The sequence below is a fragment of the uncultured Odoribacter sp. genome, assembly GCF_937966165.1.
Lineage (GTDB): Bacteria > Bacteroidota > Bacteroidia > Bacteroidales > Marinifilaceae > Culturomica.
Map to the genome: position 1 here is coordinate 1 of NZ_CALCLB010000027.1, position 57671 is coordinate 57671.

Genomic DNA, 57671 nt, shown 5'->3' on the forward strand with positions numbered 1-57671 from the left:
ACATTGGTGCGTTCACCTATATTGACAAAGTTGTTGAGGGTTTTGTTGATAACAATGCTGTCCAGGCCGCTTACAACCAGTTGAGGGGAAGCAGAAACCGGAATCCTGGGGGGAAGTCCTTGTAAGGCTTCCCGAATCGCCCGGATGTGGGCAGGTGTTGTTCCGCAACATCCCCCGGCTATATTTAACCAGCCTTTTTGAGCGATTGACTTGAGTAGGGATGCCGTATATCCGGGCGATTCGTCATATTCCCCCATCTCGTTCGGAAGTCCTGCATTGGGATAAAGACTCAACCCGCAAGGCAGAAATTTATGGAGTTGTTCTACAAAAGGCAGTAAATCTTTTGCTCCGAAAGAACAGTTTAAACCGAAACTCAATAAAGGATAATGGGAAAGAGCTGTATACAATGCCTTCAAAGATTGTCCGGTAAGGGTTCGTCCGCTCTTGTCGTTGATTGTAGCAGATACCATTACCGGTAAACGACTTGCTTTTCCGGTCTGTACTTTGTCGATCGCATACAAGGCCGCTTTTGCATTCAAGCCGTCGAAAACCGTTTCTACAAGTAAAATATCCGCTCCCCCTTCAATTAATCCGCATACTTGTTGTTCGTAAGTGGCAGTTAGGCTATCGAAATCAATGGACCGGTATTCCGGACGGTTAACATCCGGGGAGAGGGAAAGGGTTTTGGACGTAGGACCGATACTTCCGGCCACATATATCGTCCGTCCGGCTTTATCCGCCATTTGCCGTGCCAGCCGTGCCCCTTCATAATTCAGGCGGTAGACGTATTCTGCACATTCATAGTCCGCTTGCGATACAGCATTTGAATTGAATGTATTTGTTTCTATAATATCGGCTCCGGCATCAATATAAGTTTGATGAATCCGTGCGATAATATCCGGGCAGGTCAGGGTTAAGATGTCATTATTCCCTTTCAGGTTGACCGGATGAGCTGCAAATTCCTTTCCTCTGAAATCTCTTTCAGTTAGCTGGTATTGTTGTATAGCAGTGCCCATAGCACCGTCCAGGATAAGTATTTTTTCCTCTAATAAATTTTTCAGCATTTATTTAAAATATAAAACGTTTATAAAGCCGGATAGAAAGATGGTTCTCAGACTTTAAAATGTATTTATACTGTAGCGGTCCTCTCGAATTCCCTCTGATGCCGTTTCTTTTTACCGGCAGGTAAATTTATTAGCGGTGATTTCCCGGACAGTATAAAGTTTAGTTAAAAAATTTCAGTTCAAACTTACCGATGACTCCCATCTTATCGTCTTTAATCAGTAAGGCAGCCATAATCTCATTAATCTTTCCGATTTTTTCCAGTACCGGATTAATATCTTCGGCTTTCCGGACAAAATTGGCAAAGGCCGTGGCATAGCTGTCGGCCAGTAATACGTCCCGGCAGATAATCATAACGGCATCGGCTTTCCCAAAACTCAGGGAGGGGCCTACCGTTCCGGAAGAAGTACAGATACCTAAAGGGGCCTGGGAAGCGTTGATGTGTAAGCCGACTTTTTCGGAAAGTGGAGAACTTCCGGCAAATACAGATACGTCCATGTCTTCTATGATATCTGCGTAAATATCCCCTCCGTTTTCTACGATTACTTCTTTTATGCCAAATTCTTTTTTCAAAGCATGTACCATGTATTCGGCTACAGCTCCGGCTACGGCGCTCATCGGTCCGATATGTGTCTTCTGGGAGACTTCCGACATTTTCCGGAATATTTCAGGAGCTTCCGGCTTTGCATGATATGGAACCAGAGAGGTCAAATAGCAGGGATCTTTTTGGAGATAGGCTTCCATAATGTTTCGTAATTCTTGTAGTAAAACACTACAAAACTGAGGCATTTCAGGTTGATAAGAAGCTTTATCCACTCCGATCCAGAGATCGGAATCTTTACATTTTACAATAAAGTTCATCCAGCGGCCTTCTCTGAAATGTTCGCGGTATGTCCTGATTTTATATTCCATAGCTTATTTATTTTTTGAGTTGAATAGGATTCCTAAAATTATAAAATTTTTAGTAAATTGTTTTTCATTTTATACCTATAATCTTTCTCATTTGCTTTTTGCATAATAAGCTATTTACGATTGTTCGATTTCCTCTGTTTCCTGTAAGACTTTAAATGCCTTCGGCAAATTCTATCCGGAATAATTTCTGCGGGCAGGATTTCAGGCAAAGTTTGCATACGATACATTTTTCAGGATTGAATTTTAATGTCCAGTCCGGAGCTCCAATGGTCAGTGCATGGGAGAAACAGGCTGAGACGCAGTTCCCGCAATTGATGCAGCGGGATTCGTCATAGGATATTTTACTGGACAGCGGGCTCACACTGACGCCGTTTTCCCAAAGATAAGAAATTCCTTTTTCCAGCTGGGGATCGTCAGCTTCCAGTTCCACTAACAGTTTTCCTGATTTTCCGGCTTCTATTTCGGCTTTTAAAATGTTGATGCGGATATCGTATAATTTCACCAGATCGTAGGTCAGGGAACGGTCGGTAGCATCTACCGGAAAGGATAATACTAATTTTTTTATCATGATCTATAAAGATTACAATTTGACAGATTGTTTTTTCTTTGCTTGGAATTTTAGTCTTCCTTTTTTATTTCTTGCAAGGATTTCAGATTTGTACCAATGGGCATGGGCCGGACGGGTTCCGAGAGCAGGAAACGGCCTTGTTGTATCCAGCTTTTTAAGATACCGGCTATTTCCCGGGCTTTTGCCAAACTGGCAACCGGAGCTGTTCTGACTTTGTGTCCGTTGATTTCAATTTCACCGCTGTGCAAAGCTGCATAGTTGGTTTTTCCTAGGATCTGGTTTCCATTTCCATAGTCAACGACAGTGGTTTCGATCTGTTCGTTGCGGATCGATACGCGGCTTGCCATATCTTCGTCCAGGATAGGAATGGGGATGCCGATGCCTACGAACATACTGACTCCGTATTTTTCGTAGTAAGCCGCCCGCAGAAAATCTGCACTCATATTTTTTAAATCTCCGATAACGGCTATTGTACGGGCATTGCTAGTCGGAATACCAAAAGCATTTGTTTCCTTGCCCGTGTGAAACTGTGTACCGTTCCAGCTGACATAACCTTCTGTTCCACAGAGGAAGATACGGGTTCCTAATCCGATTGTACGGCATTCCGGGTCGTTGAGCAGAGGGGAAAGTTCTCCTGCTGTACTATAAGAAGCATTCCTCATCCGCGGGAGAAGGGTACCCATATACGTATATTTAATCTGGTCGGTGGTGTTGGTTGCGACGTTATAGTTTTGATAGGCATTCCGGGGATTATACAGAATGGCTTCATTGATCGTTTCCCGGTTGATGATTGTTTTTATGTGTTTACGGGGATAACAATCGGTTCCTTTGCCCCAGGCTTCCAGTGTGATATCTTTGCCTTCGATTAATTCCTGTATCAAATGGGCTCCTCCGTAAGCAGGACGCTCCGGATTGCAATCTGTGGCCCCGATATAAGTGTCTACTGCTGCCAATCCTCCACTGACTCTTACTCCGTTTAATTCGATTTTTTCCATGCGAATGGGAGGATCGGCATGTCCGAAATTGATAAAAGCGCCGGAAGAACACATTGCTCCGAAAGTCCCCGTGGTGACAACATCTACTTTTGCTGCTATTTCTTTTGGGGACAGGGATTTGGATAATTCGGAAATTTCTTCGGCTGTTAATACTACGGCTTTCCCATTTTTAATTTTTTCGTTGATTTCTGCGTACGACTTCGCCATAATGATATTGCTGTTATAAGTTCAGGTAATAAATTTTACATTGAAAATACCTGATGAAAAGCAGAAACTCCCTTCTGTTTTTGCATAGAGGTCTTTTCAAATAGCTCCCCGGGAGCCGTTCTGTTGTGTGGATAAGATAAAATCAGCGCATGCAGCGCATACACATAGATAGGCTGTAAAGAAAAGAGAAATTTAATTCCTGGAATGTCTCTGATGTGTTGAAGTAATTCTTGTCTGCGCTCATCTTCTGCATGGTTTAAATTATAACTCCTGATTTTTCAGGACGGGTTTTGGCACCTTTCAGTATAACTGAGGTTGTCGGAGTTTCTCAGAGCCCGTCTCTCAACTCCTCTTTATAATTCAAACAATCTTTCTTACGGATTGAATTGATGCAGCAAAGAAAACTCAAAATCTCCTAAAATCCAAAAAAATAAGATGAAATTGTATTTTTATTTATTATTTCTATATAATTTCCCCCTTTTTAATTTTCTTTGTATAATATTGAACATTTTTGTGTTTTACAGCGGTCAGGTAGTGATTTTAAAGATAGAAAATGTATGGTATGAAAACAGGAAATCGTTTGTTGGCATTAGATGTCTTCAGGGGAATTACGGTAGCCGGAATGATTTTAGTGAACGATCCGGGTTCTTGGTCAGCTGTTTATGCCCCTTTGTGTCATGCTTCCTGGAATGGCTTGACCCCTACCGATCTGGTATTTCCTTTTTTCATGTTTATCATGGGGGTATCCCTGTATTTTTCTTTACGGAAGTATGATTCTCTTTTTTCTGAAGGAGCACTTATCAAAGTTTTCAGGAGGGCAATTCTTATTTTTTTGGTAGGTTTGGGAATCAATTGGTTTTCTTTGTGGTTCGGAACTTTTATGAATATAGGAAAGGGTGGGTTTACTTTTTGGGAACGTTTTACACAGAATATTTTTCCTGTGGCGGATATCCGGATATTGGGGGTATTACAAAGACTGGCAATCGCATATTTGGGTGGGGCTATCCTCTGTCTGGCGGTAAGACCGCGTTATTATCTGCTCACAGCCCTGTTAATATTGAGTGGTTATTTTGTCCTGTTATCTGTAGGAGAGGGTTTTGCACGTTCGGAGGATAATATCATATCGGTAGTTGACCGGGCCGTATTCGGGGTGAAACACCTGTATGGAGAATGGTTGCCGGGCGGGGGCCGTATTGCTTTTGATCCGGAGGGATTATTGAGTGCTTTGCCTTGTTTTGCCCATGTGTTGCTGGGAGCTTGTATGGGGAGAGTGTTGATGGAAGTGAAGGAAAACGAGATCCGGGTCCGTCAGCTGTTTGTTTTTGGTACGATGCTTTTGTTTGCCGGGTATTTGCTGAGTTATGCTTGTCCCGTCAATAAAAAAATATGGAGTCCTACGTATGTCATGATTACTTGCGGATTGGCGTCTCAGGTTTTAGCTTTACTGGTTTATTGGATAGATGTAAAGGGGTGTAAAAAGGGAAGCCGTTTTTTTGAGGCTTTTGGGGTGAATCCTTTGTTTATGTATGTATTGTCGGAAATTCTGGCTATAATTTTAGCTTATACGTTTCAGGATCAGATTTATTTTGTCGTTTTGGCTTCCTGGTTAGAGCCTTATTTTGCTTCTTTGGTATATGCTCTGCTTTATGTTATGCTGAATTGGGTGATTGCATATGCTTTATATAAACGGCATATTTATATAAAAATCTGATGTATACCGGATCGTTACAGGTTCTGGCAGGAAACATCCGTAATGGTAAAAATCCTGTACCCGTTCAGGGGACAGGCAGAAAAAAAGTTATATGAAATGTAAGATAGAGATTTTAGAAGGTTAGGAAAAATGAAAAAGATTTGTTTGGGTTTATGTATATTTATCTGTTTATCGGTGAAATCTTCTCCGATATATGAATTGTTGGAACGGATAGAACCGGGTAGTGCGCAGAAATTTAAAATCGAGCGGATAGAAGGACCGTCTGACTTTTTTGAGTTGGATCAGGCCGGGGATAAAGTGGTCGTAAGGGGAAATAATTATGTGAGTATTGCTACCGGTATTAACTGGTATTTGAAGTATTATGCAGGAATTCACCTTTCCTGGAATGGTATGAAGGCGAAATTACCTGCTGTTTTACCACCTGTAAAGGAAAAAGAAAGGCGTGAAACAGGTTTGAAATACCGGTATGACTTCAATTACTGCACTTATTCTTATTCGATGGCTTTTTGGGACTGGGAAAGATGGGAACAGGAATTGGACTGGATGGCACTTCACGGGATTAATATGGCTTTGGCTTTGACGGGTATGGAAATGATATGGCATAATGTTTTACAGCAGTTAGGGTATACGGAGGAAGAGATTGGACAATTCATTGCCGGGCCGGGATTTTTAGCCTGGTGGCATATGAATAACTTGGAAGGTTGGGGAGGACCGAACCCGGAGAGCTGGTATCAGCAGCAAATGCATTTGCAGCACCGTATTCTGAACCGGATGAGGGAATATGGGATCGAACCGGTATTTCCGGGATATGCCGGGATGTTGCCTCATAATGCGCATGAGAAATTGGGTATAGAAGTAAAGGATCCGGGAGGATGGTGCGGATATCAGCGTCCGGCTTTTTTGCAACCGGAAGATCCTGCCTTCAGGCGAATTGCAGGTTTGTATTATACCGAGATGGAAAAGAGGTTCGGGAAAGCGAAATTTTACGGAATGGATCCTTTTCACGAGGGAGGGAATATACAGGGCGTAAACCTGACTTTAGCTGCTCAATCTGTATTGCAGGCTATGAAAGAGGCTAATCCTGAAGCTGTATGGGTGATGCAGGCCTGGCAGGCCAATCCCCGTCAGGAGATCATCACTTCTTTATCTCAGGGGGATGTGCTGGTTCTGGATTTATCCAGTGAAAACCGTCCGATGTGGGGGGACCGGGAATCGGTATGGTATAGGGAGAAGGGATTTGAGGGACAGGACTGGCTTTATTGTATGCTATTGAATTTTGGAGGGAATATTGGAATGTATGGCCGGATGGACCGGGTGGTGGATGGATTTTATGCGGCTTCCCGTCATCCGGATGCAGCTTCCCTGAAAGGGGTGGGGATGACGATGGAAGGTATTGAGAATAATCCGGTTATGTATGAACTGTTACTGGAATTGCCTTGGCGGAAGACTCCTTTTACGAAAGAAGAATGGTTGCGCGGCTATGTAAAAGCCCGCTACGGAAAAGATGACCCCCGTTTACAGGAGGCTTGGCAGATATTGGGAAGAACTGTATATAATTGTCCTGTTGTGCAGGAGGGAACTACGGAGTCTGTTTTCTGTGCCCGCCCTGCATTGGCTATTTCCGGAGCTTCTTCTTGGGGGACGTCTGAAATGTATTATGCTCCCGGAGAAACCAGAAAAGTAGCGGCACTTTTTTTGGAGGTGAGCGGGCAATATAAAGGGAATAATAATTTTGAATATGATTTGGCAGATATCATGCGTCAGGCGATTGCCGATAAAGGAAATGTTTTGCAGAAAAAAGTTACTGAAGCCTACCGGGCACAGGATAAAATGGCTTTCCGGAGTTTGAGTCGGGAGTTTTTACAATTGATTCTTTGGCAGGATTCCCTTTTAGCTACGCGTCCGGAATTTCGGCTGGGGACTTGGCTGGCAAGAGCAAAGGCAAAAGGGGAGACCGAAGCAGAGAAGCAGCTTTATGAATGGAATGCCCGGGTACAGATTACGACCTGGGGAAATCGTAAGGCTGCTGATGAAGGAGGCTTGAGGGATTATTCTCATCGGGAATGGGCCGGTCTTTTAAAGGATTTTTATTATCCCCGCTGGAAGGCTTATTTTGATTTACTAGAAAGGCGTTTGGAAGGAGAGGAAGTGGAGGATATCGATTGGTATGCATTGGAGGAGCCCTGGACCCTTAGGAATAATAGCTATGATTCTGTTGCGGAAGGAAATATTACGGAAGTAGCTCCTTTCCTGTTCCGGGAGATTTTTGGGGATTAACGGTACGGAATGATTGATTAACGTTTGTTATCCGACTTGTTGTTGATGAATTTCCGGCTTGGATATAAGGATTAATGTAAAATATAAGTAGATTTCTTTTGTCGCCTTTTCCCTTCGGTCTGTTGTATTTGCCGGTCTGATACTCCACTCGCTTTTTCGTAATTCGTCCTGCGTTAAAACGCCGATACTTCCTCCTTTTAGTCAGGCTTTGCCTGCCTAACGTCGGCAAACAACCCGGCGTTTTTTAACACTCCGGACTTCAAACGAAAAGACGCTCGTTCCCGCAAGGACCGGCAAATACAACAGACCTCCGGTTCTGAACAAACCGCCCTGAATACCGGTTATTCAAGGCACAGACTGCTTCTCCGGAGTCTTGTTTTGCCTGAAAGGTCTGGCGGAGGTGAGTGTGATAGCGTGTGAAGCTACAGCGGCCGCAACGCCGGGTTGTCCGCCGACGTTAGGTGCATTCTGTGCACCTAAAAGGAGGAAGTATCGGCGTTGCAGCGGAAGCTGAACGTTACGCTATAACGAACGCAGCCCGAACCTTTCAGGCAAAACAAGACGGAGGATGGATACAATACAAAGAAAGAATAGAAAGCTATAAAAATTTACCTTTACCTCCTTTCTGGTTTAATGCTCGCCATCCGATTCGCTGATTATGAACCTCCGGTTCGGATAAAAGGGAAGAATGCGGAACGTAAGTTCCGCTCATTCGCTTCTGCTATGAAGCGATAATCCTTTAATCCATAGCCTTTTTCAGGCAAATTAAATGATTTTAAGTCCTAGTGTGAAATTGAATGAGCGGGGAGATTTGACTTTTATATTGTCTTTATTTTGGAAATTCTTAAATCCTTTTTCAAAATCGATATCAAAGGTGAATTTCCAGACATCTACACCGACTCCGACTTTTCCGTTCCACATTACTTTCCGGTTGTCCAGCCTGTCACCGAAATCATTATTATCCCATTTCAGCTTTCCGGTAAAAGAAGCTACCGGTCCCAAGTAAGCCCTCAGTTTTAAAGCCGGGACGTCTACTATATGCAAGCCCAGCATTACCGGAATATCGAAAGAGCTATATTTCAGGGAACTTTTGTTGACTTCATTTTTTACTTCTCCTTTTTTATGCGAAAAATTTAAAGCCGGTTCCACATAGATAGGGCCCAGGTTAATACGGGCAAAGACTCCTAACATATAACCGGTATTGGTCCCGTTTTTTATACCCAAAGCTGCTTCCTTAACCTTAATCTTATTGTTCGATACTCCGCCGTGAATACCGATATTAAAAGGAGATTGGGCCATCATTGTATAACTGCAAAAACAAAGGGCAAATAAAATAATCCATTTTTTCATATTCTTGTCTTTAGTCTGATTAAACAGTGTCTGATCCTGTTTTAAGAAAGGGTTCAAAAAACTAATTTCATTTTTTATAAAATTTTATCTATCAATTAACGTGCCATACCTTGAAAAATCCTCTATTCCGAATTTCTTTTAAATTCCGATAAGATGATACCGGTAGCCACTCCTACATTGAGGGATTCTGTCGAATAGGAGCTCTGTGCAAAACTGGGGATGGTGAGTTTATATTGAATTAATTGTTCGATCTCGGGCCGGATTCCGTTTCCTTCGTTTCCCATCACGATAAAACCTTGCGGGTTTAAACGGGTTTTGTATATGTTTTCTCCGTTCAGAAAGGTACCGTAACAAGGAAAATCAGGAGCGCTGAATGTTTGTAATAAAGGAATGAGTTCTGTATAATGTGTTTTTACCCTAAAAACGGCACCCATGCTTGCCTGTACACATTTCGGGTTGTAAATGTTTGCACAATCTGTGTCACAAAAAATATGACGGATACCGAACCAATCCGCTACTCTTACGATAGTTCCCAGATTACCCGGATCCTGTATGCCATTGAGGACTAACGAAAGGGATTGTTTGACTTCTTCTCCTGAATAGGTATATTCGGGAATTTCAGCGAGAGCAACCACTTCCGGAAGAGATTGAAAATTGGAAATAAATCCCATTTCACGTGTATCCGCTTCGATAACCTTCGGAACATGGCAGGAAATAGGGTTTCGGGCAATCCATTCCGGGTAGGCTATAAGGGTGTCGATTTTAAAATCCGATAAAAGAAGTTCTTGTACTAATTTATCTCCTTCAATTTTGAAGAGATTATATTTATCTCTGAATTTCTTTTTTTCAAGACTTTGGACTATTTTTGTTACGTGTTTGCTTAGCATGCTGTAAAATTGGGTTTTAACCTTCAGGTGCCGGGACAGTTCCCGCATCTAAAATTATAAAACAGGGCAAAGTGTAATTTGAATACAAAAATAATAACATTTTTGATAGTTGGAGAAGTGTCCCGGATATAAGATATTACTTATTTTTCTGTCGTTTTTTTTCTTCTACTCTTGTTCGCCGACAAAATATGTGGCAGACCATGAGTATTTACTGAATAAGGTCATAATAAAAACAGACAGTAAAGAAATTAAGAAATCGGATATAAAAAAGAATATCCGTCAGAAGCCCAATACCCGCATCCTGGGGGTGGCCCGTTTTCATTTGGGATTGTATAATCTGAGTGGAAAAAACGAGAAAAAACGTTTTAATAAGTGGTTACGGACGATAGGAGAAGCTCCTGTGATTTATAGCGATTTCTTAACGGACCGGAGTCTTTCCCAGATAAAATTGTTTTTGAATAATAAAGGATATTACAATGCCAGTGTACAGGATACGGTTTATTTTAAGAAAAAGAAAGCTTATGTAGAATACGAGGTTTTCCCCGGGAAAGTAACGACTATTGAAAATTTCAGTTTTACCGATACCCATCAGTATGTGCATAATAATTTGGCTGATACGGCAAAATTGATGCAGGAAGTATTGCAGGATTCTTTCCGCACAAAAATTCAGAAGGACGCTCCTTTGGATGTCGAATTACTGGAAGCGGAGCGGGAGCGGATTACCCGCATGCTGAGGGAAAGAGGATATTTCAATTTTTCGAAAAATTTTATTCAGTATTATGCCGATACCACAACGACTCAGCAACAGGATAAAGCCGGTTTGTTGCTTAGTATTGTAAATAATCCTACCGATACCACAGCTTATCATAAATTCAGAATCGAAAAAATCAATATCAATTTTGATTATGATCCCTTGGTTTTTTTGTCGGGAGCAGATTCCAGCTATACAGCTACGATCGAACGCAACTATGGGATACTTTACCGGGATAGGCTGAAGATAAAACCGAAACTGATTATTGAAACCATCCAATTCAGAGAGGGAGAACTGTATAATGTACAGAAGGTTGTGGATTCTTATTCCCGTTTACAGGCTTTAAATTTATTCAAGTTTATCAACATTGTGTTCCGGGAAAAACCGACAACAGCCAACGAGAAAATTTTGGTATGTGATATACAGTTGACACCTATGAAAAGGCAGTCATACAATATTTTTCTGGAGGGGACTCATAATTCCGGAAATATAGGGGTTGGTGGAAATCTGACCTATAATCACCGGAACCTGTTTAAAAGCGGAGAGAATCTTTCCTTGAGCGTATGGGGAGCTTTAAAAAAAGAACAATTTAATGAGAATAAGATATTTAGTACGAAGGAGTTGGGGGTAGAGATGCGCCTGGTAACTCCTCAGTTTTGGATGCCTGTTTTCCGTTTACACGATTTCCGGAGGAATTATGCTCCTAAAACTTCGGTATCTCTATCCTTTAGTTACGAACACACTCCTTTTTACGACAGACGCATTGCCAGTGCCAAATTCGGATATTTGTGGAGAAAGGCTGATAAAAAATGGCGTTATAATTTCGATTTAATCGATTTGAATTATGTGATGATGCGAAATGTAGACAGTGCTTTTATTGCAGGTTTGAAAAACAAATATGTAAAAAGTGCTTATACCAGCCACCTGATTTTATCGGCTAATTTTTCAGCAGTTTACACCAATCAGCAATTGAACGGACAAAGCAGTTTCAATTATTTCCGGGGGAATTTGGAGACTTCCGGGAATTTTTTGTGGGCCATTGATCAGGTCTTCAACATTCCTCAGGTCAGGAAGAACGAAGAACGCTATTACGAGATGTTAGGAGTACAATATGCCCAATTTATTAAAGCAGACGGGGAATATCGTTTTAATCATTATCTGAACAGGGCGAATACGATTGTATACCGTTTATTTTTAGGATGTGGCTATCCTTACGGCAATATGAAAGTGCTTCCTTTTGAAGAGGCTTTTTATGGAGGAGGAGCCAATGGAATCCGGGCCTGGCAAGCCAGGACGCTGGGACCGGGATCTTATGTTGCTGAAGATAATTATCCCAATAATGTGGGGGATTTTAAACTGGAGGCTAATGTAGAGTACCGTTTTAAACTTTTCTGGTTACTGGAAGGTGCGTTGTTCCTGGATGCCGGAAATATTTGGAATATTACGAAATATGAAAACCGGAGAGGTACAGTCCTGGGAGGAGATTTCCTGCGGCAGATTGCATTGGGGACGGGATCAGGATTGAGAGTGGATGCTAATTTTTTCCTTTTGCGTTTTGATTGGGGGATAAAAATGAGGGATCCGGCGAAACCGCAGGGACAACGTTTCGTATTGTTCGATAATGGGAAATGGATAAAACATACCGTTTTCAATATCGCTATTGGTTATCCGTTTTAAGCAGGAATACAGTTGGTGGGGGCGTATGAATTTTCCGGCGGTTTTATCTTTTAGTTGAAGTCAGTTGTTTCTCCTGACCGGTTTGATTTAATGAACGTTTATTATTGTATAGAATATGCTTTCCACCGTTGTTGTTTATATATCTTTGGTATTTCAGGTACTGGCTGCCGGAATAGCAATAAGCTTGTTTAAGCGTACCAAATTCAATGCTTCCTGGATTTTAATATCCAGTGGTTTTATTTTGATGGTCATTTCGATCATTATGGATCTTTTCCCGACCATTTATCCTGAACTGGAAGAGGAACTGGCTATTGTTCAAAGATGGCTGACTTTTATTATTTCGCTGGTATTGTTGGTAGGCGTGTTTTATATCCGGAAAATTTTTCAGTTTATGAAGCGTTTGGATGAGATGCGGAGGGAAACAGAAAATAAGGTGTTATCGGCAGTAATTCGTACGGAAGAAAAGGAGAGGCAACGCTTTGCCAAAGAGTTGCACGACGGACTGGGACCTTTATTGAGTGTTGTAAAGATGTTACTTTCCGGATTAGATGCCAAGGCTGCCCCGGAGGTAAATGAAAAGATCAAGCAAAATCTTAAACAAGCCGTTGACGAAGCGATCGTAAGTGTCAGGGATATCTCTGCCAATATCAGTCCGCATATTTTGAATAATTTCGGATTGAAAGATGCTGTGGAATCTTTTATAAAAAGACTGAGATCGGCAGAAGGGATTGAAATTCGTTTTTCCACCAATATTGGAGGGCGACGTTTTGTTTATAATGTAGAAGTTATCCTCTACCGGGTGATATGTGAGTTGATTAACAATACCCTTCGACATGCAGAGGCGCATAATGTCCGGATTGATTTGCAACTCAAAGAAAAGACGATTTACCTGGATTACAGGGACGACGGAATTGGCTTTAATGTCAGCCGGGAAGCTACCCAATACGGAATGGGACTGGATAATATTTTATACCGGTTAAAATCCGGAAACGGAGACATTGAAATCATCAGTGAACGGGGAAAAGGGATGCAGGCAAAAGCCTATATTGTCCTGTAATAAAAGAGGGAAGGAGAATAAATACTGATTGAAAGGGAGAACATTCTCTGGAAAAATAAATTTTTAATGATTTTAAGGGGAAATTCGTGTGAGAATTAGATAAAATTTACGATTTTTGATTTGGGGAAGAAAAAGGACAAGAGCGGAAAAGGCTAATATTAAAATATACTATGCAAAAGCTGAAAATTTATCTGGTAGACGATCATAAATTGTTCCGGGAAGGACTGAAGTTATTGTTGTCGACACAGGATTTTGTCCATCATATATACGAGGCTTCCAATGGAAGAGAATTTATCGAAAGTTTGTCGCTGGTAGATTGTGATGTGGTGCTGATGGACATTGAAATGCCCGGGATGAATGGCATTGAAGCTACCCGTGAGGCTTTGCGGCTTCATCCGGATTTGAAAATTATTGTTTTGTCTATGTATGGGGATGAGCAGTATTACTACAAAATGATTGACGCTGGCGCGAAAGGTTTTATGTTGAAAAATACAGGGATTGAAAATGTGGTTACCGCTATTAAAAAAGTGGCGGCAGGGGAAAATTTCTTCTCGGAAGAATTACTGTTCAGTATTTTAAATAATATGCGGGACAATAATAAGACGGAAACAGAAAGTCCCGATAGTGAAATATCAGAGCGGGAGATGGAAATTTTATATCACGTTTGTAAAGGAAAATCAAACCAGGAAATCGCGGATGAACTGTTTATCAGTAAACGTACTGTTGACAAACATAGAGCCAATCTCCTGAGTAAAACCGGTTGCCGCAATACTGCCGCTTTAGTGATGTATGCCATTAAAAATAAGATTATCGAAATCAGTGATTGAAGCATAAGCGAATCTTTCCGTAAAGAATAAAAGGCTGTTGAAGAGTAAGTTCGACAGCCTTTTTTATTTGTTAAAATTAAGATTTATTGAAACCGCTAATCTTAGTATTCGTTAAACAATTCAAAAAAAGTTGCATAAGCGGTTTTTTTATAACTAAACTAAAATTTATGAGAAAATTAATTGGTTTATTAACTCTCCTGTTTTTAGTTGGTCTACAGGTGAGCAATGCACAAATGCATACTGTCAGCGGTATTGTGACAGATAAAAGCGATGGAAGTCCATTGCCGGGAGTGTCTATTGTCATTAAAGGGACGACGATAGGGACGGCAACTGATTTGCAGGGACGTTATTCTATAGAAGCATCTCCTGCAGATGTGCTCGTTTTCTCTTTTGTAGGTATGAAAACGGAAAACTATACAGTCGGTAATAAAAGTATAATCAATGTGGCTTTGGAAAATGATGCTCAAAGTCTGGATGAAGTTATTGTAACCGGCTATGGGGTTACCCGCAGGAAAGCATTTACCGGTGCTGCCACTACGGTAGGAACACAGGATATTGTAGATAAAACCGATGCCAACCCAATTAAAGCACTGGAAGGAACAGTACCGGGTTTGCAGATGAATGTATCTTCCGGACAACCGGGTGCCCCCGCTACTATTTTTATCCGGGGACGTAATTCTCTGAATTCCGGCACACAGCCTTTATATGTTATTGATGGGGTGCCGGTTACTGCTGGTACAATGGGAATCCGTTCTTCTGAGGAACAGTCTTTGTCCCCTTTATCTACCCTGAGCCCTTCCGATATAGAATCCATGACTGTATTGAAAGATGCTACGGCTACTTCTATATATGGGGCCCGGGCAGCAAACGGGGTGATTGTCATCACCACGAAAAAAGGAAAAACCGGGAAATTGCAGGCAAATCTGACAGTAAAACTCGGTATGGAAATGAAACCGAGTATCCCGAAAAGTTACAGACCACTGAATGCTGACAGATATACCGAAATACAGGTGGAAGGTTTGCTGAATGATTATGATCTGTATGGAGAAGATGGAAATGCCGCTTATTACAATGATGTTCTGTTCGGTGGATATTTCCCTTATACTCCGGAAGGAATGAAAGAGATGATGTATGCCTATTTGGAAACGGATGGCAGTACCCGTACCAATTGGCTGGATGAAGTGACCCGGGTGGGATTTGTACAGGAATATAATCTGGATCTGCAGGGCGGAGGTACGACAGAAACTGCTCCGCGTTTTTATACTTCTTTTAATTATTTCAACAATAAAGCTTTGGTTATCAGTAAAGATTTGGAACGGTATTCCGGGCGGGTAAATTTTTCACAATCGCCCAGTAAATTAGTAAGCTATGGGTTTGCATTGAACCTTTCCTATACGAAAACCAATATGGGAGCCGGAGGAGGTTATTTTACCGATCCTATCACACAGGCGTATATGCAATCGCCTTTGATACCTGTCAAAGATGAGAACGGGGATTGGAATTTCAATACTTTAAATGGTTACAATCCCGTTGCCCAGCGGAGTAAATACGGGGATAAAAGTGAGGGAAAGCAATACCGTATTATGGTCAGTCCCTATGTGACAATTAATTTCAGAGAGGATTTAATTTTTAATTCCCGTGTGGGTATTGATTATTACGATTTGAAAGAATTCGGTTTTTGGTCTTTTTTACAACCTCAGGGAAAAGATATGAGAGGAATGGGAGAACATGGTTCTTCTGCCCGGACATTATTGAGTATTACCAATACTTTGAGTTATATTAAGACATTTAATGAAGAACACAATCTGAATCTGATGATCGGTCAGGAAGTTCAGAAGACGAAGGAAAATTTGTCCTATCTGGCGGCTTCCAATTATCCGCTTTTTAATTTGAATCAGGTTGCAAATGCAGCGGTGCCCAGCTCTGCTTCTACAAGTAAAAATGACTATGCAGTAGCTTCGTTTTTTTTCAACGGCCAGTATGATTTCAGAAGTAAATATTATTTTTCTATGAGTGCCCGGGCTGACGGTTCCTCCCGTTTCGGGGAAGATAACCGTTGGGCAGGTTTCTGGTCGGTCGGAGCCCGTTACCGTTTGTCGGAGGAAGATTTTATGGAATTCACTAGATCGTGGATGAATAATCTGACCGTTCGGACGAGTTTCGGTACTTCCGGCAATCAGGATGTCGGAGATGCAGATTATGCTCACGGTTGGTATGCTTCCCGGAATCTGTTTGGATTTGGTTATAACTATAACGGGCTTCCCGGAAGTGCTCACGAACAACAAGGGAATCCGGACCTGAAATGGGAACAGACCAATAAATTTAATGTCGGTTTGGATGTTTCTTTTTTGGACCGGATTACGTTAGAGTTTGATTATTATTACCATCGGACCAAAGATATGGTCTTTCTGGTGCCTATTTCCAGGACTACCGGCTTGACGACTGTACCTAAAAACATTGGAAAATTGGAAAATCAGGGAATTGAATTTACGATTAGTGCCAAAGTTTTGCGATTGAATGGATTTGACTGGGACTTGAGTCTGATAGGTTCTCACAATAAAAATAAAATTCTCAAACTCAGTACGGACGATCCGATTGAAGGTTCGATAACCATTGTAGAAAAAGGCCAGGATATTTATACTTTTAAAATGAAGAAATATGCAGGGGTCGATCCTCAGACCGGGGAAGCACAATGGTATAAAGGGACAGAAGGGCATGAAGTGACAAAAAATTATAATGAGGCCGGAAAACGGTATGTCGGTACAGCCAGTCCGAAGTTTCAGGGAAGCTTGATAAGCCGGATGAGTTATAAAGGAATTGATTTTTCATTTCAGTTGAATTATTCTTTAGGAGGGAAGATTTACGGAGATAATTTGAGTTATGACGAACAGATCGGTGGTTCCGGTTTTGATAATACGACCCGTTATGTCTACGATCATCGCTGGCAGAAACCGGGGGATGTAACGGACGTACCCCGTTTTGTTTTCGGGGATGGTTCTTCCGCCAATAATGCTTCAACCCGTTTTCTGATGAATGGACGTTATTTAAAAATACGGACTATGTCATTAGGGTATACCTTACCGAAACACATTACGGATCAGGCCCATCTGGGAACTGTCCGGGTTTTTATGACGGCAGATAACCTGTATACATTCTGTGCCAAAAATTTCAGGGGATTCGATCCGGCAGGAATTGGCGCTAACGGTATACAATGGTGGAATTACCCTACTCCCCGTAATGTTATGTTCGGAGTGACTGTTGCTTTTTAATGAATCGAAGAAATAGGCCGAAAGACGGTTGAAATTAAAAAAATTGCATATGAAAAATAAAATCAAATATTGGATCGGGTTACCCGTATTATTGTTCTGCTCCTGTAACAATTTTCTGGATTTGGATAATTTCCAGAATATTCCGGCAAAGGACGCTTATAATACGGTGGAAGATGTACAAAACGGCTTGAATGGTATGTATAACGCATTGGGATACTATTATTTTTACGGAAGAAACGTGGTCGCTTTAGGGGATCTGGCTGCTGATAATGCAATTGCCAGTTCTTCTACGGGACATTTTTTGTCCATAAACCGGTATAATTTTTCTGATACGGATGAGAATCTGGATTATATATGGCAGGGAGGATACCAGGTGATAGACAGAGCTACCCGTACGATTCAGGGGGCCAAAAAACTGTTAACTGTCTCCCGGGAAATGCATCTTACCGAAAAAGAAACGGCTAGTTTGCAGTCTTATATTTCCCAGTGTTATGCTTTACGGGCTTTGGCAGAACATGTTCTGGTCAATATTTTTGCTTTGCCCTATCGTGCCGGAGAAACAAATAATCAGCTGGGAATTGTGTTGATGGATAATGAACCGATAGAACCGTTTACTCAGGTAGAGAGGGCTACGGTAGCGCAAACCTACGATCAGATATTGAGGGATATAGAAGAAGCGGGCAGGTGGTATACTTATGTGGATAATTATAATCAGAACAATGAGGACGATTTGATTTTGTTGAATCAGTTTTATATGAACCGGGCTGCAATTTATGCTCTGGAAGCCCGCGTAAATCTGTTTATGGAAAACTATGGACGGGCTGTTATTGCTGCTGATTCTGCCGTTATCCTCCGGGATGCTTCTCCTGTTTCAAATGAAACTTACCTGAAAATGTGGTCATCTACGGCTATCAGCGACGAAGATATTCTGACGATTTCTAAATCGGAAAATGATAATTTATCTGCCAATGCATTGAATACTTTGTATGGAAGTTACAGAGCCAGTTTAACGGATACTGTAGTTAACTTATTTGCTTCCACGGATATCCGTTTGAAATTAATCGATGTGAGAACAAGGCATCCCAGGAAATTTGACGGTATTCCGACTTCTCAGGTCGTGAATAATATTCCGGTATTCCGGGTTTCAGAAATGTATTTAATTCAGGCAGAAGCTTATGCTCATCAGGGAAATGTCGGAAAAGCACAGGAAGCATTGTTGTATACGGCTAAAAGAAATACAGCTATTGAAACTGTAGGGGATCTGCCTGCTACTACGCAGGAAATACTGGCTTTTATCGCAGAGGAAAGGAGAAGGGAATTTTTTGAAGAGGGATTCCGCTGGTTTGATGTCCGTCGCACGGGAGAACTTATCAGTGTTGCGAATGGAAGTTATCCTGATTTTGATGTAGCGGCTTTTGTTTATCCTATACCTGCTTCCGAAATCAACTCCGGGTTTGGGGTTACTCAAAATCCAGGTTGGGAAAATACATTACCGAAATAGTAAACTGTAAAATTGAAAGCTGAAATTGAAAGTCAAAGGCCTGGGTCCGACAGTATATGCTGTTTCCTTTCCGCCTTTGACTTTTGATATTTCTTTAACATTTACGGTACCGATTCACATAATTTGTGTTATATTCGGGCGAATGCAAAAATATGAGAAAAGTATTTAAATATTTCTTCCGTACGATTCTGGGAATCATCCTGTTTCTGGTGTTGTTGGTAATTCTGCTTTATTTACCTCCTGTACAACGGTTTGTAAAAAATAAAGCGGTAGCTTACGCGGCAAAGAAATTAGATATGCAGGTAGAAGTCGGAAATCTGGCGCTGAGGTTCCCTTTGGACTTAACGCTGGAAGAGGTATATATCGGGAAAACGGTAGCAGATACTTTTGCTTATGTGGGGAAGCTTCATATAGATGTCGGAATAAAGCGGATTTTCCGGAAAGAATTGGCTGTAAAAGAATTGGTACTCAATCGGGTGAAGTTCCGGCTGCAAAATGATACTACCGGGATGAGACTGTCCGTCCGCTTGGATACGCTGGACTTGAAAGCAGACCGGGTTGATTTAAAAACTAAAGAAGCAGAGGTCCGGGAATTGAAGTTGGCAGAAGGAGCCGTTTCTTTATTGGGAGGGAAAGAGACGGAAGAAAAAGATACGGCAAATGCTGCACCTTTTGATTGGAAATTTTACCTGGATGAGGTGGAATTGTCCCGGGTCAGTTACGATATGAAAACCTTGACTTTACCCTTATTATCGGCCCGGGTGGAAAAGGGCGGCATCACAAAAGGGCAGGTGGATATCGGAAAGCAGGAAGTAGTGGTGCAGCGGGTAGAGATTGCAGAGGGAGTGTGTCGTATAAAGACGTCGGCTGCTGCTGTTCCGGAACCTGAACCAGTGCCGGAATCGGATACCACTTCTCTGTGGACGGTGAGAGCCGGGAGTGTTGAAGTGAAAGATTATGCTTTTGCCCTTTCGGAAAGTACCGGACAGTATTTTGAAATGAATTTAACCCATATCGGGGTACAACTGGATAGTGTCTATAATCGGGGAACTGTAATAAGGGCAGATCTGAATCAGTTGCAGCTGGTCCGAAAAGAAGGAGGACAGATAGAACAGATGCAGGCCCGTATAGATCTGGATTCTACTTATACGGAGGCCGGAAATGTGTCTATCCGTACCCCTTACAGCTCTGTCCGCCTGAATGCTTTTTCTGAAGCCCCCCTTGATGGGATCATCCGGCAGTCTCCTTTGAAAGTGAAATTGGAAGCTTCCGTTGGAATGGAGGATATACGTCTATTCTGGAAGGATATACCTGCGGAAATTGCTGATAAGAAACTGAATATTCAGACCGAATTTGCTTATTCTCAGGATCGGATCGGTTTAAAGCGTTTGAGAACTTCGATAGCCGGCTGTTTTGATTTGCAGGCAAAAGGACAATTTACGTCCATACAGAATATACGGGATGTATCCGGAGATCTTGTATTAAAGGGGAATTTGGAGAATGTCGCTTTTGTAAAGAATCTGGTAGAGGGAAATTTTGAAATTCCCTCCCATATTCAACTTGACCTGGAAGTTTCCGCCTCAAAAGGAGAATTGTATCCGCATGCGGAATTGTGCCGGAATAATGGTTGTCTGACGATAGCCGGTTATTATTCTGTTCCTGCGGCCGCATACGATTTGCATATACAGGCCGATAGCTTTGATATAGCCCCCTTTTTACCGGCTGATTCTCTGGGAACTGTAACGGCGGATATCCGGTTGGCCGGGAAAGGTATCGATTTGAAAAAAGCAGAAAGCCGCCTTGCCGTAGAAATCGGGAATCTGGAATACAAAAGGCACAATTACCGGGAGATCCGGCTGAACGCTGACATCAATCAGATGAAGTTGAATGGAGAATTGAAAAGTGAAGATCCGGATTTGACATTACAGCTTACTTTCCAGGCCGATTCTCTGGATAAACGTTATGTATTGGGAGTAGAAGGAGAGATCGGAAATGCAAATTTGAAAGAATTGAATTTTTCCCGGGAGGACTTGTCTTTGGCTATGGGAGTTAAAATAAATGCTGCTGTAGAAAAAACCGATAATTATCTGTTAAATGTTGGAATAGAACGGGTACGCATAGACGATGGACGGGGTTTTTACACTCTGGGAGACCTTTTGTTACATCTGGTTAGCGACAGGCGGCAAACCAATATCGACCTGGTATCGGGTGATTTTCACATGACTTTCCGTGCGGATACCCTCATTACTCAGTTACCTCCTTTGTTTTCGGCTGCTGTTACAGAAATACAACAGCAAATCCGTGAACGGGATTTTGACATGGAAAAAATTCAGGTTTTATTCCCTTTTTTCCGCATGAAGATAAGCGGGAGTACCGAAAATGTAATGGGAAAATACCTGAAATCCAAAGGGATACTTTTTAAGGAAATTACATTAGCTGTTATTTCGAATGAGGAGAGTGGCTTTCACCTGAATTCTACTGTTTTACATCCTGTTTTAGATAAAGTGGAACTGGATTCTGTTGTTTTGAATATCAGTCAGCAGGGGGCAGGTATAACCTATAATTTACAGGCCATGAATCCTCAGGGAATCGTGAAAGATTTGTATAATGTACAGGCATCGGGCTATATCCGCCAAAACCGCTTAGAAGTTGAATTGTGCCAGAAGAATAAGGAAGGTCAGGTCGGAGTACATATCGGTGCTGATTTAATCCTGAGGGACAGTTCATTTGTTATTCGTTTATTCCCGGAAAATCCGGTATTGGGATATAGTACGTGGATCGTAAACGCTGATAACCGGATTATAATTGGTCCTGAAGGACAAATCACAGCGGATCTGCGGATAGCTTATCAGGAAAAATTAGTGAGCATGCAATCGCTGGAGGATGCAGGGGAAGAAAAAGAACGTTTACAGATTGAGATCAATGGGATTGATTTGGCTGCACTTACCAATGTTATCCCTTTTATACCGGATTTAAGCGGGATTTTAAATACAGATTTGTTGCTCTATTCTGTAGAGGATCACATGATTGCAGACGGAAATCTGTCTATTAATAATTTTTATTACCAGAAACAACGGATAGGGGATGTTTTGTTGAATATTAAGTACGATGCGGCCAATCGTTTCACAAACCACGCCGTGAATTTTGCGCTGTATTTAGACAAAATGCAAAGAGTGATTGTAAAAGGGAGATTTTCGACTGCAGCACAGAATCGGGAGATAGATGTCGATCTGGATATCCCCTCTTTACCCCTTTATATTGTGAATGCTTTTTTACCGGCAGATGTGGTCAAACTGAATGGGGATTTGAAGGGAAGGATTGAATTGAGGGAAGATCTAGACCGGCCCCGGATAAATGGAGGACTTGCTTTCCGGGACGGAAGTGCAGAGGTAATCCTGTTGGGTACTGTTTTTGGTCTGGATTCTGCCTTGATACCAGTAGAAGAAGGGAAGATCTTGTTTCGTAATTTTGCCTTTACAGCTCCTAACCGGCAGGCGTTGCTGGTAAATGGGTCGTTGAATTTGACTCCGTTTTCGGATATGCGGATGGATATGGAGTTTAAGGCTAATAATTTTCAGGTGATCAATGTAAAGCAGAATCCGGTTTCCTTATTATATGGAAAAGCTTATGCTGATATCGGAATTAGCCTGAAAGGCCCTTTTAATGCTTTGAATCTGACCGGCGGCATCCATTTATTGAACAATACTTCCATCAATTACGTGATAAAGAGTTCAACTCCTCAATTGAAAGACCGTAGCCTAGAATTGGTCCGTTTTGTCTCTTTCCGGGATACGACTTTGTTACAAAAAGATTTTTTGACGAACCGGATCAATAACAGTAGCTTTACGATGAAATTGTTTGTTGAGATCGGAAATGCCGTAAATGTCGTGATTCATTTGTCCGAAGAGGGAGATAACCAGGTGGCTATACAGGGAGGAGGTAATTTGATTTATTCGATGAATCCGGAAGGAGGGAATAATCTGGCCGGAAAATATACTTTAAGCGGAGGAATGGTGCGTTACGGCATTCCGGTTGTCGGAGAGAAGAATTTTACAATCCGGAGCGGAAGCTATGTGGAATGGACGGGGCCGCTGGAGAACCCTTCCTTATATATTACCGCCAGCGAATCCGTAAGAGTGAGCGTTACCGAAGATAATCAAAGTTCCCGGCTGGTCAGTTTTGATGCTATCATCCGGATAGAAGGAAGTCTGAATCAGCCGCAGATCACTTTTGACCTTTCGGCTCCGAACGACCAGGCAATTCAAACCCAACTGGCTGCCTTTTCTGCAGAAGAACGGACAAAACAAGCCATGAATTTATTGATTTATGGTACTTATTCGGGACCGGGAACGATGAATTCCGGTAATAATGCCAATAATACATTGAATAATTTTGTTGAAAAAGAATTGAATCAATGGAGCCGTAAATATTTGAAAAATGCCGGACTGACATTCGGTATCGATAGTTATAATCAGATTGGTGCCGGCGGACAGGAAGTGAAGAAAACAGACGTCTCCTATCAATTTTCGAAACAATTGTTTAATGATAAAATAAATGTGAAAATAGGAGGGCGGGTTACAACCGATAATGATCCGGGAACAAGTATGGAACAAAATCTGGTGGACGATATCGCTATTGAATATATGTTTAGTAAAAACCGGAATTGGTTCTTGAAAATTTTCAGACATACGAATTATGAAAGTGTATTGGAAGGGGAAGTTACCCAAACCGGTTTCGGTATCGTTTTACGGAAAAGCTTCCGGAAAGTAAAAGACTTATTTATCCGGAAGTCAAAACGGATCATGCGGGATAATCAAAGTAAAAAATAAGGATGATGAGGAGATGTAAATTCTATCCGGAAGGAAATAAACGCCTGTTTCGTACAGGACGTAACATTTTCTTTTTTCTCTGTTTTTCCCTATTGCTTTTTGCTTGTTCGACAACTAAAAAACTGACGGAAGGAGAAGTACTGTATACGGGAGTGAAAAAAATGAAGATAGAGACACCAAAGAAATTGAAATTGCAAGGTCCTGAAAAATCAGCTTTGACCACTCCTTTATCCTATCCTCCGAATAATCCCTTATTTTCTCCTTATGTACGGAGCCCTTTCCCTATCGGACTTTGGGTATACAACTGGAATATAAAAAAAGAGAAGGGCTTAAAATGGTGGCTGTACCGGAAGTTGTCTAAAAAACCTGTTTTGATATCGGATGTACAACCCGAATTGAGATTGGGTATGGTGGAAAATAATATGAAGGATTTCGGTTTTTTTGGTGTAGAGTCCCGTTATGAAATTGTTCCGCACAAACACAATCCGAAAAAAGCCCGGATCAGTTATTGGGTGAAACTGCCTCAGCCTTTCCGTTATGGCAGTATAGAATTGTGGGGCTGGAGGGGAGAAATGGATAGTATTGTCCGGCGGTCTATGCGTTTTAGTTTACTTAAAACCGGTCAGCAGTATGATATTAATATAATGGAGCAGGAAAGGCAGCGGATTTCCGATCTGTTACGAAACAAAGGTTATTATTATTTCCAGCCTTCTTATATTGAATTTTTGGCAGATACCACCCGGCGGCATGGGATTGCTGACGTCCGGATTGGCTTAAAGCAGGGAATACCTTCTCCGGCTTTTTACCCTTATCATGTCAAAGAAGTGCATATTTCGCTTTCCGGAAATGACAGTGGACTGCCCCGTGATACCCTATTTTACAACGGACTCCGCTTGGACTATACCCCTCCGGAAACATTAAAACCGAAAATATTGGCCCGGGCTGTCAATGTGAGACCCGGACAACTTTATACGGCCTGGCGTCAAAGCCGTACTCAGCGGGAATTTGTGCAGTTGGGGGTATTTAAATTTGTCAACCTGACTATCGATCCGGCGGATTCGGTCGGCAGCAGGTTGTTAAACTATAAAATTTATGCAGATTATGCTTTGCCGATAGAAACGGAGATTGAACTGGATTTGGCTTCCAAATCCAATAACTTATTGGGGCCGGGTTTGATACTGAGTCTTAACAATAAAAATATGTTCAAGCGGGCTGAGACGTTTTCTTTAAAATTGAACGGAGCTTATGAATGGCAGATTGGAGGGGAAAAGACAACAAAGGGGAAGTCCGGTTTAGTAAATTCTTATGAGTTGGGTATTAATCTGAATTTGTCGGTCCCGCGTCTATTGGTCCCGAAATTTTTGAAAACAACGCGGGACCGGCAGGAACGGACTAATTTTCAAATCGGTACTGATTTTTTAAATCGCCATAGCTATTTCCGGATGATTTCTTTCTGGGGAAGTGCAACCTATGATTTTAACTCCTCCCGACGGAATTACCATTCTGTTGTTCCTTTCAAGTTGAGTTATACGCATTTGTTACGTACTTCCCATGAATTCGATTCCACTTTGAATAATAACCCGGCTATTGCTCTGAGTTTTAAGAATCAGTTTATTCCTTCTATGTCTTATACATATACTTTCGACCGGGCCGCAACTTACCGGAACCCCAACCGGATTTTCTGGCAGACTTCTCTGACTCAGGCGGGAAATATCATTTCGGGCGTACAGGCTCTATTCGGAGAAACCGGGGAAGGAAGAAAAATACTGGGAAATCGTTATTCCCAGTTTTTAAAATTGACGACGGAAATTATTAAATACAAAAAGACTTCCGATAATTCTCAGGTGGCCATGCGTTTTATGGGAGGAATCGGCTATGCTTATGGGAATGCGAAAGTTATGCCTTACAGCGAACAATTCTACATTGGAGGGGCTAATAGTATACGGGCCTTTCAAATTCGTTCCATTGGTCCGGGAAGTTATCATCCACCCCGGAAAACCGTCACGGCTTATCTGGATCAGACCGGTGATATTAAGTTAGAAGCCAATATCGGGTATCGTTTTAAAATTGCCGGCCGTTTCAATGGTGCAGTCTTTGCTGATGCTGGAAATATTTGGTTACTGAGGAAAGAAGAACAGCGGCCGGGTGGGGAATTCCGTTTAAAAGGACTTTGGAAAGAAATTGCTTTAGGGACGGGTTTTGGATTGCGTTACGATATCACGTATATTATTGTACGGGCGGATTTGGGGGTAGCATTACATGCTCCGTATAATACGGGAAAATCTGGTTATTTCAATATCAGGAGTTATAATTTCCACGACGGATTGGTATTGAATTTGGCCATTGGCTATCCGTTTTAGGGAGAATGTCAGAAAATTAAAATCCGGTTTTATCGCTGATTTTTCCTTTTTTATTTTTTATTTTTTTCTTTTTGTTCTATCTTTGCCCCCGCTGTATTGGAGAGATGCAGGAGTGGCTGATCTGGCTCGCCTGGAAAGCGGGTATACCTCAAAAGGGTATCAGGGGTTCGAATCCCCTTCTCTCCGCCAGATGAAGGAGTTAACTTGAAAAAGTTAACTCTTTTTTGATTGATTTATGGGGGATTCGAACCCCTAATACCCTTTTGCAGGGATATGTTTATTGAAAGGGAATATTTATTTTTGTAGAAACTGGTTCGGTAAATATATGAATGAAAATCTTTGGATTCCCTTTTTACTTACTTTGTTAGTCGGATTGGCTACGGGGATAGGAAGTATGATCGCTTTTTTTGCTCATCATACCAATAAGCGTTTTTTATCTTTTTCATTGGGACTTTCAGCGGGAGTGATGATTTATGTATCGTTTGTTGAAATATTTAGTGAGGCACAGGATTTATTTGTCGCTGAATTGGGAACGAAACCCGGATTGGGAATGGCCGTGCTGTTCTTTTTCGGTGGCATGCTGCTGATTGGGCTGATCGACCGGCTGGTGCCGTCTTTCGAAAATCCCCATGAAGTAAAAGCGGTGGAATGTATGGATGCCCGTCCTCCCCAAAACGGCCACTTGATGCGGATGGGGGTAATGACGGCCCTGGTGATCGGGATTCACAATTTCCCGGAAGGAATAGCTACATTTGCTGCTGCGGTGGAAAGCCCTACCCTGGGAATTGCTATTGCCGTAGCTATTGCCATTCACAATATTCCGGAAGGAATAGCTGTATCGGTACCTATTTATTATGCCACAGGCGACCGGAAAAAAGCATTTCGTTTATCTTTTCTCTCAGGACTGGCAGAACCGGTCGGCGCTTTACTGGCTTGGGGAATATTGCTGCCATTTATGTCACCGATGGTTATGGGCGGGGTTTTTGCTGCAGTAGCCGGTATTATGGTATTTATCTCCATGGACGAGTTACTGCCGGCCGCCCGTGAATATGGCGAACACCACGTGTCGATCTATGGATTGGTGACCGGAATGGGGGTCATGGCTTTGAGTTTGGTATTATTGGCTTAAAAATATTTATATTGGCATATGGTAATCTGTAAACGTCTGACAGATTATTTGCTTTTTTTCTGAAATAAATTTAAGGAGGTTGAAAATTCTGCTCATGGAATATGCGAAGAACGGATTTACCAGATCCGGAAACATTGGCCGGAAAAAATTTATAATAAGAAATGGCGGTTTGCAGAGGTACAAGCTCAGGTAAATGTTCTGTCGGAGAAATAGATAAATGTTATGTATGTTAACGAAACTGACGTACCGGGTTCATTTTTCATCAGAACCAGAGAGGTATATCCACAGGAGCGTCTGGCAAATATGAACCAGGCACGAAGTTTCATTCATCCTCTAACGCTTATCCCCTTTAATATTTTGAAGAGTGTTTTTTTAGGTTTTCCAATATTTGCCAGCATTGGTATAAACCTCTGGGGACATGGAAACAACCTTTCCATTTTCCGCCTTTAAGGGGTAAGAGTACTTCTCCCTGTCGGTTGAGATAGCCAAACCATTCCGGATATTCCGGATCGGCAAAATGCGTCCATACGTAATCATGAACGCTCTCAAACCAGTCGAGGCATTCTTGGGATCCGGTCAGTTGATAACCTTTTAGCATGGAAATCAGTGTTTCAATGTGTACCCACCATAATTTCTGGTCCCATTCCAATTGCTGTACCGGATGCCCCAGACGATCCATAAAATAGAAAATTCCCCCCTCTTTTTGATCCCAGCCGTATCTCACTTCCTGCAATGCAATTTGTACCGCTTTTTCGATGAGTTCTTTGCGCCCGAGACGTACTCCGAGGTCCATAATAAACCACATGGCTTCTATGGCATGTCCGGGATTCAGTAAGCGGCCGTCGAAATTATCCAGTAATTCGCCTCTGGTAGAAACATTTTCTACAATTAACCCCAGTTCCGGACGATAAAACACGTCCATAACTTCGTGTATACAAGTTTCTATTGTTTTTTGCATGAATTCTTTTTCCAGCAAAGGCTCTATTTCCAAAGCCAGATTGCATAAAATCATCGGCAGGGCAAATCCTTTCATATTGCGTGTGCCTGGATAAGCTTTATTCCACTTCCCTTTCGGATTATCTATTTTCGACAAGATGAGGTCAAACGTTTTCTTGGCTATATCGGCATACTCCTGACGACCTGTAGCTAGGCTTAATTGTCCGAATGCCATGGTCGCAAATGTATAAGAAAAAATATTGTAAGGTTCTACCAAAGGTTGTCCTTCCCGGCTCAGGGCAAAATACCAGTTGTAGTTTCCGTCATGTCCGTATTTTTTCAAAAATTCGGCTCCTTGTACAGCACAATCCAGCCATTCCTGTTTTTTTTCCACTTTATTGTAAAGCATGGAAAACATCCATACTTCCCGTCCTTGCAGCCAGATGAATTTGTCGGTATCGAATACATTTCCTTTCCGGTCTAAACAGGTGAAATATCCTCCGTATTCCTTATCCTGGGATTTCTCCAGCCAAAAAGGAAGTACCTTATCCAATAATTCACTTTTGTATTGTGTTGCTAATTTTTCGAAATGAATCATCGCCATTTAATTTTATCAATGTTGTGTTTTAATGATTTCAATGTTTTAATTGTTTCCAGGTCAGGCCTTGCTGCCGTTTTTTCAGAGGGAAAAATAAACTGAAAAGGAAGGCTATCCCTACGGAGATGACAATACCTATTGCCCCGTATAATAAAAAGGATACGGGGGTATAAATACTCAATACCAACACGGCCAGAGTTCCTGAGACAAAACCTAATAAAGCACCGCGGGCATCAATGCGGTCGAAAAAGATACCCATAATGAATAATCCGCCCAGGCCGCTCGACAACAATCCCAAAATGGAATTGAAATAATCCAGTAACGACAATATATTCCAGGTAGCCATCATAACAGCCAGGATTGTCCCTAACCCTCCGGCAATAAAAGATGCCCAGCGGGCTATGCTTAAAATTTTTTTGTCGCTGCTCCGGGGAGTCCAATGCTTGAAAATATCCATGGAAAATGCCGTTGCAGTAGAATTGATATTGGAAGCTATTGTCGACATGGTTGCCGCAAAGATTGCTGCAATCAGTAAGCCTGCCATCCCTACGGGCATCTGGCTCATCATGAAAAAGGGAAATATTGCATCCCCGTTGGAAAGGGTATAATCTAATTCTCCCGGCCGGGATTTGAAAAAGGTGTATAGTCCGGTACCGATCAGATAAAAAATGACAGAAATAAATACGCTCATAAAACCGTTCATCAGAATTCCTTTTCCGGCGCTTTTTTCATCTTTCGTGGTCAGATAGCGCTGGATAACCGTTTGATCGGAAGTGTAAGAGATTAGATTATTGGCAATACCTCCCAATATGACAACCCAGAAAACGGCTTTGGTGCAATCAAAACTCCAGTTAAAAAGCCGGAATTTATCATGGTCCAGGGCTATGTCGATAAAGCCGCTTACTCCTCCTTCTGTATGTAAAATCAGATAAATTGCAGCGAACAGCGCTCCCCCCACCAGGATAAAACCCTGGATAACATCTCCCCAAACGACGGCTTCTACTCCTCCCATAGTACAATATATAACGGTTACAATTCCCATTAAAATAATACAGATATAAATATCTATTCCCGTTACTGTTGTCAAGGCCAGGGAAGGCAGGTAGAGTACCAATGCTGTACGGGCAACCATAAAAGAAATGAATAAAATACTGGCCATAAAACGGGTGGTGTAATTAAAACGCAATTGTAAATATTCATAGGCACTGGTTACATTCAGCCGGCGGAAAAAGGGCAAATAATATTTTATAACGGGAAAGGATACCAGCAGTATCGTAATCAACATAGGATAGTAAGTCCAGTTCGTAGCGAAAGATTTTGCCGGAATGGCCATATAGGTGATGGCGCTCAGCATGGTGGCATAAATACTAATTCCGGCTGCCCACCAGGGAATTCGTCCTCCTCCCTTAAAAAAGTCGTCGCTACTCGCAGCCCTGCGCATAAAGTAGTAACCTAAAAGTAACATCCCCAGCAGATAGATAAACAGAACACTCCAGTTGATCCACCCGAAATGAGTCCGGGTACCTAATTCTATTGCATATACACCGGTGGAGCGGAAACCCGGTTTACTTTCCCCGTTGACGATAATCCAGGTTTTCTGATAAGGAATAACTGCTGCTCCTGCTAGTGCTAATTGAGGAAAATACCCTTCCGTAATCCAGGAATCTGTCAGCGTATGGTAGAGGAGTAAACGGCTGTTAAAGTGATACCATTCCCGAGGGTGTTTTAGATAATTTTTCTGTTCTTCCGACAAGTTCTTCCAAAGGGAATCGTTCCCGGTTTGCCAGGCTTGTTCCATGTAAAAAGGACGGTTTATGGCATTTTCAAAACGTTCCCTGTTGACCCCGCCTATACATAAGATGTGATGACTTCCGGAACAGACAGCTGCGCTTCCTGTCAGAGCCATTGCCTGAGTTTCACCATAAGGCAGAATTTCGGCTACCGGGTACCATTTTTTATCCCGGGGACTATATGAAATGCCGTCAGTATATACATGACCTGCTTTCCCAGCCTCTCCTGGAAAGTAACCGCCCAGAATGAAAAAACGGCTTTCTTCAGCAGTATTTTGCACAACAGCTGTCGGTTGTACCCGGCCTTTACCGGGAAAAGAGGGCAGTTCTTCCCATTCCTGCGGATCTTCCAATTTTAAGGAAAAGCACCGATTTGCGGGTTCTCCCTCGATATTTCCCCCGGCGATATATACCCTTCCTCCTCCTGAAGCTCCGGCCATATTGTCTATACAGAACGGTAAATCAGGCCATTTTTCCGGGACGACCTGCGATTGGGTGGCATCCCATTTCAATAGCCAACATTCCCTGAACGCTCCGGATTCATTCCTGCCGCCTATGCAAAGAACTCCTTCCGGAATACTTATACTTACGCCATAGGCTGCTTCCCGGGGTAATTTCCCGGCTTTTTTCCAACGGGCCTTTTCCTGGAACGGGTTTTCTAGGATATAAATATCCTTGTAATAAACCTTTTTCGCACTGTCAGCTGTAGCACCTGCAGGGAAATTACAACCTCCGGCTACAATTAATCGATTTTCAATCAAACCGGCATAAGGGGCGGAAACCCCTTGACGGAGACCTTCCTTTTCCGAAACGACCAGGTCAGCCAGTTTTTTCAAACTAGCTGTATTGTGGTGATTATCCCTTATAGGCACAAGGGTGTCAGTGTAATTTCCTGTTCTATCTTTTTCTCGTAAAACGTCAACTCCGGTATTAACCGGTCCCGTATAAGCTCCTGCTTCTACAGAAATGGAAATAAATATTACTGACCACAGGAGATAGTGTAAAACGGCTATCTTCATAATTTTATATAATACTAAAGATTTCTCCTTTATAGGGGTGTATAGAGCTATGGCTTATCTGTTCTGCAAATTAATTGTCCGGATGAAAGAAGTATCTTTGATTTTTCAGCGATTACAACGATGAAAGAAACCGATCGCTTCCAGTTCGGTTTTCATTGCTTTTTCCTCCTCATCGGTCATGTTCCGGAAAGGAGTGCGGTTCTTACCTAAATCCAGACCGATCAATTTCATGATCCGTTTACCCCCGACGATGTTCCCCCGGTAATTGCAAATGACATTGATTACAGCCTGGGAAAAATTTTGTAGCTCCCTGGCTTTTTCTATATCTCCCTCTGCCCAGGCATCCAGTATGCCTACCAATGCGCGCCCGTTGTAATTAGTCGTCCCCCCTATACCGCCTTGTGCTCCCCCCATAGCCAAACACGGCAGAATCGTTTCATCCTGTCCGTGGAGCATATCGAATTTACCTGCTTTGTAAAGCCGGCATTGATTGTATTCGTATAGGCTTTCGTAAGTGTATTTAATCCCTGCAAAATTAGAAATACGTCCGTCTACAGCTTTTAAAAAATCGAGCATAGGTAAATAAGCATTATTGAAAGCAGGAATATGATAGTAATAAAAGGGTAATTCCGGTGCTCCGCAAGCAATTTCTTCGCAATATCTGACCAGTTCTTCTACACGTCCGATCTTAGGGAAAGGGGTCGCCATAGCACCGATCCCCCAGGCACCGATTTCCTGAGCGTGAGCGGCCAGGTTACGGCTCATTTTTACACAGGTGCTCCCTACGTGTACGATTACTTTAAATTCTTTAGGAGCTGCTTCTATCCATTTTTCCGCCAGTTTCATCCGTTCGGATGCTGTGAGCATATATCCTTCTCCCGAAGAGCCATTTATAAAAACGCCTTTCAGACCGTTGTTTTTTAATAATTTTGCGTAAGCCTCTATCGGTTCATAGTTTACTTCCCCGTTTTCATAAAACGGTGTAAAAGGGGCATCAATTAATCCTTTAATTTTTTCCATTTTTTTACTATTAGAACGTATTTCCGCTTTACATAAATGCCTGTTTTTCTGCAATTAAAACTGGAAATACAAAACTGTTTTTTAGCTGGCTTTGAAAACTGTATAATAAGTTTTAGCAGGCTTAAATTTTTAATTATTAGAGATGTACTTTGGCAATTGCCTTTTTGATTTTTCCCTGGCCTATGCAAGGGGCATGTCCATCCTCCGGAAAAAAGATAGCAAACTTCCCCGGAGTCAATTTAAAATAAACAGAAGCTTTATCCGGATAAAAAGTGATGTCGTCCTTTTCATTATAGGCTTCGTCCGGCCGGGATAACAAACTACGGGATTCCCAGGCATAGGTTTCTTCACCCACTAATGGAAATTGAATGTCAATGTAGTTATTATGCGTTTCCAGTATGGCGTCATTTCTCTCTTTTCCCTGAACTTCCGTTATGTTTATAAAGACCCGTTCTCCGTCCAATTCTATTTTCCCTAAATCATATTTCGTCAGGTCATGTGTTTTGACGTAATCAAATACCTGTTTAAAAGCTGTGTGCAGACTTTCCGCTACAGCACTATTTTTCAGTATATCTATAATCATATTTTGAAGATTTAAGACCGCTATCCGAATTGTTTGCAAACGTACTATATAATTTTGCAAGGGCAAAAATATATATTAAATATTTTTAATAATGCGAAGACTTATTTTAAAAAATATTTTTATAATAAAAGGAGTATTTACGATTTAGTAGGGGAGTATAGGTTGAATTTTTGTTTTGTGATCAGGGAGCTATCAGGGAAGGTTCATAATTTTAGCCCGTAAAAGCATAGCTGCTCCGATTGCGCTGGCGTTGTCGCCTAACTTAGATCTTTTGAAGCAGGTGTCTTTACGGATAAGACTTAAAGAGTATTTATTAATGGCTGTTTTCAAAGGTAACATTAAATAATCGCCGGCTAACGACAAACTGCCACCGATAACGACTAATTCGGGATTGAACAAGTTAATCAGAATTCCTACCCCTCTTCCCAGTTTTTCAGCCATTTCCGAAATGAGGGAAATGGCCAGAATATCCTCATTATTAGCGGCTTGTATGATATCATAGAGGAGTATTTCTTGGCCTTTTTCCCATTGTTCGGCAAGAATTGAAGTTTCTCCCGATTTCAGGTGTTCAATAAATATCTTTTCCAGGGCCAGTCCTGAAGCTTCAGTTTCGAGGCATCCCTTTTTTCCGCAATGACATAGTTTTTCGTTATTGAAAAGGGGAATATGCCCGAATTCTCCGGCAAAACCGGTTTTACCGGAATAGAGTTTGTTATCGATCAGCATACCTATTCCTACTCCTCTGCCGACATTCAGGAATATGACGTTTTTTTCTTCTTTTACAACTCCGCTTGTTTTTTCTGCATACATCATGGCCCGGCTATCATTTTCTATATAGGTCCGGATACCTAAACGTTGATATAATATATCGGTCAGGGGAGTTTCACTGAAATTGAAATACGTATAGCTATACCCATTATTGGAATCTATTCGTCCGGTGAGACTGAAACCGATCCCTAAAATTTCTTTTTTGTCGGCCTCTGTTTCCGAAATAAATTTTTCCGTTTCCAGACATACCTGCTCCAATGCTTCCGGTGTGTTTTCGAGGATAAAGGGAATTTCTTGTTTTTTTTGCAGAATATGGCCTTTAAAATCCAATAGGACAAAATCTATACGCCTTCTCCGGATGTCTGCTCCTATAAAGTAAAAAGCATCGGCAGCTAGTCCGAATACATTGGGACGCCTTCCCCCACCAGTGGACAGTTTGCCGAGCTCGGCCAAATACCCTTCTTCTTTTAATTCTTGAACAAACCTGGTAATTGTCGGAATACTTAAAGTAAGTTCTCCCGATAAATCCGCTATCGTGGCTTCTTCGTGAGTGGTAAGATAGGATAAAATTGTCTTTTTCAGTAGATTGTTCCTGAATTCTGTTCCTGAATTTCTATCTTTCCCAAACCTCAGTACATTTCCAAAATCGTCCATGTTTATTTTTAGGTTAAAAGTAATGAATTTACAAATATACAAGGAGTTCATTCTTTTGTTATTATTTTTAAGAATTGTTTAGTGAAAAAAGTTTGAATATATTTTAAAATAATTTAAGTTTGGACTTTGTCTTACAATATTGAAAGGAGAGAAAGAGAGAAATGAAAAGCATTTTTGAAGGAGCATTTTATATTCTTTATAGATATATTTTTTTATTAAAAGTAGTTTCAATTATAAGATTTTAGAGAGTTATTCGAGAGTTTTGATTTATAAAACCATTTTTTAATTTTACTAATTACACTATGAAAAAAAATTTTATGTATGTTGCAATAGCTTCTTTGCTATTGGGTGCTTGTTCGAAAGACGACATTGAAGCAGGACCACAACCCGGTTCAGGGAAAGGAATGTTAATGATAAAAGCTTCCCTGCAGCTTGTAAGTGAAGAAGATGGGGGAGCTGGGATACAAGCGGCTCCTTCGGTTGATTTCACCGGTTATACGCTGACTTTGAATGGTCCCGACGGTAAAAAAGAGTCGGATTTTGTGGAAAATGATACTATAAAAGATTTAACGGCGGGAGAATATGAGGTTATATTAAATTCCCGTAAGACGGCTTTCACCGTACCGGAATTTGAAATGCCGGTTTACAAGGGGACAACAGAAACGACTGTTACTGAAGATGAGGTAACGGAGGCGAAAGTAACTGCTACCCAGAGTAATGCAGGTGTATTTTTCGTATACGATGCTTCCTTGGAAGAAACCAAATATGCAGCTATAATTCCTTCCGTAGCTTATGATGGTGTCGCACTTCGTTTTAATGGTGAAGACCGGGAGCGTAAGGGATATTTTCCTGTAGGGAATCTGGCTTTCTCTCTGAAAGAAGATGAAAAAGGGCTGCTGATCGATGGAGAACCCGAAAAGCTTCTGACGGTTGAAGCCGCCCAGCTCTGGAAAATGACACTGAAGGCCGATGAGACAAGCGCAAATGTAATATTGACGGCTGTTGAAGTAAATAATCCTGAAAATGTGCTGACATGGAAAGTAAGTCCTGTACCTCCTCCCGTTGAAGGAACACCGGTAGAAGGAAGTGCTTTGATTGATTATCCGGAAGGACAGGCTGCTACGATTACTACGCTTACGGTTACAGGAGCTATTCCTTCAGAAGAAGCTTGGAGGGCTCTCAATAAATTTACAGCTCTTGAGCACCTTGTGTTATACGATGAGGCCGGAACAATGCCCGATAATCTGTTCTACGATACGGAAACCAGGAAAACCACTATGCCTCAGTTACTTTCTATTAAGGCTCCTTATCTTACAGGAATCGGGTCGCATTCGCTTTTCGCCTCCAGTATACAGTCTCTTGAAACACCGGTTTTAAAAAGTATCGGACAGTTTGGACTTGCCGGATGTATGAATTTGGAAACAGTTTCTTTTCCTGAATTGGAGACTTTAGGAAATTATGCTTTGTCTGAATGTACAGGACTGTTATCGGCAGATATGCCGAAAATAGAAATGTTGGCACAAGGTACTTTTGATATGTGTAAAAAGCTTGTCGAGGTCAATCTTCCCAATGTTACGGAAGCAGGAGCAGGTGTATTTTACAGGTGTGATGTCTTGGAATCCGTTTCTCTTCCGAAACTTGTCAGAGCCGGAGATAATTTTCTGTCTCATTGTGCTATGCTTAAAAGTGCTCAGTTGCCTGAACTGCTTGAAATCGGAAAAGCTTCTTTCGCTGTTTGTTCTTCTATCGAAAACCTGGATAATCTCAATATGCCGAAATTACAGGCTATTCCGGAAGATATGTTTTATATGTGTGAGAAATTGACAGAGGCGAGTCACAATGTTGTCCAGTCTATCGGAGTGAGGGCTTTCCAGGAGTGTACTGCTTTGCAAAGTTTGTCCTTCCCCAATGTGCTCGCTGTCGGGACTCAGGCTTTTGAATCCTGTACTGCTCTTCAGACCGTATCTATACCTAAAGCTGAAACCATTTCTGAAAAGGCATTTTATAAATGTTCTGTATTGACCACTGTGGATATTACTTCGGCGAAACAGGTCATGGATTTTGCTTTTTGCCTGGATTATGAGTTGACAAACCTGCAGATGAGTGCCGTGGAAACTATTGGTAATTCTGCTTTTTATAATACTAAGGTCGTAACACTCGACATGCCCAAATTAATTTCTTGCGGAAAAGAGGCATTCCGGAAATGTACAGCTTTAGAAAGTGTCTCTATGGCAAAACTGACCGTTTTTTCTAACTATATGTTTGGAGAATGTACCGCTTTGAAGACCGTCAGCGCACCGGTTGTGGAAACTTCTGCAGACGGGCATTCTTTTAATGGATGTTCTGCTATCGAAAGTATTTCATTTCCTGTAATGAAAATTGTCGGAAATAATTTATTTTCCGGAGCTCTTGCCCTTAAAGAAATCTCTTTGCCCATAGCAGAGACCATCGGTAATAACGCATTTGCACGAGCTTCTATAACTGAAATCTCTTTGCCTAAAGCTGTGACCTTGGGCACTTATGTATTTGACAGATGTGAAAAACTTACAAATGTAAGTTTACCTTTGGTCACGTCAGTTGGGAATTATGCTTTCACCGCTTGTTCCAGTCTGGAAACCCTGGAATTACCCAATGCGCTTACGATTGGTCTCGGAACATTTAATAATTGTACGTTGTTGAAGAACGTTAGTCTGCCCGTTGCCAATAATATAGGCAAATGGAGTTTCCGGAATTGTACCTCTTTGGCCGAGTTGAAACTGGGGGCAAGCGGGGAAATTACTTTTGCAGACCTTGTATTTGCTCATTTGCCGGTACAGAATCCGCAAACCATTACTCCTAATTGTGATTTGAAACTCAATCAGAATGGTGCCGAAATAGGGAACATCAACGGGAACATTTGGAAAGAATATACCTGGAAAAGCATAACAGGCTTCTAATGTGACAAGGGGACGGTTCTTTTGTCACCATATTTTTAAAGAATGGGGAACAGCATTATAAAAAGGTGAAAATTTAAGCACACATAACTTGGCCTTATGTCTCACTGCAGGTTAAGTAACTGATCGGAATTAATGGGAACTTAAAGTCTGTAATAGCTTTTATCAGAATAAATTAGGAAAATATTAAAAGAATCAGCGGACTTTGAAAATCAGTTGTAAACAGGCATGTGTTAGTGCTTACGATTAATTCAATTATTGATTTCGGTTTATAAAAGGGAAAATTAAAGAAGTGACAAAAAGGTGACAAAAGAACCGTCCCCTTGTCCCATTTTATAAGCCGAATTTTATATCTGATATAGAACTGCAAATGGCTTGTGGCTTTTATAAACGATCTTTCGTTTTGTTACAGATTGTATTTTGAGGTATGGTGTTTCATAAGTTGAATTAAAAACATTTTGAAGAAATGGTGACAAAAGAACCGTCCCTTTGTCACCGGCGATGGAAGAGGAGGAGGCCGAGGACGGTGATAAGTCCGTTGATCAGGAGGATTTCAAAGCCGAAGCGATAGCCATTTAGGAGGAAAGTAGAATAACGGTCGATGAGGATGGTAGAGAGGATAGAAAAAAGGGCAATGTAAGGAATGGCTTTGTCCTGTATCCGGATTTTAAAAAAGATTCCGATAAAAAAGAGACCTAATAAAGGACCATAGGTATAACCGGCGAATTTGAAAATAGCGTATACTACGCTTTCGTTATTAAAAGCGTTAAATGCGATAATAACCGAAGCTAAGAGGGCTGCGTTGACCAAATGCGTATAGGAACGAATGTGCTTTTGCCGTATTTCCGTTTGCTTTTGTATGTTCAAGATATCGACAGTGAATGAGGTGGTCATGGCAATCAAAGCCGAATTAGCACTGGAAAAGGCAGCGGCGATTACTCCCAGCATAAAGAAAATGCCGGTGCTAAGGGAGAGATAACGGGTGGCTAAAAGAGGATAAATACTGTCTGTTTTAGCCGGAATAGGGATTCCGTAGGTTTGCATATAAATAAAAAACAGAACACCCAGGCACATAAATATAAAATTGACGGGTATAAACGCCAGACTGAAAGAGAGAAAATTCTTTTTGGCTTCCCGGATATTTTTCAGACTTAAATTTTTTTGCATCATATCCTGATCCAGGCCATTCATAACGATGGCAATGAATATACCGGCGATAAACTGTTTCCAGAAATTATTGGGATTAGACCAAAAGTTTTGAAAATCAAAAATTTGGGCTTGCGGATTATGAGCAACAGAGGAAAGCATTTCCCCAAAAGAAAAGCCAAGGGCTTTTTGTATAGAAAAAATGGTAAACAGGACAGCGAATATCAGAAAAAAAGTTTGAATAAGGTCTGTCCAGATAATGACTTTGATGCCTCCTTTAAAAGTATAAGCCCATAAAATAAAGACGGAAACAGCCACATTCAGGGCAAACGGTATATGTAAGGGAGCAAAGATTGTAATTTGCAATACCAATGTGACGATAAAAAGCCGGAAAGCAGCTCCGATCATTTTGGAAAGCAAAAAAAGGGAAGCACTTGTTTTATAAGCATAATAACCGAATCTTTGTTCGATATAAGTGTAAATAGAGGTTAGATTTAGCTTATAATACAAAGGCAATAAGAAGTGGGCGATCAGGATATAACCTACGAAATTTCCGAGAATAACAGCAAAATAAGTCATTTTGGCCGGGGAAGATACCCAGCCTGGCACTGAAATAAAAGTGACTCCGGAAAGAGTGGTACCAATCATTCCGAAAGCAACGGCCCACCAGGGGGATTTCCCTCCCCCCTTATAAAAGTCTGCGGCATTGGAATGCCGGGAAGTATACCAGGAAATCAGAAGGATAAGTGTAAAATAAACGGTTAAGATAAAAATAGAGAGCCAAGCATTCATGACAGTTAATTTTCAGGGATTTTTACAAAACGGAGTAGCAGGAAACTGGGGATCGTACAGAGCATCACCCACATAAAAAAGGTCAGATAACTGGTATGTTCCTGTATATATCCGGAACCCATCCCGGGTAGCATAAGTCCCAGGGCCATAAATCCCGTACAAAGGGCGTAATGTGCTGTTTTGTGTTCTCCGGCGCTGAAGAGAATCAGGTAAAGTATATAGGCCGTGAAGCCGAACCCGTAACCAAATTGTTCGATAGCGACGCAAGAGGAGATCAGCAGCAGGTTTTCCGGTTGGGCATAAGCCAGGTATACATAAACGAGATTCGGGATATTCATCGCGATGGTCATCCAGAGCATCCAATAACCCAGTCCTTTGTGGGCAGTCACTATCCCTCCGAGTATTCCTCCGCCCGCCAGGGCTATTATTCCGATTGTACCGTAGATAAAACCTACTTCGGAAGTATCCAGACCGAGTCCTCCTACCGTGCGGGAGTCCAGCATAAAAGGTGAAGCTAATTTGAGCAATTGCGATTCTGCCAGACGGAATAACAGCATAAAGCACAGTGCCTGACCGATGTGTTTCTTCCTGAAAAATGAAACAAAAGTATCAATAAACTCTTTAAAGAGGGCCTGGCTTTGTCCTGACTGCCTATCGTCGGAAGGTTTGGGAAGGATAAACAGGTGATAAATAGCGAAAAAGAAAAAAAGAACAGCGAGACTTCCTATGGCGATAGACCAGGCAGTGGCCAGCGGCAGTCTTTTTTCCAACGTTCCGGCGAGCATAACAGCCAGGCCTTGTCCGATGATTAAAGCCAGACGGTAAAAAGTACTTCGGATTCCCACAAAATAAGCTTGTTGGCGGGGATTCAGGCCATACATATAAAATCCGTCCGCAGCCGTGTCGTGAGTAGCCGAACTAAATGCCAGAAGCCAGAAAAAAACCAGTGAATACCTGAAAAAATCGTTTCCGGGCAGTGAGAGGGCGACTCCGGCTAAACCGATGCCGATAAAAAATTGCATGGTTGTGATCCACCATCTTTTTGTTTTAAAGAGATCTACCACCGGGCTCCAGAGGGGTTTAATCACCCAAGGGAGGTACCACCAGCTGGTATACAGGGCGATATCGGTATTCGAAATCCCAAACCGTTTAAAAAGTATGCCTGCCACTGTCATAACCATGATATAGGGAATACCTTCTGCCAGATAAAGGGAAGGTATCCAGTACCAGGGATTGGGTGTGTTCTTCGCGTTTGAGTGCCCCATAATGCGATTGTGTTAGAGATGGAACGGAAATACCGGCAATTATTTTTCTTGCAGCTGTTCGATTTTCGTTCCCGGAAAATAGTGGTACAATATTTCTGTGTAAGTATATCCTTTATGACTCATTACGGCGGCTCCGATCTGACAGAGTCCTACACCATGCCCCCATCCAGCTCCTTTCAAAAGAAATCCGCATGTCTTATCTTCATAAATTTTTTTCTCTACAATAAAAGCAGAGCTATAGAGATGGGTCGGAGACAGGGCTTTCCGGATGTTCAGCTCTTTTCCGATCACCAGGGATTTCTTGGACCCGACAACCTGGAGCCGGATTAATCTTCCGGACGGGCCCCGCTCTATGGGAATCAGTTCTTTAATCTGTCCAAAATCAATGGATAGGCGTTTCCGGATGAGTTCTGAAAGTTCTGCCTGGGTATAATGCACTTCCCAACGAAAAAAATCGGTTGTTTCCCGGTCGTAATCGTTCAGGACATTTGCTAATATGTTTTTATCCTCTGTATGACAGAAGGCAGCCGGTTTTTCGAGTACCCATCGTCTCATATCCGCTTCCTGTGTCAGGTCGTATGGTAATGGAGTATGTGCAGGGCTATCCGGAACTGCCTTCAGATAAGGGTGTACCTGGTCTTCCCAAACATTTTCGAAATTTTCTGTAATCCCTCCGCAGCATTTGGAGAAACGGGTGTCGCAAACGGCTCCTTTATAGGTAAGAATTTCTCCCCGGGTGGCCTCTATGGCTTGCCGTACAGCCGGGGCAGTTATTTTTTGAATTCCTTGATACCGTTGACAATGATCGTCGGCGCAAACGTCGAAATTCTGATGATCTTCCCGGTCATACCAACAGATATATGCAGTAGAATTATTTATGAAATGGGGTTGTGCAGGGCTTTTTTTCAAAGCTTCGGCTTTTGCCCGTTGAGCCAGCAACCAACTTCTGGAAATGACGGCATGTGCTTTTAAGAGTTCGGAAGAAGACATAGCACTCATTTCAGAAGAGATAACACTTTGCAGATAATCTTCGATATCGAGTACATTAATGGCCCTCAGTAATCCTTTTTCTTCTATGATTTTCAGACTTCCTCTGAAGCATTGGTTCTCTTTTCTTTCCCAATGAAATTGGATGCCTATAGTGATGTCTGACAGCTCAAACATTGAAATTTCCGTTTCCCCGGGACAAAAACAGAGGGGCAGGGGGAGAAGTTGAAGTCCGGAAGTATTTTCAGCTACGACTTGTCCCGCCTTTAGCGTGAGTTTTAATTTCCCCGTATAAAGGCCGGAAGTGAAGTGTTCCCGGTATTCTCCTTTGAATACAATGTTGATTTCCGGGGCAGCTATTATACCGACGTTGATTTCCATGTATTTGTAATTTATTTTTGAATAAGTAATTGCCTGGCTTTTAATTCAATGCTGCGTATGCGGTCTTTGTAAAAATTATGCGCATTTTCCTGGGAAAGGGAAAGTGAGGCGTCGGAGTTAGCTTCCCATCTGCGGCAAAGGTATATCGGTTCGTAAATGCGTGCGATGGGATATTTCCGGGAAATGGCCAATACTGCGGCATAGTCTTCCCCATAACTGCAATCGGGAAATTTGATTTCCCGGATGATGGGAGTATAATAAGCCCGGGGAGCTCCGAAGCCGTTTATGCGTAATGCATTATTGTGTCCGTTTTCAGAGGTCCATTCCCGGTGATCGATACGGCCGGGGGGAATATCTTCCAAATTGAAATTGACCATTTGGTAAGAGCCAATTACCATGGCTGACTTTTGTTCCCGGAATGTTTCAATGATTCTCTGAAGAGTATCGGGACCGGCATACAGGTCGTCACTATCGAGTTGAACGCAGAAACGGCCGCATCTTGGATCGGCAACTGCCCGGTTCCAGCATCCTCCTATTCCCAGTTGAAACTGTTCCGGGGAAAGAGGTATAATTTTGGAGGAACGGTTTGCTAATTCCTGAATGAGGCGGGTTGTTTGGTCGGTAGAATGATTGTCGACTACCAGAATATTATATTTAAAGTCGGTCTGTTGTTTCAGAGCCGAAAGGATGGCTTCCGAAATCGTTCGTTCGCGGTTTTTTACCGGAATGATGATACTGGCTTCCACAGGGAAGCCGGTCTTTTCAAAAATAATTTCCGTTTTGGGAGCAGGGAGCCAGGCTTTTATATCTTTCAGGTAGCGGGTAAATACCTTTTCCCGTTCCAGTTGAACCTCCCGGTTACGGGGATCGACGTAATCGAAAATCCGCTTCCCGGATACACGGGTATCCGTGCATTGTTCCGTATAAAGGTATTCCGGAATTCTCAAAATTTCGCCTTTTTGTGTTATTTTGAGCCGGAGATCATAAAGTGCGGAAAAACGGGAATGCTCTTGCATACGGTTCACTGCTTCTTCAAAACTTTCGGTAGAGAAAAACAAAACAGATCCGAATTGGAAATCATCCCTGACGCTTCCACTTTGATAATCGATAAGGGGGTGAGGAATCAGCTGCCCCGTTTTAATTTCGTAATAATCGGAATAAAGGAGAGCAGCCGAAGAGGCATTTCCTATTTGTACAAAGCGTTCCAGAGCATAGGGATCCAATTGCAGAGGCGAAGACTTTGTATAAAAAAGCAGGTAAGGAGTCCGGCATATACCGGCAATTGTCTTCAACGTTAGGGTATCTTCCGGAGAGAGAGCGCCTATGGGTTTTGCAGAGAGGGAAACATCTTTTTCTTCTTGCAGCACATATACTTCTTTTACTAAAACTGAATGATTCAGGGCTGTATAAGTACGGTTTATATCCTCCGGATTCCCGCCGGCGATAAAACAAGTAATCAATTTATCCATGGGTTGTATATTACACTTCCGGCCGGATTGTGATGTCAGAACCGGCTGTTACCGGAATCAAATATATTACTTTTCTTCCAATAATATAAATTTTCCGGACTGATTTCAAATTCTTATCTTTACGACATCAATCAGTGCCGAAAAAATGATTTATTTAATTGCAGATAGTGGTTCTACGAAAACCCAATGGTGCATTATCCGTCAGGGAGAGAGCCCGGAAGAGTGTTATACAACGGGAATCAATCCGGTCTATTTATCGGAAGCAGATATTCTGAATCTCCTGGAACAGGAATTTCCGGACGGATATACGGATGTCGGAAAAATCTGGTTTTATGGGGCAGGATGTGCTTTCCCGGAGAAAAATGCCTGTGTGCGATCGGCTTTGACTTCCTTTTTCCGCTGTAAAGAGGTGGAAATTGCCTCCGATTTAATGGGGGCGGCAAGGGCTTTGTGCGGACATCATCCGGGAATTGTGGGGATTTTGGGGACCGGATCCAATTCCTGCTATTACGATGGGGAAAAAATAATAGAGAATGTTTCTCCCCTCGGTTTTATTCTGGGAGATGAAGGTAGTGGTGCCGATTTAGGGAAAAGATTGGTAGCCGGTCTGTTAAAGGGCATATTGCCTTCCGGATTGAAAGAACTTTTTTTTGCTGAAACAAAGACTTCTTATGCGGGGATCATAGAGCGTGTATACCGTCAGCCTTTGCCGAACCGTTATTTAGCTGATTTCACTTCTTTTATACGGAGGCATATCGATAGACCGGAAGTGGAACAAATTGTACTGGATGCATTTGATGCCTATATTTGCCGGAATATTATGCAATACCGGCATGTTTCAGATTTACAGCTTTCATTTACAGGTAGTATTGCCTGCATTTTCAGAACACAGCTGGAGCTTCAGTTGAAAAAATACGGTTTGAAGGCAGGTGTATTTATGCAAACGCCTATGGCCGGTTTGAAAAAATATCACAGTGAAGAAATGGATTTATAGCTTTCTTTTTTCTTGGAGTATACTTTGGAATACACTTCGTAAGGAGGCATAAGTTTGAGGCAGCATCTGTTCTGTTTCTCTTGTGTTTAGCCAGAAAACTTCTTCAATATCTTCTTCCGTTTGCGGGATTAACTGTTGGCCGGGGGGACAGGTCATGGTATACCAGTAAGTCTTTTTTAAATACCATTTTTCATTCCGGAAATAGATATGCCAGGTTTCTTTTAAAAAATTTTGAATTTTCAGATTATGGATACCGCATTCTTCCTGCACTTCTCTGAGGGCACATTCTTCTATACTTTCCCCTTTCTCCACATGTCCTTTAGGAAGGTCAATTATGCCCAGGCGTTTGATAACCAATATTTCATCTGCATTCCTGACAACTCCGCCCGCTGCTTCTACAACTGTAAAAAAAGAACAGAAATCGTTGAAAAGCTGTGCGACTGGAGAAGCATAAATTTTGGCATGAAAAATGTTGGGATCCTGCAGCAATCGGAAAATGTAATTTTTAGTTGATGACAGAGAAGTATGGACAAATACTTCCGGCGGGTTTTTTAAAAAGCTGTTATCATCACTTAACAGAAAAGAGCTTTCTTTAAAAAATACTTTGTACATTTGCATCTGAAATAAGGAACTATTACGATTGGAATAATAATCTTACAAAATTAATAAAAATGAGTACAGTTGCAGAAAATGTAGCCTTACATTTATTAAAGATTAAAGCTATAAAACTTGAACCTGCCCATCCCTTTGCCTGGGCTTCCGGATGGAAATCCCCTATTTATTGTGATAATCGGAAGACGTTGTCTTATCCCGAAGTACGGGCTTATATCCGGGATCAGTTTGCGGCTGTCATACGTGAAAAATACCCGGAGGCAGAGGTGATTGCAGGGGTAGCTACCGGAGCGATTGCACAGGGAGTATTGGTTGCCCAGGAGTTGAATCTGCCTTTTATTTATATCCGTTCTGCTGCAAAATCACATGGTTTGGAAAATCTGATTGAAGGGGATTATAAGGCGGGTCAGAAAGTAGTAGTTGTCGAAGATTTGATTTCTACAGGCGGTTCGAGTTTACAGGCCGTTGAAGCATTGAGAAATGCAGGTTGCGAGGTTTTGGGGATGACGGCTATTTTTACCTATGGATTTCAGAAAGCTGTGGATAATTTTGCAGCTGCTCATTGTGAACTGACGACTTTGAGTAATTACAATGCTATGATTGATTTGGCTGTAAAGACGGGCTATATACAGGAAAGCGATGTAGATAAACTGAAGGAATGGAGAAAAAGTCCGGAGACCTATAAATAGGAGGGAATGAATATACGAAAGTATGAATGTTTAAGTGTTCAGATGCGGAAGGGGGTAAGAGATGTGGGAAGTTGGGACGATAAGTGTTCTTTTTCTTTCGTTTTGTTTTTAAATACAATAGCTTCCGGAGGAAAGAGTAAATTTTGCGGAAACCGGAAAACAAGAATGGCATATTTCTTGTAAAACAGATTATAGGAAAACAGGATATTATGGCAGAATTAAAAATAGTTAGTGAAATTTTCAAAATCGACAGTACGATTGAGAGTATCTATTCTTTTCTGTCCGATTTTAACCGGATCGGAATGGTTGTAAATATGGCCAAACAAATGGGTGGAGCGGAACAGATGGGGAAATTGGCGGAGAAAATAGAAGACGTCCGTTTTTCTGAGGATGCTTGTATGGTGCAGGTAAAGGATTTGGGGGAAGTCGCTGTAAAGATTGTAGAAAAAGAACGCCCTAAACTTATAAAATTAGCCGGGGATGAAAATGTACCGTTTCAATTTAATCTGTGGATACAATTATTGGAAAACGGACCTTATGATACCCGGATGCGCCTGACCTTTGAGGGGGAAATGAATATGGTAATGAAGATGATGCTGAAAGGAAAATTAGAAAAAGGGATTAACCAATTGGGAGAAGGATTGACGAAAATACCTTATATGATGTTTCAATAAAAAAGCGAATCTTTCAAGATTCGCTTTTTTATTAGGCTCTTAATTTCTGCACATTTAATTTATTCAGGTGTTCTGCCGCATATTCTTTTGTGACGGTGACACTTTTTTTGTCTTGAGAGGGGGCATCATACATCAGGTCGGTCATAATCGCTTCACAAATAGATCGCAATCCCCGGGCTCCTAATTTAAATTCGACGGCTTTATCTACAATATATTCGTATACATCGTCGTTGAACTTCAAGCTAATACCGTCCAGTTCAAATAATTTGACATACTGCCGGATAATTGCATTTTTGGGTTCCGTAAGAATATTGCGCAGGGCAACTCTGTCCAGAGGTTCCAGATAAGTTAAAATCGGCAAGCGACCGATAATTTCCGGAATAAGCCCGTAAGCTTTTAAATCCTGAGGGGCAATATATTGTAAGAAATTGTCCCTGTCGATAGCATTGACTGCTTTTTCGGCATTAAATCCTACTACTTTGGTATTCAGGCGTAAAGCAATTTTGCGTTCGATTCCGTCAAAAGCACCTCCGCAGATAAAGAGAATATTTTTCGTATTTACCGGGATCATTTTTTGATCGGGATGTTTGCGACCGCCTTGTGGTGGAACATTGACGATAGAGCCTTCCAATAATTTCAGCAGTCCTTGTTGTACGCCTTCTCCGCTGACATCCCGGGTAATAGAGGGATTATCTCCTTTGCGGGCGATTTTATCCAGTTCATCGATAAATACAATCCCCTTTTCAGCAGCTTCTACATCATAGTCTGCGGCCTGTAAAAGACGGGTCAGTATCGATTCTATATCTTCCCCTACGTAGCCGGCTTCTGTCAATACTGTGGCGTCTACGATAGTGAAAGGGACGTGCAGCATTTTGGCGATGGTCCGGGCAAGTAACGTTTTACCGGTACCCGTTCTGCCGATCATAACAATATTGGACTTTTCTATTTCAACCCCATCGTCCGAATCTTTTTGTATCAGTCGTTTATAATGATTATAAACGGCTACGGCTATGTGTTTTTTGGCTTCATTTTGTCCGATGACATACTGGTCTAAAAAAGCTTTAATTTCTTTGGGTTTTTTTATTTCGATTTTGTCCAGGTTGAGTGTGGATTTACTCTTCATCTCTTCCTTCACAATTTCAAAAGCCTGGGCCGCACATTCATCGCATATAAAACCGTCCGTACCTGCAATTAAAAGATCTACTTCATTTCTGGAGCGTCCGCAGAACGAACATTTATCTTGCATTTTCATTCTTTTTTTCTCTGATTAAAACTTTGTCGATCATACCGTATTCCATTGCTTCCTGAGCTGTCATCCAATAATCCCGGTCAGAATCTTTTTCGATCTTTTTGTATGGATTTCCGGAATGTTCGGCAATGATGGTGTACAATTCTTTTTTCAATTTCTGAATTTCCCGGGCCGTGATTTCAATGTCTGAAGCTTGTCCCTGAGCACCCCCCAGCGGTTGATGAATCATAATGCGGGAATGCTGTAAAGCGGAGCGTTTCCCTTTAGTCCCTGCGGTGAGTAACACTGCACTCATGGAAGCTGCCAGTCCGGTACAGGTTGTTGCTACGTCACAACTGATGTATTGCATGGTGTCGTATATACCTAAACCTGCATAAACAGAACCTCCGGGAGTGTTGAAATAGATCTGGATGTCCTTACCCGGGTCTGAAGTTTCCAAGAAAAGAAGCTGGGCCATAATAATATTGGCTACATCATCATCGATGGGAACTCCCAGAAAAATAATCCGGTCCATCATCAGTCGGGAAAATACATCCATAGAAGCTATATTCAATTGCCGTTCTTCTATGATATTCGGAGTGAAATAACTGTTGGTAAACGACTGGAACTTTTCCAGCGTCAGGCTGTTGATGCCTTTGTGTTTTATCGCATATTTTTTGAATTCGTCTTGTGGAAACATAATTTACCGTTTTTATTTAGACGGCTAAATTACAAAAAACAAACTGAATGACAAAATGGAAAAAAGCACACTCAGGTCTGAAAGGCTTTTTTAACTTCTTGTGACAAAGGGACGGTTCTTTTGTCACCTAAAGGCAAAAAGAAATAATGAATTTTTAGGGAAGAAAAAGATTTTTTGATCCTTATTCGATTATTTTTGCAGTGAAAATTCCCGGGGAATAAGACCCTTCAGAAAGTCGTTAGTTACAGCTTGTGCAGTCGGCTGGCGGGATACAAAGCGATCTTGACTAATAGCTTCCCTGCATACTGGTAAAGTGAGGGAACGGGAACTTTTAAAATAGAAAATGTCCGTTAATCCGTATCAAAGGATGGGCGTAAACTTTTAAAATTACAAAAATGACAGCAAATTGGTTTGAAGCGAAAGTAAAGTATGTGAAAGTTAATGAGGACGGCCGGGAGAGAAAAGTAAATGAGTCCTATCTGTTGGATGCCCTGTCGTATACAGAGGCAGAAAGCAGAATCATGCAGGAGATGGGGACCTTGATTAAAGGGGAGTATTACATCAGCGGTTTAAAAAAATCGAATATTACTGAATTAGTCCCTTCGGAAGATGAAAATGACGATCGTTGGTATAAAGCGAAAGTCGTCATTATAGATGCGGACGAAATCAGCGGTAAGGAAAAATCCAGCAGCCAATATTATCTGGTTGCGGCAGCCAATATCAACCGGGCTTTGGAAAATTTGGAAAAGAGTCTTTCTACCTTTGTTGTCCCTTATGAAATTAGTGGAATAACGGATACTACTTTTCTGGATGTATTTCCTTATTTTTCAGAAAAAGACGAAGAAATCCCGGCGAACTTAAAACCTTTGAAAAAAGAAGAAACGGAGGCAGTGGATTTTGAATCATAAGGGATAAAAAAAGACTTTTTTGAAAAGCCGGAATGTTAAATTTTTTTAGATTTTCCGTAAACGTTTGAATAACGCGTCTTTCCTGAGAAAGGAAGGACGCATTTCTTTTGATGAAAGATTGGTTTAATCTGTTTTTCTTTGTTAACTTTGACGTCTTTAAACGGCAGAACTGTTAAATTTATAGGGGGGAAGTCGTTTAATGCATAAAAATAGAACAAAAACACATATAAGAACTCTTAAATGAATTAAACGGTTGTAATTATGAAAACACGTCTTGAACATGATCTGTTGGGCGAAAAAGAGGTTCCTGCAGACGCTTATTATGGTATACAGACCCTGAGAGGAATTGAAAACTTTGCTAATATCAGTGGTATTGAAATAGGAGATTATCCTCACTATGTAAAGGCTTTAGCCATGGTAAAATGGGCTGCTGCCCGGTCGAATCAGGAATTAGGTCTGATACCTGACAATATTGCTGCTGCTATCCAAAAAGCTTGTGAAGAAATTATAGAAGGGAAACTGGGGGATCAGTTTCCGGTCGACTTGATTCAGGGGGGAGCCGGAACTTCGACGAATATGAATATCAATGAAGTAGTTGCAAACCGGGCTTTGGAATTAATGGGACATCAGAAAGGGGAATATCAGTATTGTCATCCCAATAATCATGTGAATTTATCCCAGTCTACAAATGATGCCTTCCCGACTTCTTTCAAATTAGCGTTCATCTTTATGAATGACGAACTGGTAGCTGAGTTAAAGCTATTGATTCAGGCATTCCGGGAAAAGGGAGAAGAGTTTAAAGAAGTCTTAAAAATGGGTCGTACCCAGTTACAGGACGCTGTACCAATGACATTGGGGCAGGAATTTGAAGCTTTTGCTGCTAATCTGGAAGAAGAAATCGACCGTTTGAATCAGATGGCCCGTTTATTCCTGGAAGTAAACATGGGGGCTACTGCTATCGGTACCGGAATCAATTCTGAACCGGAATATTCTCAGAAGTGTATCAAGAACCTGCGGATCATCAGTGGTCATGAATTTCTATTGGCTTCCAACTTAATTGAGGCTACCCCGGATACGGGTTCTACCGTAATGTATTCTTCCGCTTTAAAACGGATGGCAATTAAGTTGTCTAAGATTTGCAATGATTTGCGTTTATTGTCCAGCGGTCCGCGTTGTGGTTTGAATGAAATCAACCTGCCTCCGATGCAGCCTGGTTCTTCTATTATGCCGGGTAAAGTAAATCCGGTTATTCCCGAGGTTGTCAATCAAATTTGCTATCGCATTATTGGTAACGACCTGACTGTTACTTTTGCTGCTGAAGCCGGACAATTGCAGCTGAATGTAATGGAACCGATCATTGTGCATGCTATTTTCAGTTCTATAAAAATGTTGCAGAAAGGGATGGAACGGTTGAGGGTATTGTGTATAGAAGGTATTACTGCAAATGCACAACGTTGCCGTGAGATGGTATTGAACAGTATTGGTATTGTAACGGCTTTGAATCCGACGTTAGGATATGAAAACTCTTCCCGGATTGCTAAGCGGGCATTGAAGGAAAACAGAAGTGTATACGATCTGGTGCTGGAAGAAAAATTGCTGACAAAAGAAGAGTTGGACGAACTACTGAAACCGGAATTGATGATCAAGCCTCATAAATTTTACCGGAAAAAATAAAAATGCGTAAAACATATTTTCGCTGGTTTTAAAGCTGCCGGATTTTCCGGCAGCTTTTTACATTTATCCGTTTTTACCGCTTCTGTTCATAATAGAAAGAGTATGTTTTGCAATGCATTGATGCGTCTTATTCCCGGCAAACGGTTTGCGGATGTCGAGTGGTAACTTAACTAATATATCGCCAGTTTATTTTCGTTTTGAATAATCGTTTAATTTGAGCGGCGAACACTGCATTCTCTTCTTTTTGAAGATCGGGATCTTCTTCCAGGATAGAGGAAGCAATTTGGGAAGCTTCATTCAGGATCAGACCGTCTTTTCCCAGATTTGCAACTTTTAAATTACAACTTAATCCGCTTTGCTGAGTGCCCTCAATATCTCCGGGGCCACGTAATTTCAAATCGGCCTCGGCTATTTCGAAACCGTCATTGGTGGAAACCATCGTTTCAATTCTTTTGCGGGAATCGTTTGATATTTTGTAGGACGTCATCAGAATACAGTAGGATTGTTCGGCACCTCTCCCCACGCGTCCGCGTAGCTGGTGTAATTGGGAGAGCCCGAAACGTTCAGCACTTTCGATGACCATTATGGAAGCATTGGGAACGTTTACGCCTACTTCGATTACGGTTGTGGCCACCAGTAACTGAGTTTCGCCCGAAACAAACAATTGCATTTCCCCTTCTTTGTCTATCGGCTTCATTTTTCCGTGGACCATACTGGTTTTATACCCTTTGGGCAGGAAATATTCAGTAATTTTCTGGTATCCTTCTTCCAGATTCCGGAAGTCCATTTTTTCCGATTCTGAGATCAGGGGATAGACGATGTAAGCCTGGCGTCCTTTTGCTAATTCTTGTTCGATAAATTTGAATACTTCCCGTCGTTTGTTGTCAAAGGCATGTATGGTTGTTACCGGTTTCCGTCCCGGAGGGAGCTCGTCAATGACTGATACGTCCAGATCGCCGTATAAAGTCATCGCTAAAGTACGGGGAATAGGGGTAGCTGTCATAACTAGCACATGGGGAGGAATATTATTTTTATGCCATAATTTTGCGCGTTGGGCTACCCCAAAACGATGTTGTTCGTCTATAATGACCAGTCCTACATTATTGAAAGCGACCACATCTTCCAGAAGGGCATGGGTTCCGATGATGATTTGTAAACTTCCGTCAGCGAGTTGACGGTGAATTTCTGTGCGTTCTTTCTTTTTGGTAGAACCGGTAAGCAAGGCTATGCGGATGTCCATATCTTTCAGCATTTCGCTGATGGTTACAAAATGCTGGCTGGCCAGAATTTCTGTCGGTGCCATGAGGCAAGTTTGATAATGATTATCCAGGGCCATAAGCATACACATGACGGCTACGAGCGTTTTTCCGCTACCGACATCACCTTGCAAAAGCCGGTTCATTTGCTTCCCGCTGCCGCAATCCTGCCTGATTTCCTTGATGACCCTTTTCTGAGCATTCGTGAGGGGGAAAGGAAGATAGAGATTATAAAACCGATTGAAATAATCTCCGATATTTATAAAAGGACAACCTTTAAAAACAGTTTTCCTTTTGTATTTTAATTTCAGAATATTGAGTTGAATATAAAACAACTCTTCGAATTTCAGCCGGAACAAGGCTTTCCGTAATATCTCCGGAGATCCGGGGAAATGCACATTATATAAAGCTTCGTGCAGGTAAGGTAACTTGTATTTTTGGATAAACCAGGCTGGCAGTGTTTCCGGAATTTTTCCATTGATACTCTTAAAAATATGATCCTGTATTTTACTGATCGCTTTCGAGTTGAGAAAAGCTTTTTTCATCTTTTCTGTAGTCGGGTAGACTGCCTGAAAGCCGAGCAGCAGGTGGGAGGCGCTTTCAAAAAGATCTATTTCCGGATGAATGATATTTAATTTCCGGTTAAATTCGGAGGGTTGCCCAAAAATGAGATATTCTTTCTCTGCTTCTATCTGGCTGTTCAGGTATTTAAATCCTTTAAACCAAATCAGTTCCAGTTCTCCGGTTTCGTCGTATGCCGTGGCGGACATGCGCAGGGATTTCCCGGCACCCAGGCTTTTCAGGCCGCGGATACGGGCTTTGATCTGAATATAGGGTAAACGGGGAGTAAGTTCGGCAATCTGGTAAATTTTTGAACGGTCTATGTATTTGTACGGGATATGATATAACATATCTTCGTAGCTCTGTATCCCCAGTTCCTCGTTTAAAATGGCCGCTTTTTTTTCACCTACACCGGTTAGAAACTTGATATTTAAACCTGAAATCTCCAAAAATTGAAAAGTTTAAAATTAACTAAAGCAACGGATTTTCTGCCTGCTTGCTGCTTGTTTTTTATCTGAGTACGAAAATAAAAAAAATAAGTGAGTTCGTTCAGGATGTCGGAAATATATTTTAATTTCGTAAGGATTATTTAGCACCTAAAGACATAAAAACGAAACAAAATGTATTCCTATTTGAGAGAAAGGCTAAAACATGCGGTTCGTTTTCGCCACAAACGGGGATTTGGGGTTCATTCCCCTTTTATGTTTAATCTGATAATGAATGTTCTCCGGGATAAAGAGCGAAAATTTATCTACCCGGAACGGGCGGAACGGTTAAGTGGTATCCGTTACCGGGAGCGAAAATTCTATCGGTTAATGTGCCGGTTAGTGAACTATTTGGAGGTAAAGAACGTTTTATGTTTAAGTGCGAAACCGGAAAACGTACTTTTGTATTTATCGGAAGCCGGAGAGCATGCGGAAATCGTAAAAAATAAGCCGGATTTATTACCGGAAGCGGATTTTATATATATTGGCCGGGACGCCCGTACTTTATTGCAGGGGAATTCTTTGAATTTTGGTGAAAATATGCATTTACCTGTCTGTGTTGTCATTGCGGACATCTATAAAAATAAATTTAATGCTGCTTTGTGGCAACAGGCCCGCGGAAAAGCCACTGTGACGGTCGATATGATGTGGTACGGAATATTATTTTACAACAATAAATTACAAAAAGGAAGATATCACTTAATCATTTAATCACATAATCCAATATACCTACCTATTATGAAAATATATACAAAAACAGGGGATAAAGGGATGACTTCTTTGGTCGGAGGCACCCGGGTGGCAAAAAATAGCGTGCGCTTGGAAGCGTATGGTAGTGTAGATGAATTGAATAGCTTTCTTGGCTTGATTCGTTCCTTCGAAATCGATGCAACTGCAAAAGAGGATATTATTATTATTCAGAATATTTTGTTTTCCATAGGAGGCAATCTGGCTACAGATACAACAGTTAAAGGTTTGGAAACGAAATTAGTTGTCACGGAAGAGAATGTAGCGGGATTGGAGCAGGCTATGGACAGAATGGATGCTGAATTACCTCCTCTGATGAGCTTTATTTTGCCGGGAGGCGACCAGGCTTCTGCGGTTTGCCATATTGCCCGCACGGTGTGCCGGAGAGTGGAAAGACGGATCCTGGATGTAGCAAAAGAATATCCCGTAGATGAATTGCTGATCAAATACATAAACCGCTTATCAGATTATTTGTTCGTTCTGGCCCGGAAATTGGCTTATGAAGCCGGTACCGAAGAAGTAAAATGGGGGTCCTGGAAAAAGTAGAAAACTGCCGGACGAATAAGGGAAAACGTACTGTCGGGAATAAGATAATGATTTTCCCCTGCAGAAAGATGTAGGGGGAGAGGGGTGGTATGTTATCGATTGTATATTAAAGAGAAGGAGAGGGTGCATTACCTGATAGGGTCGTCTATTTCAATTATTAATAATGAGAATATTCTAAAATATAATTCTTAATTCTGGAGCAATCAGTTATATATTGCTTTAAAAAATGAAATGATGAAGTTTAATTTAAATGTTTGTATTCCACCCGTTATTTCGGCATTCCGGACGTTTTTTATTTTAAGTGTGTGCTTATTCTTTTTTGTATATACCTCCCCGGCCCAATCCTTATGTTTAATCCCTTGGCCGGCCGCTGTGGAAATTTCGGAAGAAAAATTTGAATTGAAAAAAGGAGTCATCTATTGTGCAGAAGATTCCTTATTTGCAGAAGCTGAGTTTTTAAAAAAGAAGTTAGAAACTGCTGGATATACGGCGCGGATAGGAAAGCGGCTTGGGCAGAAATCGAATATCCTGTTAAAATTGGACAGACAACTGAAAGTTCGGGAGGGATACCGGTTGCGGATAACTCCGGACCGTTTGGAAATAAGTGGAAAAACACCGGCGGGTGTCTTTTACGGAATACAAACATTGCTGCAGCTTGTAGAGGATGGGGAGAAAGTAGGGAACGGAGTAAATTTGGTTTGTTGCCGGATAGAAGATTTCCCACGGTACGAATGGAGGGGATATATGCTGGATGAAGCCAGACATTTTTTCGGAAAAGAAAAAGTGAAACAGCTTTTGGATTTGATGGCTTATTTTAAGCTGAATAAATTTCACTGGCATTTGACAGATGAACCGGGGTGGCGGATAGAGATTAAAAAATATCCCCGTTTGACAGCTGTCGGAGGGAAAGGAAGTTGGAGTTGTCCGGAAGACAGCACCTCCCGCTATTATACTCAGGAAGAAATAAAAGAAATTGTGGATTATGCAAGCGAACGTCATATTGAAATTATTCCGGAATTGGATATGCCAGGGCATGCGACCGCAGCGAACAGGGCTTATCCGGCGTATTCCGGAGGAGGGACGCCTGCACATCCGGATTTCACTTTTCATCCTGGAAAAGAAGAGGTATACACTTTCTTAGGAGAAGTTCTAAGGGAAGTTGCCGGCTTGTTCCCTTCTGCTTATTTGCATATCGGAGGGGATGAAGTGGCTTTTGGGAGTGATGCCTGGAAAACGGACCCGTATATTCGGAGGCTGATGCAGCAGGAAAATCTGAAAGACATAAAAGAGGTAGAAAATTATTTTATGCATCGGATGAGCGATACAGTAAGGAATTTGGGAAAAAGAACTGCGGGATGGGATGAATTGCTGGAGGCGCGTCCTGAACCTTCCTCTACGCTGATTTTTTGGTGGCGGCACGATCGTCCGGAGGTATTGAGGAAGTGTCTGGAGAAGGGATTTGCTACGGTTTTGTGTCCCCGGAAACCTTTGTATTTTGATTTTATACAGCAGGAGAGGGACAAGTGGGGAAGGGTATGGGATGGTTTTTGCCCTCTTGAAGATGTTTATGCTTTTCCGGAGAAGTTGAGAAGGGAGGAGAAATGGCCGGCAAATTATTCGGGTTTTATCCGGGGGATTCAGGCAAATCTATGGACAGAACGTGTACAAAATGAGAATCGGTTGGATTATATGACTTTCCCCCGTTTATGTGCATTGGCAGAGGCAGCCTGGACACCGGAGGGAAAAAAGGATTTCAGTCGTTTCCGGAAAGGTTTGGAAGGTGTTTACCGTTTATTGGATGGTTATGGTATATATTATTTTGATTCCCGCGATCCGGAAGCCCATCCGGAGCCTGAAGGTTGTCACCGGAAAAAGCGGGAAGTGCCCATGGATTTCCGGGATTAACGTTTTTTAGAGAAAGGAAATAATTTCTATGCTTGAATCGGTAGGAAATGAAGAAAATGAGTATAATCGGCCTGATCATCTGTTTTTGTTTGGACTGCAGGGCTGGGACATCAGAGATGGAGATTGTAAAACGGCATCTGTGTGAATCATATTTCCGGGTATTGAATGAAACCCCGGCATTACAGAAGGAGATTGCTCAGATAAACCGGAAGGGAGGAAATCCGGATATCATGATCCGGGAATTGAAGGAGGGGACGGATGCGGGAAGAGTAATTCAATATTTGGAGACATTGGGACCGGAAGGAGCCTGGCCGGATCTCGATTACAGGGATAGCAGCCGTAGTGGCTGGCAGCCTTCTTTTCATGCGGAACGTTTATTGTATCTGGCGAAGGCATACCGGGATCCCGCCTCCGTTTATTATAGGCAACAGAATGTAGGGAAAAAGATAAGGCTCGCATTAGATTACTGGTTCAGGGGAAATTTCCGTTGCCGGAATTGGTGGTATAATGAGATTGGGGTTCCCAAGATGATGGGGGGCGTTTTTCTATTGATGGAGCCGGAGCTGGGAAAAGAAGAAAAGGTAAGAGCCGTCGCCTGCATGGAGAATGCCCGTTTGGGACGGACGGGACAGAACCGGGTATGGCTGGCCGAAAATGTATTAGTACGGGCGTTGTTGCAGGAAGATACCTTGCTTTTTTTACAGGCCAGAGAAGAACTGTTACGGGAGTTGAAAATTCAGACGGAAGGAGAAGGAATAAAGCCGGATATGAGTTTTCAACAGCACGGGCCCCAATTGCAATTCGGAAATTATGGTTTGGCTTTTATCGTAACCATGGCTCACTGGGCGAGGGTGTTTCAGGGAACAGTGTATGCTTTGTCTCCCGGACAGATGGAGGTGTTACGGGCTTATTTACGGGAAGGATTACAATGGGTTGTTTGGAGAGGGTATATGGATATCAGTGCTTGCGGACGCCAGTTATT

General features: G+C 41.8%; 41 protein-coding genes, 1 tRNA gene and 1 riboswitch (1 of these 43 running past the window's edge). Of the genes, 23 read left to right on the plus strand and 19 right to left on the minus strand.

Features of this window, described 5'->3' with window-relative positions; genetic code table 11:
- The 4 genes from Q0465_RS10870 to Q0465_RS10885 all read right to left on the minus strand — a co-directional run.
- Positions 1-1064: homocysteine S-methyltransferase family protein (locus Q0465_RS10870; protein ID WP_298616123.1), on the minus strand; the 1064-nt coding region annotated here is incomplete at its 3' end.
- 160 nt (positions 1065-1224) lie between these two features.
- Entirely contained in the window at positions 1225-1974 is a 750-nt protein-coding gene (locus Q0465_RS10875) for a UPF0280 family protein (RefSeq protein WP_298616125.1), read from the minus strand.
- A gap of 151 nt (positions 1975-2125) precedes the next feature.
- Positions 2126-2542 (minus strand): 4Fe-4S binding protein, encoded by a 417-nt coding sequence (locus tag Q0465_RS10880; protein WP_298616127.1) that lies wholly within the window; start codon positions 2540-2542, stop codon positions 2126-2128.
- Positions 2543-2592: 50 nt separating this feature from the next.
- A complete protein-coding gene (locus Q0465_RS10885; RefSeq protein WP_298616130.1) occupies positions 2593-3744 on the minus strand; it encodes a homocysteine biosynthesis protein in 1152 nt (383 codons plus the stop codon).
- 258 nt (positions 3745-4002) lie between these two features.
- Positions 4003-4106, minus strand: a riboswitch (SAM riboswitch).
- A gap of 200 nt (positions 4107-4306) precedes the next feature.
- On the opposite strand from Q0465_RS10885, the gene Q0465_RS10890 reads away from it, so the two are divergent.
- The 3 genes from Q0465_RS10890 to Q0465_RS10900 all read left to right on the plus strand — a co-directional run bounded on the left by Q0465_RS10890 (position 4307) and on the right by Q0465_RS10900 (position 8388).
- Entirely contained in the window at positions 4307-5455 is a 1149-nt protein-coding gene (locus Q0465_RS10890; RefSeq protein ID WP_298616133.1) for an acyltransferase family protein, read from the plus strand.
- Between the two features lie 129 nt (positions 5456-5584).
- On the plus strand, positions 5585-7732 hold the full coding sequence (locus tag Q0465_RS10895) for an alpha-N-acetylglucosaminidase (protein WP_298616135.1): 2148 nt from the start codon (positions 5585-5587) through the stop codon (positions 7730-7732).
- A gap of 470 nt (positions 7733-8202) precedes the next feature.
- A complete protein-coding gene (locus Q0465_RS10900) occupies positions 8203-8388 on the plus strand; it encodes a hypothetical protein (protein ID WP_298616137.1) in 186 nt (61 codons plus the stop codon).
- A gap of 109 nt (positions 8389-8497) precedes the next feature.
- On the opposite strand, the gene Q0465_RS10905 is transcribed toward Q0465_RS10900, so the two are convergent.
- Positions 8498-9082, minus strand: coding sequence for a porin family protein (locus Q0465_RS10905; protein ID WP_298616139.1), 585 nt, complete (start codon positions 9080-9082; stop codon positions 8498-8500).
- Positions 9083-9204: 122 nt separating this feature from the next.
- Positions 9205-9969 carry an RNA methyltransferase gene (locus tag Q0465_RS10910; protein WP_298616141.1) on the minus strand — a complete coding sequence of 255 codons (765 nt, stop codon included), beginning with the start codon at positions 9967-9969 and terminating at the stop codon, positions 9205-9207.
- Positions 9970-10159: 190 nt separating this feature from the next.
- On the opposite strand from Q0465_RS10910, the gene Q0465_RS10915 reads away from it, so the two are divergent.
- The 9 genes from Q0465_RS10915 (at position 10160) to zupT (ending at position 27369) form a co-directional block, all read left to right on the plus strand.
- Positions 10160-12397: a BamA/TamA family outer membrane protein gene (locus tag Q0465_RS10915; RefSeq protein WP_298616143.1), complete on the plus strand. Its 2238-nt coding sequence runs from the start codon at positions 10160-10162 to the stop codon at positions 12395-12397.
- A gap of 115 nt (positions 12398-12512) precedes the next feature.
- Positions 12513-13454, plus strand: coding sequence for a histidine kinase (locus Q0465_RS10920; protein WP_298616146.1), 942 nt, complete (start codon positions 12513-12515; stop codon positions 13452-13454).
- A 170-nt stretch (positions 13455-13624) separates the two neighbouring features.
- Positions 13625-14281 (plus strand): response regulator transcription factor, encoded by a 657-nt coding sequence (locus Q0465_RS10925; RefSeq protein WP_298616148.1) that lies wholly within the window; start codon positions 13625-13627, stop codon positions 14279-14281.
- A gap of 167 nt (positions 14282-14448) precedes the next feature.
- The gene (locus tag Q0465_RS10930; protein ID WP_298616150.1) at positions 14449-17550 is read left to right on the plus strand and encodes a TonB-dependent receptor; all 3102 of its coding nucleotides are present in this window, start codon (positions 14449-14451) and stop codon (positions 17548-17550) included.
- A gap of 49 nt (positions 17551-17599) precedes the next feature.
- A complete protein-coding gene (locus Q0465_RS10935; protein ID WP_298616152.1) occupies positions 17600-19051 on the plus strand; it encodes a RagB/SusD family nutrient uptake outer membrane protein in 1452 nt (483 codons plus the stop codon).
- Between the two features lie 152 nt (positions 19052-19203).
- Complete coding sequence (locus Q0465_RS10940) at positions 19204-23880, plus strand: translocation/assembly module TamB domain-containing protein (protein ID WP_298616154.1); 4677 nt, start codon at positions 19204-19206, stop codon at positions 23878-23880.
- A 2-nt stretch (positions 23881-23882) separates the two neighbouring features.
- Positions 23883-26240: a BamA/TamA family outer membrane protein gene (locus Q0465_RS10945; protein WP_298616157.1), complete on the plus strand. Its 2358-nt coding sequence runs from the start codon at positions 23883-23885 to the stop codon at positions 26238-26240.
- Between the two features lie 98 nt (positions 26241-26338).
- Positions 26339-26429, plus strand: a tRNA-Ser gene (locus Q0465_RS10950).
- 136 nt (positions 26430-26565) lie between these two features.
- A complete protein-coding gene (gene zupT, locus Q0465_RS10955; RefSeq protein ID WP_298616159.1) occupies positions 26566-27369 on the plus strand; it encodes a zinc transporter ZupT in 804 nt (267 codons plus the stop codon).
- 349 nt (positions 27370-27718) lie between these two features.
- Here zupT and Q0465_RS10960 read toward each other — a convergent pair whose 3' ends face one another.
- The 5 genes from Q0465_RS10960 to Q0465_RS10980 form a co-directional block, all read right to left on the minus strand.
- Positions 27719-28900: an AGE family epimerase/isomerase gene (locus tag Q0465_RS10960; protein WP_298616325.1), complete on the minus strand. Its 1182-nt coding sequence runs from the start codon at positions 28898-28900 to the stop codon at positions 27719-27721.
- 40 nt (positions 28901-28940) lie between these two features.
- The gene (locus Q0465_RS10965; protein WP_298616161.1) at positions 28941-31712 is read right to left on the minus strand and encodes a cyclically-permuted mutarotase family protein; all 2772 of its coding nucleotides are present in this window, start codon (positions 31710-31712) and stop codon (positions 28941-28943) included.
- 105 nt (positions 31713-31817) lie between these two features.
- The gene (locus Q0465_RS10970) at positions 31818-32732 is read right to left on the minus strand and encodes a dihydrodipicolinate synthase family protein (protein ID WP_298616164.1); all 915 of its coding nucleotides are present in this window, start codon (positions 32730-32732) and stop codon (positions 31818-31820) included.
- A gap of 136 nt (positions 32733-32868) precedes the next feature.
- Entirely contained in the window at positions 32869-33315 is a 447-nt protein-coding gene (locus tag Q0465_RS10975) for a YhcH/YjgK/YiaL family protein (protein WP_298616166.1), read from the minus strand.
- Between the two features lie 192 nt (positions 33316-33507).
- The gene (locus Q0465_RS10980; RefSeq protein WP_298616167.1) at positions 33508-34737 is read right to left on the minus strand and encodes an ROK family transcriptional regulator; all 1230 of its coding nucleotides are present in this window, start codon (positions 34735-34737) and stop codon (positions 33508-33510) included.
- Positions 34738-35039: 302 nt separating this feature from the next.
- Here Q0465_RS10980 and Q0465_RS10985 point away from each other — a divergent pair, with 302 nt between their 5' ends.
- On the plus strand, positions 35040-37673 hold the full coding sequence (locus Q0465_RS10985) for a leucine-rich repeat protein (RefSeq protein WP_298616169.1): 2634 nt from the start codon (positions 35040-35042) through the stop codon (positions 37671-37673).
- A gap of 489 nt (positions 37674-38162) precedes the next feature.
- Here Q0465_RS10985 and Q0465_RS10990 read toward each other — a convergent pair whose 3' ends face one another.
- The 4 genes from Q0465_RS10990 to Q0465_RS11005 are packed head-to-tail and all read right to left on the minus strand — an operon-like array spanning position 38163 to position 43710.
- Entirely contained in the window at positions 38163-39608 is a 1446-nt protein-coding gene (locus tag Q0465_RS10990) for a sodium:solute symporter (protein ID WP_298616172.1), read from the minus strand.
- A gap of 5 nt (positions 39609-39613) precedes the next feature.
- The gene (locus tag Q0465_RS10995; protein WP_298616174.1) at positions 39614-40873 is read right to left on the minus strand and encodes an MFS transporter; all 1260 of its coding nucleotides are present in this window, start codon (positions 40871-40873) and stop codon (positions 39614-39616) included.
- 39 nt (positions 40874-40912) lie between these two features.
- Positions 40913-42241, minus strand: coding sequence for a SpoIID/LytB domain-containing protein (locus Q0465_RS11000; RefSeq protein WP_298616176.1), 1329 nt, complete (start codon positions 42239-42241; stop codon positions 40913-40915).
- A gap of 11 nt (positions 42242-42252) precedes the next feature.
- Positions 42253-43710, minus strand: coding sequence for a glycosyltransferase family A protein (locus Q0465_RS11005; RefSeq protein ID WP_298616179.1), 1458 nt, complete (start codon positions 43708-43710; stop codon positions 42253-42255).
- Positions 43711-43855: 145 nt separating this feature from the next.
- Here Q0465_RS11005 and Q0465_RS11010 point away from each other — a divergent pair, with 145 nt between their 5' ends.
- Positions 43856-44704, plus strand: coding sequence for an ATPase (locus tag Q0465_RS11010; protein ID WP_298616181.1), 849 nt, complete (start codon positions 43856-43858; stop codon positions 44702-44704).
- On the opposite strand, the gene Q0465_RS11015 is transcribed toward Q0465_RS11010, so the two are convergent.
- Positions 44699-45316, minus strand: a complete 618-nt coding sequence (locus tag Q0465_RS11015) for an NUDIX domain-containing protein (RefSeq protein WP_298616184.1) — start codon at positions 45314-45316, stop codon at positions 44699-44701. The two genes, Q0465_RS11010 and Q0465_RS11015, sit on opposite strands and share 6 nt — an antisense overlap.
- Before the next feature lie 59 nt (positions 45317-45375).
- Here Q0465_RS11015 and pyrE point away from each other — a divergent pair, with 59 nt between their 5' ends.
- From pyrE to Q0465_RS11030, 3 genes are read left to right on the plus strand one after another with little or no spacing between them, the layout of a single operon-like run.
- Positions 45376-46005: an orotate phosphoribosyltransferase gene (gene pyrE, locus Q0465_RS11020; protein ID WP_298616187.1), complete on the plus strand. Its 630-nt coding sequence runs from the start codon at positions 45376-45378 to the stop codon at positions 46003-46005.
- A 6-nt stretch (positions 46006-46011) separates the two neighbouring features.
- Positions 46012-46188 carry a hypothetical protein gene (locus Q0465_RS11025; protein WP_298616189.1) on the plus strand — a complete coding sequence of 59 codons (177 nt, stop codon included), beginning with the start codon at positions 46012-46014 and terminating at the stop codon, positions 46186-46188.
- A gap of 26 nt (positions 46189-46214) precedes the next feature.
- Positions 46215-46679, plus strand: coding sequence for a hypothetical protein (locus Q0465_RS11030; protein WP_298616191.1), 465 nt, complete (start codon positions 46215-46217; stop codon positions 46677-46679).
- A gap of 31 nt (positions 46680-46710) precedes the next feature.
- On the opposite strand, the gene clpX is transcribed toward Q0465_RS11030, so the two are convergent.
- Together clpX and clpP are read right to left on the minus strand one after the other, a co-directional pair.
- Positions 46711-47925, minus strand: a complete 1215-nt coding sequence (gene clpX / locus Q0465_RS11035) for an ATP-dependent Clp protease ATP-binding subunit ClpX (protein WP_298616193.1) — start codon at positions 47923-47925, stop codon at positions 46711-46713.
- Complete coding sequence (gene clpP, locus Q0465_RS11040) at positions 47915-48607, minus strand: ATP-dependent Clp endopeptidase proteolytic subunit ClpP (RefSeq protein WP_298616195.1); 693 nt, start codon at positions 48605-48607, stop codon at positions 47915-47917. The genes clpX and clpP overlap by 11 nt, the downstream gene beginning before the upstream one ends.
- 395 nt (positions 48608-49002) lie before the next feature.
- On the opposite strand from clpP, the gene Q0465_RS11045 reads away from it, so the two are divergent.
- The gene (locus Q0465_RS11045) at positions 49003-49515 is read left to right on the plus strand and encodes a DUF4494 domain-containing protein (RefSeq protein ID WP_298616197.1); all 513 of its coding nucleotides are present in this window, start codon (positions 49003-49005) and stop codon (positions 49513-49515) included.
- Positions 49516-49776: 261 nt separating this feature from the next.
- Complete coding sequence (gene aspA, locus Q0465_RS11050) at positions 49777-51189, plus strand: aspartate ammonia-lyase (RefSeq protein WP_298616198.1); 1413 nt, start codon at positions 49777-49779, stop codon at positions 51187-51189.
- Positions 51190-51355: 166 nt separating this feature from the next.
- Here aspA and recG read toward each other — a convergent pair whose 3' ends face one another.
- Positions 51356-53455: an ATP-dependent DNA helicase RecG gene (gene recG, locus Q0465_RS11055; RefSeq protein WP_298616200.1), complete on the minus strand. Its 2100-nt coding sequence runs from the start codon at positions 53453-53455 to the stop codon at positions 51356-51358.
- A gap of 252 nt (positions 53456-53707) precedes the next feature.
- Between recG and Q0465_RS11060 the strand changes: the two genes are divergently transcribed.
- The 4 genes from Q0465_RS11060 to Q0465_RS11075 form a co-directional block, all read left to right on the plus strand.
- Complete coding sequence (locus Q0465_RS11060) at positions 53708-54202, plus strand: hypothetical protein (protein ID WP_298616203.1); 495 nt, start codon at positions 53708-53710, stop codon at positions 54200-54202.
- 27 nt (positions 54203-54229) lie between these two features.
- A complete protein-coding gene (locus Q0465_RS11065; protein WP_298616205.1) occupies positions 54230-54784 on the plus strand; it encodes a cob(I)yrinic acid a,c-diamide adenosyltransferase in 555 nt (184 codons plus the stop codon).
- A 231-nt stretch (positions 54785-55015) separates the two neighbouring features.
- On the plus strand, positions 55016-56689 hold the full coding sequence (locus Q0465_RS11070; RefSeq protein ID WP_298616207.1) for a beta-N-acetylhexosaminidase: 1674 nt from the start codon (positions 55016-55018) through the stop codon (positions 56687-56689).
- A 47-nt stretch (positions 56690-56736) separates the two neighbouring features.
- A protein-coding gene (locus Q0465_RS11075) for a polysaccharide lyase family 8 super-sandwich domain-containing protein (protein ID WP_298616209.1) crosses the window boundary here: on the plus strand, positions 56737-57671 show its beginning. Its footprint extends 1234 nt past the window's final position; only the first 935 of its 2169 coding nucleotides appear in the window; the start codon lies at positions 56737-56739; its stop codon lies beyond the right edge, outside the window.

What these genes read in the sequence shown, in the direction of transcription:
- Q0465_RS10985 (WP_298616169.1), top strand. Translation starts at nt 35,040, where the DNA reads ATGAAAAAAAATTTTATGTATGTTGCAATAGCTTCTTTGCTATTGGGT.
- Q0465_RS11025 (WP_298616189.1), top strand. Translation starts at nt 46,012, where the DNA reads ATGAATATACGAAAGTATGAATGTTTAAGTGTTCAGATGCGGAAGGGG.
- Q0465_RS10940 (WP_298616154.1), top strand. Translation starts at nt 19,204, where the DNA reads ATGAGAAAAGTATTTAAATATTTCTTCCGTACGATTCTGGGAATCATC.
- Q0465_RS10930 (WP_298616150.1), top strand. Translation starts at nt 14,449, where the DNA reads ATGAGAAAATTAATTGGTTTATTAACTCTCCTGTTTTTAGTTGGTCTA.
- Q0465_RS10995 (WP_298616174.1), bottom strand. Translation starts at nt 40,873, where the DNA reads ATGGGGCACTCAAACGCGAAGAACACACCCAATCCCTGGTACTGGATA.
- Q0465_RS11070 (WP_298616207.1), top strand. Translation starts at nt 55,016, where the DNA reads ATGATGAAGTTTAATTTAAATGTTTGTATTCCACCCGTTATTTCGGCA.
- Q0465_RS10925 (WP_298616148.1), top strand. Translation starts at nt 13,625, where the DNA reads ATGCAAAAGCTGAAAATTTATCTGGTAGACGATCATAAATTGTTCCGG.
- Q0465_RS10890 (WP_298616133.1), top strand. Translation starts at nt 4,307, where the DNA reads ATGAAAACAGGAAATCGTTTGTTGGCATTAGATGTCTTCAGGGGAATT.
- Q0465_RS10965 (WP_298616161.1), bottom strand. Translation starts at nt 31,712, where the DNA reads ATGAAGATAGCCGTTTTACACTATCTCCTGTGGTCAGTAATATTTATT.
- Q0465_RS10970 (WP_298616164.1), bottom strand. Translation starts at nt 32,732, where the DNA reads ATGGAAAAAATTAAAGGATTAATTGATGCCCCTTTTACACCGTTTTAT.
- Q0465_RS11030 (WP_298616191.1), top strand. Translation starts at nt 46,215, where the DNA reads ATGGCAGAATTAAAAATAGTTAGTGAAATTTTCAAAATCGACAGTACG.
- aspA (WP_298616198.1), top strand. Translation starts at nt 49,777, where the DNA reads ATGAAAACACGTCTTGAACATGATCTGTTGGGCGAAAAAGAGGTTCCT.
- Q0465_RS10880 (WP_298616127.1), bottom strand. Translation starts at nt 2,542, where the DNA reads ATGATAAAAAAATTAGTATTATCCTTTCCGGTAGATGCTACCGACCGT.
- pyrE (WP_298616187.1), top strand. Translation starts at nt 45,376, where the DNA reads ATGAGTACAGTTGCAGAAAATGTAGCCTTACATTTATTAAAGATTAAA.
- Q0465_RS11005 (WP_298616179.1), bottom strand. Translation starts at nt 43,710, where the DNA reads ATGGATAAATTGATTACTTGTTTTATCGCCGGCGGGAATCCGGAGGAT.
- Q0465_RS10895 (WP_298616135.1), top strand. Translation starts at nt 5,585, where the DNA reads ATGAAAAAGATTTGTTTGGGTTTATGTATATTTATCTGTTTATCGGTG.
- Q0465_RS10875 (WP_298616125.1), bottom strand. Translation starts at nt 1,974, where the DNA reads ATGGAATATAAAATCAGGACATACCGCGAACATTTCAGAGAAGGCCGC.
- Q0465_RS11015 (WP_298616184.1), bottom strand. Translation starts at nt 45,316, where the DNA reads ATGTACAAAGTATTTTTTAAAGAAAGCTCTTTTCTGTTAAGTGATGAT.
- Q0465_RS10885 (WP_298616130.1), bottom strand. Translation starts at nt 3,744, where the DNA reads ATGGCGAAGTCGTACGCAGAAATCAACGAAAAAATTAAAAATGGGAAA.
- clpX (WP_298616193.1), bottom strand. Translation starts at nt 47,925, where the DNA reads ATGCAAGATAAATGTTCGTTCTGCGGACGCTCCAGAAATGAAGTAGAT.
- Q0465_RS10905 (WP_298616139.1), bottom strand. Translation starts at nt 9,082, where the DNA reads ATGAAAAAATGGATTATTTTATTTGCCCTTTGTTTTTGCAGTTATACA.
- Q0465_RS11060 (WP_298616203.1), top strand. Translation starts at nt 53,708, where the DNA reads ATGTTTAATCTGATAATGAATGTTCTCCGGGATAAAGAGCGAAAATTT.
- Q0465_RS10935 (WP_298616152.1), top strand. Translation starts at nt 17,600, where the DNA reads ATGAAAAATAAAATCAAATATTGGATCGGGTTACCCGTATTATTGTTC.
- Q0465_RS10910 (WP_298616141.1), bottom strand. Translation starts at nt 9,969, where the DNA reads ATGCTAAGCAAACACGTAACAAAAATAGTCCAAAGTCTTGAAAAAAAG.
- Q0465_RS11065 (WP_298616205.1), top strand. Translation starts at nt 54,230, where the DNA reads ATGAAAATATATACAAAAACAGGGGATAAAGGGATGACTTCTTTGGTC.
- clpP (WP_298616195.1), bottom strand. Translation starts at nt 48,607, where the DNA reads ATGTTTCCACAAGACGAATTCAAAAAATATGCGATAAAACACAAAGGC.
- Q0465_RS11010 (WP_298616181.1), top strand. Translation starts at nt 43,856, where the DNA reads ATGATTTATTTAATTGCAGATAGTGGTTCTACGAAAACCCAATGGTGC.
- Q0465_RS10975 (WP_298616166.1), bottom strand. Translation starts at nt 33,315, where the DNA reads ATGATTATAGATATACTGAAAAATAGTGCTGTAGCGGAAAGTCTGCAC.
- Q0465_RS10920 (WP_298616146.1), top strand. Translation starts at nt 12,513, where the DNA reads ATGCTTTCCACCGTTGTTGTTTATATATCTTTGGTATTTCAGGTACTG.
- Q0465_RS11045 (WP_298616197.1), top strand. Translation starts at nt 49,003, where the DNA reads ATGACAGCAAATTGGTTTGAAGCGAAAGTAAAGTATGTGAAAGTTAAT.
- Q0465_RS10990 (WP_298616172.1), bottom strand. Translation starts at nt 39,608, where the DNA reads ATGAATGCTTGGCTCTCTATTTTTATCTTAACCGTTTATTTTACACTT.
- Q0465_RS10945 (WP_298616157.1), top strand. Translation starts at nt 23,883, where the DNA reads ATGATGAGGAGATGTAAATTCTATCCGGAAGGAAATAAACGCCTGTTT.
- Q0465_RS11000 (WP_298616176.1), bottom strand. Translation starts at nt 42,241, where the DNA reads ATGGAAATCAACGTCGGTATAATAGCTGCCCCGGAAATCAACATTGTA.
- Q0465_RS10980 (WP_298616167.1), bottom strand. Translation starts at nt 34,737, where the DNA reads ATGGACGATTTTGGAAATGTACTGAGGTTTGGGAAAGATAGAAATTCA.
- zupT (WP_298616159.1), top strand. Translation starts at nt 26,566, where the DNA reads ATGAATGAAAATCTTTGGATTCCCTTTTTACTTACTTTGTTAGTCGGA.